This is a genomic window from Zobellella iuensis (genome assembly GCF_016746085.1).
Classification (GTDB): domain Bacteria; phylum Pseudomonadota; class Gammaproteobacteria; order Enterobacterales; family Aeromonadaceae; genus Oceanimonas; species Oceanimonas iuensis.
This window is the reverse complement of record NZ_JAERTZ010000004.1, coordinates 163,373-206,034: the sequence shown is the minus strand read 5'-3', so window position 1 is coordinate 206,034 and position 42,662 is coordinate 163,373. Positions and strand designations below refer to the sequence as shown.

General features: G+C 65.8%; 41 protein-coding genes, 1 rRNA gene and 1 riboswitch. Of the genes, 21 read left to right on the top strand and 21 right to left on the bottom strand.

The window, feature by feature from the left end:
• Positions 1-100: ribosomal RNA gene (gene rrf / locus JKV55_RS02750) — 5S ribosomal RNA — on the top strand; the annotation flags it as partial.
• Between the two features lie 117 nt (positions 101-217).
• Here the strand turns inward: rrf and JKV55_RS02745 are convergent.
• Together JKV55_RS02745 and JKV55_RS02740 are read right to left on the bottom strand one after the other, a co-directional pair.
• Positions 218-1,123 carry an aldo/keto reductase gene (locus JKV55_RS02745; protein ID WP_202082205.1) on the bottom strand — a complete coding sequence of 302 codons (906 nt, stop codon included), beginning with the start codon at positions 1,121-1,123 and terminating at the stop codon, positions 218-220.
• A 49-nt stretch (positions 1,124-1,172) separates the two neighbouring features.
• A complete protein-coding gene (locus JKV55_RS02740; RefSeq protein WP_202082204.1) occupies positions 1,173-3,839 on the bottom strand; it encodes a bifunctional acetate--CoA ligase family protein/GNAT family N-acetyltransferase in 2,667 nt (888 codons plus the stop codon).
• Between the two features lie 291 nt (positions 3,840-4,130).
• On the opposite strand from JKV55_RS02740, the gene JKV55_RS20140 reads away from it, so the two are divergent.
• The gene (locus JKV55_RS20140) at positions 4,131-5,921 is read left to right on the top strand and encodes a PAS domain S-box protein (RefSeq protein WP_202082203.1); all 1,791 of its coding nucleotides are present in this window, start codon (positions 4,131-4,133) and stop codon (positions 5,919-5,921) included.
• Between the two features lie 15 nt (positions 5,922-5,936).
• Here JKV55_RS20140 and JKV55_RS02730 read toward each other — a convergent pair whose 3' ends face one another.
• Positions 5,937-6,290, bottom strand: coding sequence for a DMT family protein (locus JKV55_RS02730; RefSeq protein WP_202082202.1), 354 nt, complete (start codon positions 6,288-6,290; stop codon positions 5,937-5,939).
• 164 nt (positions 6,291-6,454) lie between these two features.
• Between JKV55_RS02730 and cysM the strand changes: the two genes are divergently transcribed.
• Positions 6,455-7,354, top strand: a complete 900-nt coding sequence (gene cysM / locus JKV55_RS02725; protein ID WP_202082219.1) for a cysteine synthase CysM — start codon at positions 6,455-6,457, stop codon at positions 7,352-7,354.
• Positions 7,355-7,410: 56 nt separating this feature from the next.
• On the opposite strand, the gene JKV55_RS02720 is transcribed toward cysM, so the two are convergent.
• The 9 genes from JKV55_RS02720 to JKV55_RS02680 all read right to left on the bottom strand — a co-directional run bounded on the left by JKV55_RS02720 (position 7,411) and on the right by JKV55_RS02680 (position 16,515).
• On the bottom strand, positions 7,411-8,634 hold the full coding sequence (locus tag JKV55_RS02720) for a benzoate/H(+) symporter BenE family transporter (RefSeq protein WP_202082201.1): 1,224 nt from the start codon (positions 8,632-8,634) through the stop codon (positions 7,411-7,413).
• 219 nt (positions 8,635-8,853) lie between these two features.
• Complete coding sequence (locus tag JKV55_RS02715) at positions 8,854-10,194, bottom strand: MFS transporter (RefSeq protein WP_202082200.1); 1,341 nt, start codon at positions 10,192-10,194, stop codon at positions 8,854-8,856.
• A 104-nt stretch (positions 10,195-10,298) separates the two neighbouring features.
• Entirely contained in the window at positions 10,299-11,078 is a 780-nt protein-coding gene (gene benD / locus JKV55_RS02710) for a benzoate diol dehydrogenase BenD (RefSeq protein ID WP_202082199.1), read from the bottom strand.
• Entirely contained in the window at positions 11,075-12,103 is a 1,029-nt protein-coding gene (gene benC / locus JKV55_RS02705; RefSeq protein ID WP_202082198.1) for a benzoate 1,2-dioxygenase electron transfer component BenC, read from the bottom strand. Before benC ends, benD begins: the two co-directional genes overlap by 4 nt.
• A 17-nt stretch (positions 12,104-12,120) precedes the next feature.
• Positions 12,121-12,612 carry a benzoate 1,2-dioxygenase small subunit gene (gene benB / locus JKV55_RS02700; protein ID WP_202082197.1) on the bottom strand — a complete coding sequence of 164 codons (492 nt, stop codon included), beginning with the start codon at positions 12,610-12,612 and terminating at the stop codon, positions 12,121-12,123.
• A complete protein-coding gene (locus JKV55_RS02695) occupies positions 12,609-13,985 on the bottom strand; it encodes a Rieske 2Fe-2S domain-containing protein (protein ID WP_202082196.1) in 1,377 nt (458 codons plus the stop codon). Before JKV55_RS02695 ends, benB begins: the two co-directional genes overlap by 4 nt.
• 94 nt (positions 13,986-14,079) lie before the next feature.
• On the bottom strand, positions 14,080-15,018 hold the full coding sequence (gene catA, locus JKV55_RS02690; protein WP_202082195.1) for a catechol 1,2-dioxygenase: 939 nt from the start codon (positions 15,016-15,018) through the stop codon (positions 14,080-14,082).
• 50 nt (positions 15,019-15,068) lie between these two features.
• Complete coding sequence (gene catC, locus JKV55_RS02685) at positions 15,069-15,359, bottom strand: muconolactone Delta-isomerase (protein WP_094040516.1); 291 nt, start codon at positions 15,357-15,359, stop codon at positions 15,069-15,071.
• Between the two features lie 37 nt (positions 15,360-15,396).
• Positions 15,397-16,515: a muconate/chloromuconate family cycloisomerase gene (locus JKV55_RS02680; protein WP_202082194.1), complete on the bottom strand. Its 1,119-nt coding sequence runs from the start codon at positions 16,513-16,515 to the stop codon at positions 15,397-15,399.
• A gap of 107 nt (positions 16,516-16,622) precedes the next feature.
• Here JKV55_RS02680 and JKV55_RS02675 point away from each other — a divergent pair, with 107 nt between their 5' ends.
• Positions 16,623-17,525: a LysR family transcriptional regulator gene (locus JKV55_RS02675; protein ID WP_202082193.1), complete on the top strand. Its 903-nt coding sequence runs from the start codon at positions 16,623-16,625 to the stop codon at positions 17,523-17,525.
• A gap of 10 nt (positions 17,526-17,535) precedes the next feature.
• Here the strand turns inward: JKV55_RS02675 and JKV55_RS02670 are convergent, their stop codons facing one another.
• Positions 17,536-18,321 carry an IclR family transcriptional regulator domain-containing protein gene (locus JKV55_RS02670; protein ID WP_202082192.1) on the bottom strand — a complete coding sequence of 262 codons (786 nt, stop codon included), beginning with the start codon at positions 18,319-18,321 and terminating at the stop codon, positions 17,536-17,538.
• Between the two features lie 78 nt (positions 18,322-18,399).
• The gene (locus tag JKV55_RS02665; protein WP_202082191.1) at positions 18,400-18,588 is read right to left on the bottom strand and encodes a hypothetical protein; all 189 of its coding nucleotides are present in this window, start codon (positions 18,586-18,588) and stop codon (positions 18,400-18,402) included.
• Between JKV55_RS02665 and JKV55_RS02660 the strand changes: the two genes are divergently transcribed.
• From JKV55_RS02660 to JKV55_RS02635, 6 genes are all read left to right on the top strand, one after another.
• Positions 18,587-19,408, top strand: a complete 822-nt coding sequence (locus tag JKV55_RS02660) for a CoA transferase subunit A (RefSeq protein WP_202082190.1) — start codon at positions 18,587-18,589, stop codon at positions 19,406-19,408. The two genes, JKV55_RS02665 and JKV55_RS02660, sit on opposite strands and share 2 nt — an antisense overlap.
• Positions 19,405-20,199, top strand: a complete 795-nt coding sequence (locus JKV55_RS02655; RefSeq protein WP_202082189.1) for a CoA-transferase subunit beta — start codon at positions 19,405-19,407, stop codon at positions 20,197-20,199. The genes JKV55_RS02660 and JKV55_RS02655 overlap by 4 nt, the downstream gene beginning before the upstream one ends.
• Entirely contained in the window at positions 20,196-21,401 is a 1,206-nt protein-coding gene (gene pcaF / locus JKV55_RS02650) for a 3-oxoadipyl-CoA thiolase (RefSeq protein WP_202082188.1), read from the top strand. Before JKV55_RS02655 ends, pcaF begins: the two co-directional genes overlap by 4 nt.
• Positions 21,402-21,647: 246 nt before the next feature.
• Complete coding sequence (locus JKV55_RS02645; RefSeq protein ID WP_202082187.1) at positions 21,648-22,430, top strand: alpha/beta fold hydrolase; 783 nt, start codon at positions 21,648-21,650, stop codon at positions 22,428-22,430.
• Between the two features lie 108 nt (positions 22,431-22,538).
• Positions 22,539-23,486, top strand: coding sequence for a methyl-accepting chemotaxis protein (locus tag JKV55_RS20135; RefSeq protein WP_202082186.1), 948 nt, complete (start codon positions 22,539-22,541; stop codon positions 23,484-23,486).
• A gap of 86 nt (positions 23,487-23,572) precedes the next feature.
• Positions 23,573-24,568, top strand: a complete 996-nt coding sequence (locus JKV55_RS02635) for a virulence RhuM family protein/type II toxin-antitoxin system death-on-curing family toxin (RefSeq protein ID WP_202082185.1) — start codon at positions 23,573-23,575, stop codon at positions 24,566-24,568.
• A gap of 184 nt (positions 24,569-24,752) precedes the next feature.
• Here JKV55_RS02635 and JKV55_RS02630 read toward each other — a convergent pair whose 3' ends face one another.
• Positions 24,753-26,720 carry an exoribonuclease II gene (locus JKV55_RS02630; RefSeq protein WP_202082184.1) on the bottom strand — a complete coding sequence of 656 codons (1,968 nt, stop codon included), beginning with the start codon at positions 26,718-26,720 and terminating at the stop codon, positions 24,753-24,755.
• A 105-nt stretch (positions 26,721-26,825) separates the two neighbouring features.
• Complete coding sequence (locus JKV55_RS02625; RefSeq protein ID WP_202082183.1) at positions 26,826-27,740, bottom strand: o-succinylbenzoic acid (OSB) synthetase; 915 nt, start codon at positions 27,738-27,740, stop codon at positions 26,826-26,828.
• Positions 27,741-27,878: 138 nt separating this feature from the next.
• On the opposite strand from JKV55_RS02625, the gene menA reads away from it, so the two are divergent.
• From menA to JKV55_RS20195, 8 genes are all read left to right on the top strand, one after another.
• A complete protein-coding gene (gene menA / locus JKV55_RS02620; protein ID WP_202082182.1) occupies positions 27,879-28,760 on the top strand; it encodes a 1,4-dihydroxy-2-naphthoate octaprenyltransferase in 882 nt (293 codons plus the stop codon).
• A 101-nt stretch (positions 28,761-28,861) separates the two neighbouring features.
• A riboswitch (TPP riboswitch) is annotated at positions 28,862-28,964 on the top strand.
• Between the two features lie 87 nt (positions 28,965-29,051).
• Positions 29,052-31,004 (top strand): phosphomethylpyrimidine synthase ThiC, encoded by a 1,953-nt coding sequence (gene thiC, locus JKV55_RS02615; RefSeq protein ID WP_202082181.1) that lies wholly within the window; start codon positions 29,052-29,054, stop codon positions 31,002-31,004.
• Positions 31,001-32,518, top strand: coding sequence for a thiamine phosphate synthase (gene thiE, locus JKV55_RS02610; RefSeq protein ID WP_202082180.1), 1,518 nt, complete (start codon positions 31,001-31,003; stop codon positions 32,516-32,518). Before thiC ends, thiE begins: the two co-directional genes overlap by 4 nt.
• Positions 32,508-33,275 carry a HesA/MoeB/ThiF family protein gene (locus JKV55_RS02605; RefSeq protein WP_202082179.1) on the top strand — a complete coding sequence of 256 codons (768 nt, stop codon included), beginning with the start codon at positions 32,508-32,510 and terminating at the stop codon, positions 33,273-33,275. The genes thiE and JKV55_RS02605 overlap by 11 nt, the downstream gene beginning before the upstream one ends.
• Entirely contained in the window at positions 33,266-33,466 is a 201-nt protein-coding gene (thiS, locus tag JKV55_RS02600) for a sulfur carrier protein ThiS (protein ID WP_094041314.1), read from the top strand. The genes JKV55_RS02605 and thiS overlap by 10 nt, the downstream gene beginning before the upstream one ends.
• Position 33,467: 1 nt before the next feature.
• On the top strand, positions 33,468-34,238 hold the full coding sequence (locus JKV55_RS02595; RefSeq protein ID WP_106730380.1) for a thiazole synthase: 771 nt from the start codon (positions 33,468-33,470) through the stop codon (positions 34,236-34,238).
• Complete coding sequence (thiH, locus tag JKV55_RS02590) at positions 34,235-35,353, top strand: 2-iminoacetate synthase ThiH (protein ID WP_202082178.1); 1,119 nt, start codon at positions 34,235-34,237, stop codon at positions 35,351-35,353. Before JKV55_RS02595 ends, thiH begins: the two co-directional genes overlap by 4 nt.
• 257 nt (positions 35,354-35,610) lie before the next feature.
• Positions 35,611-36,018 carry a TM2 domain-containing protein gene (locus JKV55_RS20195; protein WP_369409611.1) on the top strand — a complete coding sequence of 136 codons (408 nt, stop codon included), beginning with the start codon at positions 35,611-35,613 and terminating at the stop codon, positions 36,016-36,018.
• Between the two features lie 120 nt (positions 36,019-36,138).
• Here the strand turns inward: JKV55_RS20195 and JKV55_RS02580 are convergent, their stop codons facing one another.
• A complete protein-coding gene (locus JKV55_RS02580) occupies positions 36,139-36,708 on the bottom strand; it encodes a TetR/AcrR family transcriptional regulator (RefSeq protein WP_202082177.1) in 570 nt (189 codons plus the stop codon).
• Positions 36,709-36,808: 100 nt separating this feature from the next.
• Here JKV55_RS02580 and JKV55_RS02575 point away from each other — a divergent pair, with 100 nt between their 5' ends.
• Both JKV55_RS02575 and JKV55_RS02570 read left to right on the top strand, forming a co-directional pair.
• On the top strand, positions 36,809-37,297 hold the full coding sequence (locus JKV55_RS02575) for an HPP family protein (protein ID WP_237332618.1): 489 nt from the start codon (positions 36,809-36,811) through the stop codon (positions 37,295-37,297).
• 82 nt (positions 37,298-37,379) lie between these two features.
• Positions 37,380-37,595 carry a nucleotidyltransferase family protein gene (locus tag JKV55_RS02570; protein ID WP_202082176.1) on the top strand — a complete coding sequence of 72 codons (216 nt, stop codon included), beginning with the start codon at positions 37,380-37,382 and terminating at the stop codon, positions 37,593-37,595.
• On the opposite strand, the gene JKV55_RS02565 is transcribed toward JKV55_RS02570, so the two are convergent.
• The 4 genes from JKV55_RS02565 to JKV55_RS02550 all read right to left on the bottom strand — a co-directional run bounded on the left by JKV55_RS02565 (position 37,592) and on the right by JKV55_RS02550 (position 41,314).
• The gene (locus JKV55_RS02565) at positions 37,592-38,761 is read right to left on the bottom strand and encodes a hypothetical protein (protein WP_202082175.1); all 1,170 of its coding nucleotides are present in this window, start codon (positions 38,759-38,761) and stop codon (positions 37,592-37,594) included. The two genes, JKV55_RS02570 and JKV55_RS02565, sit on opposite strands and share 4 nt — an antisense overlap.
• A gap of 163 nt (positions 38,762-38,924) precedes the next feature.
• Entirely contained in the window at positions 38,925-39,854 is a 930-nt protein-coding gene (locus JKV55_RS02560) for a 5-oxoprolinase subunit C family protein (protein WP_202082174.1), read from the bottom strand.
• A 6-nt stretch (positions 39,855-39,860) separates the two neighbouring features.
• Entirely contained in the window at positions 39,861-40,571 is a 711-nt protein-coding gene (gene pxpB / locus JKV55_RS02555; protein WP_202082173.1) for a 5-oxoprolinase subunit PxpB, read from the bottom strand.
• A complete protein-coding gene (locus tag JKV55_RS02550) occupies positions 40,568-41,314 on the bottom strand; it encodes a 5-oxoprolinase subunit PxpA (protein ID WP_202082172.1) in 747 nt (248 codons plus the stop codon). The genes pxpB and JKV55_RS02550 overlap by 4 nt, the downstream gene beginning before the upstream one ends.
• Before the next feature lie 310 nt (positions 41,315-41,624).
• On the opposite strand from JKV55_RS02550, the gene JKV55_RS02545 reads away from it, so the two are divergent.
• Positions 41,625-42,608, top strand: a complete 984-nt coding sequence (locus JKV55_RS02545) for a TRAP transporter substrate-binding protein (protein WP_202082171.1) — start codon at positions 41,625-41,627, stop codon at positions 42,606-42,608.
• Positions 42,609-42,662 lie beyond the last annotated feature (54 nt).

Below are 42,662 nucleotides of genomic sequence, written 5' to 3'. Positions count from 1 at the left end.
GTTGTGGTCCCACCTGACCCCATGCCGAACTCAGAAGTGAAACGCACCCGCGCCGATGATAGTGTGGCAGCTGCCATGTGAAAGTAGGTCACTGCCAGGCACCCAATTAAAAACCCCGATACCTGTGTATCGGGGTTTTTGCTTTTTCCGGCTCGAACACATTCGAACCGGCAGAACGAGCCCTTCATCTCCGTGAAGGGCTTTCTTGTCTCTGCTTTCAATCCACATCCCGGCCGAGGGCCGCGCGGCGGATCCGATACCACTGCTGACGGCTGAGCTGAATGTTTTCTGCCTGCACGGCCTGTTTCACCCGCGCTATCTTGCCGGAGCCGAGGATCGGCAGCGGCTGGCTGGGCAGCATCATCACCCAGGCGTAGACTACCTGCTCTATGCTGGCGGCATCCACTTCCAGCGCGATCTGCGCCAGCTCATCACGCAACGGCTGGAATGCCTGCTCGCTGAACAGCCGGCCTCCGCCCAGGCAGGACCAGGCCATGGGCTTGAGATGCCGGCGCTGGCATTGATCCAGGGTGCCGTCGGTGAGGGTGTCCTGATAGAGGGGCGATATTTCGACCTGGTTGGTGACCAGCGGGTAGTCCAGTCGTGACTGCAGCAGTTCGAACTGGCTGGGAGTAAAGTTGGATACCCCGAAATGGCGGACCTTGCCGCTTTTTTTCAGGCTGTTGAAGGCCTTGGCCATTTCGTCCGCATCCATCAGGTAGTCGGGCCTGTGGATCAGCAGCAGGTCGAGACGATCGGTATTGAAGTGGCGCAGCGACTGCTCCGCCGAGGCGATGATATGGGCCTTCTCGCTGTTGTAGTGGGGCAACTGGTGGCCGGGATGGGCGGCGGAAGGCAGGGCGATGCCACACTTGGTGACGATCTGCAGTTGCTCCCTCAAGGCGGGTTTCAGCCTGAGGGCCTGGCCGAAGGCGGCCTCGCAGCCATAACTACCATAGATATCCGCATGATCGATGGTGGTAATGCCCAGTTCGAGATGTTGTTCGATAAAGCCGAGTAGCTCCTGGGGGGACATCTGCCATTCCAGCAGCCGCCAGTAGCCCATGATCAGGCGGGAAAACTGTGGACCTTCGGGACTGACTAAAACGCGTGTAACGGACATGGAGGAACTCCCTGTTATTTATATGATTGTTGTATCTTCCCAACTATAGTCACTGGGCATCGGCCTGGTTAAGACTCAACTTGAGCTCGACGATGCCGTCTTCCAGATGTACGGTCACCTTGAATCCCAGTTTTCGGGCCAGCACCACCATACCGCGGTTGGACGGCATGGTCACCCCGCTCAGGGTGCTGATCCCGCGTATTCTTGCATAGCGGACAATCTTTTCCATCAGCAGCCGGCCGAGGCCGACCCCTTTGAGGTCGGAACGCACCAGCACCGCGAACTCGGCGTCACTGTTGTCCGGATCCGAGATTGCCCTGACCACGCCGAGGATATCGCCGTTGCCGGCCACTGCCACGAAGGCCATCTCCCGGTCGTAATCGATCTGGGTCATATGGGCCAGTTCTTCATGGCCGATCACCACATCGGCAAAGAAACGTTTATAGCGATCTTCATCGGACACATGGCTGACAAACTCCTTATGGGCCGGTTCATCTTCCGGCAGTATGGGGCGCAGCAGTATGGGGCGGCCATCCTTCAGGCTGGCCTGCTCCTCCCATTCCTTGGGATAGGGCCGGATGGCCAGCCTGGCCTGGCCGTCGCCCTCGAAGGGCTTGAGCCGAAGGCTGACATCGAGGGCGATCATTTCCTTGTCGGTGGCCAGCAGGGGATGGATGTCGAGCCGGGTGATCTCGGGGTGGTTGATGATCAGGTGGGAAACCTGGGTCAGCACCCGGCAGACGGCTTCCATATCGAGCGCCTTCTGGGAGCGATTGGCCCTGACCTTGCCGCTTTTCAGGGCATGGATCACCAGGTAGCGGGCCAGGGTCATGTTGAGCGGCGGCAGGGCCACCGCCGCCTGTTCTTCCCCTTCCCAGTCGACGCCGCCGTCACCCAGCAGTATCACCGGGCCGAACACCGGATCCGAGCGCACCGCTATGTGCAGTTCCTGGGAACCGGCCCGCCGGGCCATGCGCTGGACCAGCAGGCCGTGGATGCGGGCGCTGGGGTAAGTTTGACGGACTCGATCGAGAATAGCATCGGCGGCCTGGGCCACCTCCGCCGCCGAGCGCAGGTTGAGCACCACGCCGGAAACATCGGACTTGTGGGCAATGTCCGGGGAGCGCAGCTTGATCACCACCGGATAGCCGATTTGCTCGGCGATATGGGCCGCCTCGGTGGCATCCGAGGCGATCCAGGTGGGCAGGGTCTGGATGCCGTAGGCGGCCATCAGCCGGCTGACCTCATGGGTGTCCAACTGCTGGAGTCCCTGCTGGAAAGCCTCCTGGATCAGTGCCTTGACGGTGTCGCTGTCGTTGGGCATGTCGGAGATGGACTCCGGGGTTTCCATCAGTTGCTTCTGGTTGCGCCGGTATTCCACCAGGTGCATAAAAGCGCTGGCGGCGCTTTCCGGGGTGCGGTAGGTGGGAATGCCGGCTTCGGTAAAGCAGCGGCGGGCTTCGAACACGCTGGTTTCCCCCGACCAGTTGGTGAGGATGTTGAAGCGCCGGGCCCGGGGGTGCTCCTTGAGCACCTGGATAAGCTCCCTGGCCACCAGGGTGCTGTTCACCGCGGCGGAAGGGGCATGCATGATCAGGATGGCGTCGAAGTCGTCGCTGTCGAGCAGCACCTTGAGGCTGGCGATATAGCGCTCCACCGGGGCGTCACCGACGATGTCGATGGGATTGGTATGGGACCAGGCCGGCGGCAGTACCCTGTCCAGGGCCGCCAGGGTGGCCTCGCTTAAGGAAGCCAGCTTGCCGCCCCTGGCCAGCAGTGTATCGATGGCCATGATGGCCGGGCCGCCGCCGTTGGTGAGGATCACCAGCCGTTCGCCGCGCAGGCTCTGGGCATGGTTGAGGGTTTCCACCGCCGCGAACAAGTCATGAGTATCCCGCACCCTGAGCATGCCGGCCCGGCGGATGGCGGCATCGTAGGCCGCATCCAGCCCCACATCGCCACCGGTGTGCAGGTGGCCGAGCTGGGCGCCGATCCGGGTCTTGCCGCTTTTGACCACCAGCACCGCCTTGTTGCGCGATGCGGTCCGGGCCGCCGACATAAAGGTGCGGGCGTCCTGGATGGCATCCATATACAGCAGTATGGCGCTGGTGTGCCGGTCCCGGGCCAGGTAATCGAGCAGTTGGGCGAAGTCGATGTCGCTGGCATCGCCCAGGGAGATGAAGTGGGAGAAGCCGATGTCGTTATGGCGGGCCCAGTCGAGGATGGTGGCGCACACCGCCGCCGACTGGGATACAAAGGCGATGCGCCCCGGTTTGGCGGGGAAGGGGGCGAAACTGACATTCAGCCCCAGGTGCGGCAGTATCACTCCCATGCTGTTGGGGCCGAGCAGGCGCATGCCGTGCTGGCGGGCGCTGTCTTTCATCTGCACCAGCTGTTCGTCGCTGGTGCCGGCGGCCAGGACGATGGCGGCCTTGCAGCCTTTCCGCCCGAGCTGGTCGATGATGCCGGGATTTTTGGCGGCCGGGGTGCAGATGATGGCCAGATCCGGTACCCGGGGCAGGCTCTGGATATCCGGATAGGCCATGACCCCGGCCACGGCGTCGTACTTGGGATTGACCGGCATTACCGGGCCGCTGAAGTTGCCGGCCAGCAGATTTTTCATCACCAGCTTGCCGGCGCCGTTGTCCCGGTGGGAGGCGCCGATCACGGCGATGCTGGCGGGCCGGAAGAGGGCATCAAGTCCTTGCAGCGGCATAGCGATTCCTTAGGTCGGTGGAGAGCCAGGGCCCGAGTGGTTCTAGCACATTATAAGATACTGATCCGGATTTCATTTTTAGTGGCGTGAACAGGTTCCAGGGTGTGGCGATACGAATCTAGCATCCAGGGCGAGTTCAAGGCTTGTCTTGCCGCAAGTTCTGCTTGAGTATGATAAAGCCGGAGGCCAGGGGCCGGAGCGCCAAGGCATGTTAATTTCTTCGCCGCCCTTGGTCGTTGTTCTCATATGCATCTAGCTTTATTCAGGCGGGCACGATTAAGGATAATCATTATGGGCTGGAGCAAGCATCTGGGATTTTTCCGACTGGGGCGCGGCGGCAATGGCCGGCTGCGCGAGGCACTGGAGCACGCCATCGACGCCGTGGTGAGCATCGATCAGCACAACAGGGTCGTCTACTTCAATCCGGCGGCGGAACGGCTGTGGGGTTACCGCAAGGACGAAGTGCTGGGCAACAACGTCAATATGCTGGTGCCCGGCGTCATCCGCGCTGCCCACGACGGCTACGTCAACCGCAACCGGGACACCGGGGAGAACCGTATCGTCGGCACCAGCCGCGAGGTACAGCTGCAGCGCAAGGACGGCCAGATGGTGTGGGTGAGCCTGTCCCTTTCCCGTTATAAACTGGGCCGTGATATCGGCTACACCGCCTTCGTGCGCGACATCACCGCCGAGCACAATATGCGGGAGATGATCAACCAGACCCTGGAGCAGGCCATCGATGCCGTGGTGACCATAGATGAACACAACACCGTCACCTTCTTCAATCAGGCGGCGGAGCGGCTCTGGGGCTACGACAGGGCCGAGGTGCTGGGGCAGAACGTCAAGATGCTGGTGCCCCACGATATCCGCCCCAACCATGACAACTATGTGAATGCCAACCGCCGCACCGGCCAGGACAAGATCGTCGGTACCAGCCGCGAGGTGCCGGTATTCCGCAAGGACGGCAGCCGGCTGTGGGCCGCCCTGGCCCTGTCCAAGGTGCAGCTCGACGGGCGCATCATCTATACCGCCTTCCTCAAGGACGTGACCGCCGAGGTAGAGCGGCGGGAGGAATTCCGGCTGCTGTCGCTGGTGGCCAACCGCACCAACAACTCGGTGATCATCACCGATGCCGAGGGGCGCATCGAATACGTCAACCCGGGCTTCTGCAGCCTGACCGGTTACAGCCTGGACGAGGTCAGGGGCCGCAAGCCCGGCGACTTCCTGCAGGGTGAACTGACGGATCCGGCCACCCGGGCGCGGATCCGCGACTACCTCTCCCGCCAGCAGGCCTTCTACGACGAAATCCTCAACTACGACAAGCAGGGCCGGCCCTACTGGGTGTCGCTGGCCATCAACCCGGTGTTCAGCGAGCAGGGCAAGCTGGAGCGCTTTATTTCCATCCAGGTCAACATTACCGAGACCAAGTCCAAGGCGCTGGAGTTCAATGCCCGGCTGGAGGCCATCGGCTCTTCCTTTGCGGTGGCCGAATGGAACGGTAGCGGCGAACTCAGCTATACCAATGCCCTGCTCGACAAGTTGATGCACCGGGATCACGCCGCCATGGCCTCGGGCCCCCTGGGGCGGTTGCGCCAGTTGCTGGGCGAGGACGGCTGGCAGCAACTGCAACAGGGCCGGAGTCTGCAGCGGGATCTGGAAGTGCCAGACGGAGCTGGCCAGGTGGTCTGGCTCGACGTGACCTTCACCCCCATCCTGGATGTGAACCAGCACCTGGCCAAGGTGGTGATGTACGGCTCCGATATCAGCCTGCGCAAGCGCACCATCGAAGAGACCAACAACGCCATGGGTGAGGTGCTGGGCTCGAGCGATCAAATCCAGCATATCGCGCGTACCATCAACGATATCGCCGAACAGACCAACTTGCTGGCCCTGAATGCCGCCATAGAGGCGGCGCGGGCCGGGGAGCAGGGGCGCGGTTTCGCTGTGGTGGCCGATGAGGTGCGCACCCTGGCGGCCCGCTCCCGGGCCTCGGCGGACGAGATCAGCCGGCTGCTGGGCGACACCAAGGTGCGTATCGAAGGCCTGGCGGACTCCCTGCAACGGCTGGAGCAGACCGAATAGCTGCCGCCGGGAGGCTCAGCCGAACAGCCGCTCCCGGAACATAAAGAAAACGGCGCCCAGCAGGCAGAGCCCGGCCCAGACGAAGTCCATGCGGAAGGGCTCCTTCAGGTAGAGGATGGAGAAGGGCACGAACACCGACAGGGTGATCACCTCCTGCAGTATCTTCAGCTGGCCCACGTTCACCACCTGGGCGCCGATGCGGTTGGCCGGCACCTGCAGCAGGTATTCGAACAGGGCGATGCCCCAGCTGATCAGGGCGGCCCAGATCCAGGGGCTGTTCTGCATGTTCTTCAGGTGGCCGTACCAGGCGAAGGTCATAAAGATATTGCTGAGCGTCAGCAGGCCGATGGTGATAAGCAAAGGGTTCATGGCATGGTCTCCGGATAAGGCGCGCGGATTATCGGGCCTGGCGCAAACTTGCACAAGATGGCGGTGCCCCGGCACTGTGGTTTTTTTCATCACGAAGCGTTCCTGTGGTTCCCGGACCCGCTGGCGGGTAAACTGGTGTAAACGCCATGTCATCAAGGTTTCCCATGCAGTTTCCCACCATCGAAGATTTTGTCGGCAACACCCCCCTGGTGCGCTTGCAGCGGCTGGCCGGGCATACCAACAGCCAGGTGCTGGTCAAGCTGGAGGGCAACAACCCGGCGGGCTCGGTCAAGGACAGGCCGGCGCTGAACATGATCCGCCAGGCCGAGGCCCGAGGCCGGATCCGGCCCGGCGACACCCTGATCGAGGCCACCAGCGGCAACACCGGCATCGCCCTGGCCATGGCCGCCGCCATCAAGGGCTACCGCATGGTGCTGATCATGCCCGACAACGCCACCGAAGAGCGCAAGGCTTCGATGAGGGCCTATGGCGCCGAGCTGATCCTGGTCAGCAAGGAAGCCGGCATGGAAGGGGCCCGGGACCTGGCCGATAGCATGGCCGCCGAGGGCAAGGGCGTTATCCTGGATCAGTTCAACAATCCGGACAACCCGGAGGCCCATCTGCTGACCACCGGGCCGGAAATATGGCGCCAGACCGGGGGACTGCTCACCCACTTCGTGTCCAGCATGGGCACCACCGGCACCATCATGGGGGTGTCGCAATACCTGAAGCAGCAGAACCCCGCCATACAAATCATCGGCCTGCAGCCCGGCGAGGGCAGCCAGATCCCCGGTATCCGCCGCTGGCCCGAGGCCTACCTGCCGGGCATTTTCGACAAGAGCCGGGTGGATCAGGTGCTGGATGTCGGCGAGGCGGAGGCGGTGGACACCATGCTCCGGCTGGCGCGGGAGGAAGGCATCTTCTGCGGGATCAGTTCCGGCGGCGCCGTGGCCGGCGCCCTCAGGCTGGCGGAGCAGGTTGACGATGCCCTGATCGTGGCCATTATCTGCGACCGGGGCGATCGCTACCTGTCGTCCGGGGTATTCAACGGCACTCGGGCTTGAAGCCGATAGCTGGAAGCCTGACTCTTGGTCACAAGTCCGGCTTCCGGCTTTATGATTCAGGATGCCTTCTGCCCCCGGGCGCGCCGCCATTCCCGCCAGGGAGCCCGGCGGCCGGCCAGGCTGCCATTCAGCACCAGGTGGGCGGCCAGGCCGAACACCACGCCCCACAGGGCCGACGACAGCCCGTACAGTGACAGCCCCGAGGCGGTGACGATAAAGGCGATCAGCGCGGCTTCCCGTCCCTTCGGCTCCTCCAGCGCGGTCACCAGATTGCCGCCGATGGCGCCGAGCAGGGCCAGGCCGGCCAGCACCGCCACGAAGGCAGCCGGCAGCGAGGTGAACAGGCTCACTATGGTGCCGGCGAACAGGCCGCCCACCAGGTAGAAGACGCCGTTGAACACCCCGGCCACGTAGCGTCGCTTGGGGTCTTCATGGGCGTCCTTGCCGGCGCAGATGGCGGCGGTGATGGCGGCCACCACTATGCTGATGCCACCGAACAGCGCCATGGGCAGGGACACCAGGCTGGTCACGCCGAGCACGGGCCTGGCCCCGACCGGGTAGCCGGCGCCATGCAGTATCGCCATGCCCGGCAGGAACTGGCCGGACAGGCTGACCAGTACCAGCGGCAGCGCCAAACCCAGGGTGGCGGCCAGCGACCATTCCGGCCGGATCAGTTGCGGGGTGGCCAGCTCCCAGCGCAGGCCGGCCAGCGACGCCCCCTCCAGCACCATCGCCAGCAGTATGCCGGTCAGCAGCAGCAGGATCAGGCTGTACTTGGGCCAGAGCCGGCGACACAGCAGATAGGCGGCCAGCATGCCGAGGGCCAGGGCGGGGGAGCCGTCGATGGCGGTGAAGGCACCCACCCCGAACTGGAACAGGATACCGGCCATCATGCCGGCGGCCACGCCTTTGGGAATGGCGCGCACCAGGGCGTCGAAGCTGCCGGACAGGCCGATTACCAGGGTGATGGCGGCGGCGGTGAGGTAGGCGCCCACCGCCTCGTTGAGCGACAGCCCGGGAAACAGGGTCACCAGCAGGGCGGTGCCCGGGGCCGACCAGGCGGTGACCACCGGCACCCTGAGCCAGAGCGACAGCACCATGCCGGAAACGGCGGCGCCGAGGGAAATGGCCCATACCCAGGAGGTCATCATCTCCTGGGACACGCCGGCGCTGGCGCCGGCCTGGAAGAAGATGGCGAGCGGCCCGGCGTAGGACACCAGCACCGCCAGAAAGCCCGCGGCCACCGCCGGCAGCGACAGATCGCGCAGAAAAGAGGTCATATCCGGCTCCTTCTGAAAATAAAGCAATATGAGGGATAAATAGCAGGTTCTACCAGGATCTATCAGGCCGCGACAAACTTTCGGAGTCACTCAATCCAGTAGCACCCATGTGTAAACAGCCGTTCCCTTTGGCCGACTTCTTCGGGCCATGATGACGGCTTTGTCGACAAACTGATAGCCCCGGCACAAGGCCGGGGTCATGGTTATCGCCGCCAGGGATCAGCCTTGGGTCGCCGCGCCGGCTTCGGCGGCGGGCTGGCTGGCGCCGGTGCGCCGGCCCACCAGGGCGATGGCCAGGGTGGCGATGGCGCCCGGTATCGCCAGCACCAGGAAGTTCATCTGGTGCGGCAACGCCAGGGCCAGCAGGGTGCCGCCCAGCATGGGGCCGACGATGGCGCCGTTGCGGCCGATGCCCGAGGCCCAGCCGAGGGCGGTGGAGCGGATGCTGGCCGGGTAGAACTGGGCCACATAGGCATACAGCAGGATCTGCGAGCCGATGGTGGTGGCGCCGGCCACGGCCATCAGGCTGTACAGCAGCCACATGGGGTGGGGGTAGCCGAGCAGCACCAGGGAGGCGGAGGCCAGCATAAAGAAGGTCACCAGCACCGAGCGCAGCGAGAAGCGGTCGGCCAGCCAGCCGCCGCCCACGGCGCCGACGATGGCGCCGATGTTCAGCACCATCAGCGACATCAGGCTGGAGCCCAGGGCATAGCCGGCCATGGACATCAGCTTGGGCAGCCAGGAGCCGAGGGCGTAAACCATCAGCAGGCAGCAGAAGAAGGCGGTCCAGAACATCAGGGTGCTGAGGGCGCGGCCGCCGCGCAGCAGCTCCAGTACCGGCGCCTTCTGCTCCTTGACCGGCGGCACCACCAGCTTGTCATCACCGCTAATCTGCCGTTCCGGCGCCACCTTTTGCAGCAGCACCCGGGCTTCTTCCTGGCGGTTCTGCGCCATCAGAAAGGCCACCGACTCGGGCAGGTACTTGATCATCAGCGGCAGCAGCAGCAGGGGGGCGGCGGCCAGGTAGAACATGATCTCCCAGCCGTAGTTGGGCACTATCCAGATGCCGAGGCCGGCGGACATCATGCCACCCACCGCGTAGCCGCTGAACATCAGCGCCACCAGGGTGCTGCGGTTCTTCTTGGGCGAGTATTCGCTCATCAGCGACACCACATTGGGCATGACGCCGCCGATGCCGAGGCCGGCGATAAAGCGCAGGATGCCGAACTGCCAGGGATTGGCGGCCAGGCCGTTGAGCACGGTGGTGAGGCTGAACAGCACCACGCACATCAGTATGGTTTTTTTGCGGCCGAGCTTGTCCGACAGCATGCCGAAGCCCATGGCCCCGAACATCATGCCGAACAGGGCGCTGCTGCCCAGCAGGCCGGCCACGTAGGGGTTGAGCGACCACTGATCCATCAGGATCGGCAGCACCACCCCGTAAATCACCAGGTCGTAGCCGTCGAAAATGATGATCAGGGTGCACCAGAACAGCACCTTCCAGTGGAAGGGGGTGAAGCTGGCGTTGTCTATGGTGTCGTTGACATCGATATGTTTCATCAGGTGTTACTCCGCGTGTTGTCCTTAAGTCTGGAGTCCGGGGGCCTGGGCCCCCGCAGTTCCGATGTAAAGGCGGTCGATTCCTCCGGCCGCCTTTTCGTGTATCAGCCCAGATCTCCGCCCGCCACGGGGAGAATGGTGCCGGTGATATAGCTGGCGTCGTCGGAGGCGAGGAACAGGATGGCCGCCGCCTGTTCGTCCAGGGTGCCGTAGCGGTGCATCAGGCTGGTGGCCTTGGTCTGCTCGACCAGGGCCTGGTACCACTGCTGCTCCCGTTCGCCCTGGGCCTCGCTGTTGCGCGGGGTCAGCCGGGGCGGCGCCTCGGTGCCGCCGGGGGCGGTGGCGTTGACCCGGATGCCGTGTTCGGCGTATTCGAACGCCAGGTTGACGGTCATGGCGTTGACCCCGCCCTTGGCGGCGCCGTAGGGCACCCGCATCAGGCCGCGGGTGGCCACCGACGACACGTTGACGATGGCGCCGTGACGCTGCGCCACCATGTAGGGCAGCACCGCCCGGCAGCACCACAGGGTGGGGAACAGGGAGCGCTGGATCTCTTTCTGGATCTGCTCCGGGCTGTAGTGCTCGTAAGGCTGAGCCCAGATGGTGCCGCCCACGTTGTTCACCAGCACGTCGATGCGGCCGAAGCGTTCATGGGCCCGGGTCATCAGGGTGTGTGCCCCGTCCCAGCTTTCCAGATCGGCCTGCACCGCCAGGGCCTCGGCGCCCTGTTGTGCCAGTTCGGCCGCCAGCTCGTGCACGTAATCCGCCAGATCCGCCAGCACCAGGCGGGCGCCTTCCGCCGCCGCCCGCTCGGCCAGCCGCCGGCCTATGCCCTGGGCGGCGCCGGTGATCACCATCACCTTGTCCTGGAAGCGGGCGCTCATGCCACCTGCTCCGCGACGGCGGTGACGCTGGGGCTGAACTTCTCGTAGTGGAAGGAGGCGGGCTGGATGCCCTGGCCGCGGAAGTAGCCCAGCACCGCATCCACCATGGGCGGCGGACCGCACAGGTAGACGTCCACCTCGCCGTGCCGGAGGGGAGCGTCTTCCATATGGTTGGTGACATAGCCCTTGCGCGGGTGGGCGCTGTCGGCGCCGGCCACCACCGTCTTGAAGCTGAAGTTGCCGATCTCGGCGGCGAAGCGTTCCAGCGCCTCGACCCCGACCAGGTCGTCGTCGTTGGTCACGCCGTAGATCAGGTGCACCGGCTGGTCGCAGCCTTTCACCTTCAGTTCTTCCAGCATCGCCAGGAAGGGCGCCAGGCCGGTACCGCCGGCCAGCATCAGCACCGGACGCGCCACCGGGCGCAGGTAGAACACGCCCATGGGGCCGGTCAGGCTCAGCCGGTCGCCGGCCCGGGCCTGGCCCACCAGCCAGGAGCTCATCAGGCCGCCCGGCACGTTGCGGATCAGGAAGCTCAGCTCCCGGCTGCCCGGGCACGAGCTGAAGGAGTAGGCGCGGCTTTCCTCGCTGCCCGGCACCCTGATGTTGACGTACTGGCCCGGCAGGAAGGGGATGTCCTGGTCCGCGTTCACCTTGAGTTCGATGGCGGTGGGGGAGATCAGGTTGACCTCGGCCAGGGTGCCGCCGAACTCCACCTGGCCGGTCTTGCACAGGGTGGAGGGGGCGGGGATCTCCACCACGCAGTCGCCGGAGGGCACCATCTGGCAGGTGAGCACCTTGCCCTCGGCCACTTCCTCCTCGGTCAGGGCCTCGTCGAGGTAGTCGTCGCCCAGGTCGAAACTGCCCTGGCGGCAGCTGCCCTTGCAGGTGCCACAGACGCCGTCGGAGCAGTCCATGGGCAGCTTGATCTGGTTGCGGTAGGCCGCGTCCAGCACGGTTTCCCCCGGGTTGCAGTTGATGAAGCGGGTGACGCCGTCTTCGAAGTTGAGGGCTATGTTGTAGCTCATGATGCTCTCCCCACCGGTTACAGGTGATAGATATCAATCACCTGATTGATGTAGTCGTTGTTCAGGATGATCTTCTTCTCGGTGATCACCGGCTGCTCACCGCTGCTGTCCAGGGTGTAGAAGGAGGTGCCGAAGAAGAACTGGGTCTGGTTGTAGCGGTGGCTGTTGGTCTGCCAGTTGAAGCGCAGCTTCACCTTGTTGCCCGCCTGCTCCAGGATCTCCAGGTTGCTGGTCAGGTGGGTGGTGCGCGGCTCCGGCAAGGAGCTGGCGCCGGAGCGCTCGGTCTTGATGCGGTAGACGCGGTCTTCCAGGCCCTGGCGGTTCGGGTAGTAGATCAGCGAGATTTCACGTTGCGGATCCTCGGTCAGCCGGTCCTCGTCGTCCCAGGCCGGCATCCAGTACACCACCTCTTCGTGGTAGCACTGCAGCCACTGATCCCACTGCCGGTCGTCCAGCAGGCGGGCCTCCCGGTGGATAAAGGCCTGGATTTGTTCGAAGCTCATGCTCATGCGCAAGTCTCCTGTTCGGTTATGGAAATCAGGCGGGCCCGCTCGGTTGCTACGGCTTGCAGCATCTCCTTGACCCAGTGCTGGTGGTGGGTGACGTAAAGCCCTTCGTCTTCCGGCCTGGCGCCGCTCAGCATGGGCTTGAGGCCGATGGCATCGGCGCCGGCGTCCGGCCCCTGGATCCAGTGGGCGGCGCCCCGGCTCATGTCGTTCCACTTCAGGCCGCTGGCTTCATAGCCCTGTTGGCAGGCGCGGAACTCTTCCAGATCGTCCGGGGTGCCCATGCCGCTGACGTTGAAGAAGTCTTCGTACTGGCGGATACGCTTGGCGCGGTCGGCCGCCGGCTCGTTCTTCGGCGCCCAGCAGTAGATGGTGATCTCGGTCTTGTCGACGGAGATGGGGCGCAGCACCCGGATCTGGGTGGAGAACTGGTCCATCAGGTAGACGTTGGGGTACAGGCACAGGTTCTTGGTGGTGTTGACGATGGCGTCGGCCCGGGCCGCGCCCAGCTGCTGCGCCAGCCGTTGCTGGTGTTGGTACACCGGCCGCACCTGGGGATTGGTGAGCCGGGTCCACAGCATCATGTGGCCGTTGTCGAAGGAGTAGAAGCCGCCCTCGCTGGACCAGCTCTTGGCGTCCACCGCCTCGGTGCCGCCCTTCTCGTAGTTGCGCTGGCTCATGGTGGACAGGTAGTTCCAGTGCACCGTGCCCACGTGGTAGCCGTCGGCGCCGTTTTCGGCGGTCAGCTTCCAGTTGCCTTCATAGGTGTAGGTGGAGCTGCCGCGCAGCACTTCCAGGCCGTCTTCCGCCTGATCGACGATGTTGTCGATGATCTTGGTGGTTTCGCCCAGGTATTCCCGCAAGGGCTGCACGTCGGCGTTGAGGCTGCCGAACAGGAAGCCGCGGTAGGATTCGAACTTCGGCAGCCGCTTCAGGTCGTGGGAGCCGTCGGTGCTGAAGCTGTCCGGGTAGCCGCCTTTCTTCTGGTCGCGGGCCTTCAGCAGCTGACCGTCGTTCTTGAAGGTCCAGCCGTGGAAGGGGCAGGTAAAGGAGGCCTTGTTGCCGCGCTTCTTGCGGCACAGGGTGGCGCCCCGGTGGGAGCAGGTGTTGAGCAGCGCCTGCAGCTCGCCTTCCTTGGTGCGGGTGATCATCACCGGCTGGCGGCCGACGGTGGTGGTGAAGTAGTCACCGGGATTTTCCACCTGGCTTTCGTGGGCCAGGTAGACCCAGTTGCCTTCGAAGATGTGCTTCATCTCCAGGTCGAACAGTTCCTGGTCGGTGAAGATGCTGCGGTCGCAGCGGTAGTGGCCGCTCTGGGCGTCGGCTTCCACCGCGCCGCGGATCTTGTTTTCGAGTCGATCGAGTTGGCGAGTCATCTGTCGTCACTCCATGTGATGCCGTTGTCGGGCGTGAGTCTTCCCGGGCCGCTCCCGTGGGGGCGGCCGGAAAACGTCTGTGGTCTGGGCTGAATTAAGCGGTTTCGCCTTCCAGGGCGCGCTTGCGCTCGTGGCGGACCTGCAGTTCGGGTTGGTCGGTGGCCAGCAGCCGGATGTTGAACTCCACCCGGGTGAAGGGCTGGCTCAGGCCGAGCTGTTCGGCGGCGGCCGGATCCTCGACGCGTACCGCGTCCACCACCAGCTCCTCGCGGGTGGCGAAGGCGAAGTCGTCGTAGGTGTATTGGTCGCCGGCCAGGTTGATCTGGGTGGTCAGGTGCTTGTAGCCCGGCTTGGACACGAAGAAGTGGATATGGGCCGGGCGGCGGCCGTGACGGCCGAGCTGGTTCAGCAGGGCCTGGGTGGCGCCTTCCGGCGGGCAGCCGTAACCGGAGGGGATGATGCTCTGGGCGCTGTAGCGGCCCTGGGCGTCGGTCTTGATCCGGCGGCGCAGGTTGTACTCGCTCTGGGACGGGTCGAAGTAGGAGTAGGCGCCCTTGAGGTCGGCGTGCCAGAGGTCGACGATGGCATCGGCCAGGGGCTGGCCGTGCTGGTCGGTGACCTGACCGGTGAGGATCATGGTTTCACCGGCCTGGCTGCCGTCGTCCATGCGGGCGAAGCCGTCGGAGAGGGGGGCGCCGGCCACGTACAGGGGGCCTTCGATGGTGCGCGGGGTGCCGCCGGCCAGACCGGCCTGCTCGTCCTCGGCATCCTGGCGGATATCCAGGTAGCGGTCCATCCCCAGGCCCGGGGCCAGCAGGGCGGCCTCGCCGTTCTTGCCCAGATCGTTGAGGTAGTAGACGGCACTCCAGAATTCTTCCGGGGTGATGTCCAGATCCTCGATGAGCTGGAAGACATCGTGCATCAGGCGGTGGACTATGGTTTTTACCCGCTCGTTGCCGCCGGCCTGGTTGAGCCCGGCTACTTTTTCCAGCAGTGTTGTGACTTCCTGAGTGTGCATGGTCTTGACTGACATTGCTCTGGCTCCTTGCTTGTTATCGGGTCGTAGGGGTACTGAGTACTTGCTTAACGGTCATCCTGGTGGATGGAGGACGGGTGCCGGCACAGGGGCGCGACACTGATGTCCATGTAGGGGAACAGCGGCAGCGCGCTTACCAGCTCCTGCAGTTCGGCGTTGTCGGCCACGTCGAAGATGCTGACGTTGGCGTAGCTGCCGGCCACCCGCCACAGGTGGCGCCACTTGCCCTGGCGTTGCAGCTCCTGGGCGTAGGCCTTCTCCCGGGCCTTTATTTCGGCGGCCACCTCGGCCGGCATGTCGTGGGGCAGGTTCACCTTCATCTCGACTTTGAACAGCATGTCTTGTCCTCCTGTAGGCGGGCCTCGCGGCCGCTGTTTATTTCCGGCGGTACCGGGTCAGCTTGTCTTCGTCTATCGCCAGGCCCAGGCCGGGCCCGGCGGGCAGTTCGACGCCGTTGTGATGGAAATTCAGCGGCGTGACCACGATGTCGTCCTTTAACAGCCGCGGGCCGAACATCTCGGTGCCCCAGTGCAACCGGTCCAGGGTGGCCCAGGCGTGCAGGGAGGCGGCGGTGCCTATGGTGCCTTCCAGCAGGGTGCCGCCGTAGAGGCCGACCCCGGCGGCGCCGGCCACCGCCGCCACTTCCAGCGCCCGTAGCGGGCCACCGGCCTTGGCGATCTTGAGCGCCACGGCGCCGGCGAAGCCGGCCGAGGCCAGGCGGAACATGTCGCCGGCGTCGGCCACCGCCTCGTCCGCCAGTATCGGCAGGTGGAACTTCGCGGACAGCCGCACCAGGGCGTCGTGATCCTTCATCGGCGTGGGCTGCTCCACCAGGTCGATGCCGGCGGCCTGCAGTTCGGCCATGCCCCGGGCGGCGGTGCTTTCATCCCAGGCCTGGTTGACGTCGACCCGCACGCTGGCGCCCTCGCCCAGGGCTTCCTTGATCGCCGCCACGTGGCGCACGTCGTCCATCAGCGGACGGGAGCCGATCTTGAGCTTGAAGTCGCAGTGGCGCTGGGCGGCGATCAGGCTTTTGGCCTCGTCGATGTCCCGGGCGGTGTCGCCGCTGGCCAGGGTCCAGAGCACCGGAATGTGCCGGTGCACGGCGCCGCCGAGCAGCTGGTGCAGCGGCTGGTCCAGGCGCTTGCCCTGCAGGTCGAGCAGGGCGGTTTCAATGGCGGACTTGGCCAGGTTGTTGCCGCGGGTCGCCCGGTTGAGCCCTACCCTGAGGGTATTGATGGCATCCGCCGGCTGGCCGAGCAGCAGGGGGCTGAAGTAGCTGTCGATGGTCAGCTTGACGCTTTCGGGGCTTTCCGGGCCATAGGCCAGGCCGCCGATGGTGGTGGCTTCGCCCAGACCCTCGAGGCCGTCGCTGTCCTTGATCCGCACTATGACCATGGTCTGCACGCCCATGGTGGCCATGGACAGCTTGTGCGGGCGTATGGTCGGGATATCGACCAGGATGGCTTCGATGGACTGGATGGTTGCTGACATGTAAGCTCCGAACGTCTAGTGATAACTGCCTGTTGCAGTGAAGTTACATTTTCGGAGTCATACTCACCAATATTGATTAAGTCGCAACCAATACCCTGGAGGTATGGATGGAGCTGAGACACCTGCGCTATTTCATCGCGGTGGCGGAAGAGCTGAACCTGACCCGGGCGGCGGAACGGCTGTTTATCGCCCAGCCGCCCCTGACCCGGCAGATCAAGCAGCTGGAGGAAGAGCTGGGGGTGAAGCTGTTTATCCGCAAGGCCAGGGGGCTGGAGCTGACCCAGGGCGGCCTGTACTTCCTGCAGCAGGCCCGCACCATCATGGACCGGGTGGACGCCAGCATCGAGGGCACGCGGCAGGTTGCCCAGCTGCGCAAGACGGTGTTCGCCATCGGCTTCGTGCCCTCGGTGTTCTACGGCCAACTGCCGCTGATGGTGCGGCGGCTGCGGCGCAACAAGAACCTGGAGATCGTGCTGCATGAGCTCAAGACCCGGGAGCAGATAGAGGCGCTCAAGAGCGGCAAGATCGACATCGGTTTCGGCCGGGTGCATATCGAGGATCCGGACGTGGAGCAGGAGGTGCTGTTCAACGAGCCCTTGCTTATCGCCCTGCCCGCGTCCCATCCCCTGGCCGGGCGGTCGCCGACCATGGCGGAGCTGGCGGAGGTGCCCATGGTGGCCTTTCCCGCCGGCCCCGGCCCCAATTTCGTCGACGTGGCCCTGGGGCTGTTCCAGCGCCGGGGCCTGAAGCTGCAGGTGATCCAGCAGGTCAACGATCTGCAGACGGCGCTGTCGCTGGTGGCCTCGGAAATGGGCTTCGCCCTGGTGCCGGAGCAGGTGCACAAGCTGAAGCGGGATGGGGTGGCGTTTGTGTCGGTGGGGGATGAAAAGCTCACCATTCCGGTGATCGCCTCCCGCCGCCGGGGCGAGAACCCCAACGCGGCGATGCGGCTGGTCAACACCATATTGGCGGAGCTGGTGGAAAACCGGCTGACCGGGCGTTATCCCTGAGAGGCCGCCCTCAGCCCTGCAGTGTTTCCCGGATCAGCCGGGCCTTGTCCTGCAGCAGCGGCAGGAAGCGGCCGGTCAGGGTGTCCATGTCCACCCGGGCGGCGTTGGTGCTGATGTTGATGGCGCCGAGCAGTTGCCCCCGCTGGTCGAAGGCCGGCACCGCCAGCGAGCGCAGGCCCGAGTCCAGCTCCTGATCGACGATGGCGTAGCCTTGTTGGCGCACCTGGTCGATGGCCCGGCGCAGTTCGTTGCTATCGGTGATGCTGTGTTCGGTGTGGGCCTGCAGTGGTGCCCGCTCCAGGTAGGCGGCCAGCTCGGCTTCCGGCAGCTGGGCCAGCAGCACCCGGCCCATGGAGGTGTAGGCGGCGGGCAGCCGGGTGCCGACCGACAGGCGAATGGCCATCAGCCGGTGCTCGGCGGCGGAGCGGGCGATATAGACCACGTCGTCGCCGTCGAGCACGCCCAGCGAGGTGGACTCGCCGATCTCCCGGGTGATCTCCTCCAGGTAGTGCTGGATCACCACCCGGTAGGGGTTGGCCGAGAGGAAGGCGTTGCCCAGCTGCAGCACCCTGGGGGTCAGCGCGAAGTGGCGTTGTTGTTTGTCCAGGTAGCCCAGGGCGTGCAGGGTCAGCAGAAAGCGGCGGGCCTTGGCCCTGTCCATGCCGGTTCTGGCCGCCACCTCGCTCAGGGTCATGCGCGGATGCTGCTGATCGAAGGCCTGCAGCACCTCCAGCCCGCTGGCCAGGGCGGCGACGAAGTCCCTGTCTTCGGGGCTGAGCCTGTCATCTGCGGTCATGGTGTTCCTCCTGTGGCGGTGTCGGCGGTGACCCTGGCCATCCATGGTAGCAAAAGTTCGTATAACGAACCCCCGTTTTCATTCCTCCCTTTTTGCCTGTTGATGAGCAAAAAATAATCTTTTCTTTTTCAACCGGTTAATCTCTTTTTCAAAAAAATAGCCGGGATCGGGGTTTGCCACGGCCGTCGAATGGGTGTAAATATGTTCGTAATGCAAACCCAAGTTCGTAATGCGAACTTCAAAGTCACCCAGGGAGGCGATACCCATGGCCCAATTCATGAGCCTGCACGACGCGATTGCCCGCTACCTCCAAAACGGCGACACCGTCGCCATGGAGGGTTTTACCCACCTGATCCCCTTTGCGGCGGGTCATGAGATCATCCGCCAGGAAAAGCGCCGGCTGACGCTGATCCGCATGACCCCGGACATCCTCTACGACCAGCTGATCGGCGCCGGTTGTGCCGAGCGGCTGATCTTCTCCTGGGGCGGCAACCCCGGCGTTGGCTCCCTGCATCGGTTGCGCGACGCGGTGGAGAAGGGCTGGCCCCAGCCCCTCGAGATTTTCGAACACAGCCACGCCGCCATGGCCTGCGCCTACGAGGCGGGGGCCGCCGGCCTGCCGCTGGCGGTGCTGCGCGGCTACATCGGCAGCGACCTGCCCAAGGTGAACCCGCAGATCCGCTTTATCGAGTGCCCCTTCACCGGCGAACGGCTGGCGGCGGTGCCGGCGGTGCGGCCCGATGTGAGCATCATCCATGCCCAGCGTGCCGACCGGCAGGGCAATGTGCTGGTGTCCGGCATCGTCGGGGTGCAGAAGGAGGCGGTGCTGGCGGCCAGACACAGCATCGTTACCGTGGAGGAAATCGTCGACGATCTGCGGGCCGACCCCAATGCCTGCGTGATCCCGGGCTGGGCCATCGACGCCATCGCCGAGGTGAAAGGGGGCGCGGCGCCGTCCTACGCCCACGGCTACTATCCGAGAAACAACAGCTTCTACAAGGAATGGGACGCGATCTCCCGCGATCGTGACACCTTCAACGGCTGGCTGCAGCAAAACGTATACAACGCAGGAGGGCAGGCCCAATGACACTCGCATACAGTTCTTCCGAAATGATGACGGTCACCGCCGCCCGCGCCCTGAGCAACGGCATGACCTGCTTTGTCGGCATCGGCCTGCCCAGCGAGGCGGCCAACCTGGCCCGCCTGACCCACGCCCCCGAGGTGGTGCTGATCTATGAATCCGGCACCCTGCAAACCAGGCCCGACATCCTGCCCCTGTCCATCGGCGACGGCGAGCTGTGCGAGCAGGCGCTCACCACAGTGGCGGTGCCCGAGATGTTCCGCTACTGGCTGCAGGGCGGCCATATCGATGTGGGCTTTCTGGGCACCGCCCAGATCGACCGCTACGCCAACCTCAACACCACCCTGATCGGCGACTACCAGGCACCCAAGGTGCGCTTGCCCGGCGGCGGCGGCGCGCCCGAAATCGCCTCCAACGCCAGGGAAGTGTTTATCACCCTCAAGCACTCGCCGCGGGCCTTCGTGGACGCCGTCGACTTTATCACCACCCTGGGCTACGGCCGGGACGGCAAGGGCCGCGACGGCGTGCCCAACATCGGCCGGGGCCCGACCAAGGTGATCACCGATCTGTGCGTGATGGCCCCCGACGCGGACACCAAGGAGCTGGTGGTGACCTCGCTGCATCCGGGCGTGACCCGCGAGCAGGTGAGCGAGGCCACCGGCTGGCCGGTGCGCTTTGCCGAGCCGCTGGCGCAAACTCCCGAACCTTCTGCCGAGGAGCTGGAGATACTGCGCTCGCTCAAGGCCAGAACCGCCGCCCATCACGCCAAGCCGGTATCCCAGGAGGCCGCCCAATGAAGCCCGTTTACCTCTGCCACCCCAGACGCACCGCCATCGGCCGCTTCGGCGGCACCCTGGCGGCGGTACGCCCCGACGATCTGGCCGCCCAGGTGTTCAGGGCCGTGCTGGCCCAGGCGCCGGAGCTGGATCCGGCGGCCATCGACGAAGTCATCATGGGCTGCGCCAACCAGGCCGGCGAAGACAACCGCAACGTGGCGCGGATGTCGTCCCTGCTGGCGGGCCTGCCGGTGAGCGTGCCCGGCACCACCCTCAACCGGCTGTGCGGCTCGGGCATGGATGCGGTGGGCACCGCTGTGCGCGCCGTCAAGGCCGGCGAGCTGGAGCTGGTGCTGGCCGGCGGGGTGGAGTCCATGTCGCGCGCCCCCTTCGTGATGGGCAAGGCCGATTCGGCCTTCAGCCGTACCCAGGCCATTGAAGACACCACCATCGGCTGGCGCTTTATCAACCCGCTGATGAAGGCCCAGTACGGGGTGGATTCCATGCCGGAAACGGCGGAGAACGTGGCCGAACAGTTCGGTATTTCACGGGAAGATCAGGATGCCTTTGCCGCCCGTTCCCAGCAGAAAGCGGCCGAATCCCAGAAAAATGGCCGCTTTGCCGAGGAAATCGTGCCGGTGGAGATTCCGCGCCGCAAGCAGGAGCCGCTGATTTTCGCCGACGACGAGCACCTGCGCCCGGACACCACGGCAGAGAAGCTGGCCAGGCTGCCGACCCCCTTCCGCGCCGGTGGCAGCATCACCGCCGGCAACGCCTCCGGGGTGAACGACGGTGCCGCCGCCATGCTGATCGCCAGCGAAGCCGCGGTGCAGCGCCACGGCCTCAGGCCCATGGCCCGCGTGCTGGGCATGGCCACCGGTGGCGTTGAGCCGCGCATCATGGGTATTGGCCCGGTGCCGGCGGTGCGCAAGCTGCTGGAGCGGCACAACCTGACCATGGACGACATCGACCTGTTCGAGTTCAACGAGGCCTTCGCCGCCCAGGCCCTGGCCTGCATGCGGGAGCTGGGGCTGAAGGACGACGACGCCCGGGTCAACCCCAACGGCGGCGCCATCGCCCTGGGCCACCCGCTCGGCATGTCCGGCGCCCGCCTGCTGCAAACCGCCGCCCACGAGCTGCACCGGCAGAACAAGCGCCTGGCCCTGTGCACCATGTGCGTGGGCGTCGGCCAGGGTATTGCCACCCTGATCGAGCGGGTTTAATTCTACCTGGGCGTTGCATATCTTCGGGGGCCGGGATCGGGCAGCACCTATGCTTGGGAGGAGGGCAAAGGGAGCCGCGTCGCCGACCGTGACATGCCAGGGATGGCATGTCCGAGCCCCCAGGGATGGGTTTATGGCGTGTCGGCGAGGTGGGCCCTTTGGCCGACCGGCTCTGCACCCATAAACGGTGCTGTTTGCAAACTCGCCTAATCCCGGCAGGGTCACCTTTTACTATTCGGAGGCTGAATGTCTTTTCTGGAAATTGACGGCCGCGCCGTCGGCTACCGCCTGCTGGGCGACCCGGCGCTGCCGCTGGTGGTGCTGGCCCATCCCCTGGGCATGAGCCAGGCGGTGTGGGACGACCTGCTGCCCGTCCTGCTGCCCCGTTACCGGGTGCTGAGCTGGGATCTGCCCGGCCACGGCAGCAGCGCGGCCTGGCTCGGGGAGGAAATCACCCCCGAGAATCTGGCGGCGGAGCTGCTGGCGCTGGTCGACCAGGCCGGCGCGGAGCGGTTCCACTTTGTCGGTACTTCCATCGGTGGGGTGATCGGCCAGCAACTGCTCAGCCGGCATGGCGAGCGCCTGCTGTCCGCCACCCTCACCAACACCGGGGCGGTGATCGGCACCGCCGAGGCCTGGCAGGCCCGCGCCAAGGCGGTGCGGGAACTGGGCCTGGCCGCCATGGCGGTGGACATAGTGCCGCGCTGGTTCGGCCCCGCCGCCTGCGAACGCGAGCCGGCCCTGCTCAAGGGCTGGAACACCATCATGGGCCGGGGTGACGCCAACAGCTACGCCCTGCTGTGCGACATGCTGGGCCGCACCGACTTCCGCGAGCAACTGCAGGGCCACGGCGTACCCCTGCTGCTGGTGGGCGGCAGTGACGATATCGCCACCCCGCCCGAATCGCTGCGCACCCTGGCCCAATGCAGCGGCGCCGGCGAACCGGTGATCCTGGAGCAGGTGGGCCATGTGCCCTCGGTGGAATGCCCGGCGGTGTTCGCCGAACTGCTGGTCAAACGGGTGAGCTAACCTGCAACGAGGGCGCCCCTGCCTGCAGGGAGCGCCCACCGTCAATCCACGCCAACGCTCCTGTCTTCAGCAAATACCCAGCCCAGAACCGGCAAGAGATAACTCATCATGGACTCCTACGAAATCAGCGATGTTCGCGCAACCTACCCGGAATCCCATACCAAAGTGGTGTTGATCGCCGCCATCGGTACCGCGACCCTGCTGCTGGTCGCCCTCTCCATCCGACTGGGTGGTCAGGATGGCGTGGCGCTGACGCTGTCTCTGTCGGGCGCGCTGCTGGCCCTGGCGGCGGCTTGCCTGGCCCTGAGGTTACCGGCGCGCATGGTCGACCAAGCGGCAGCGGCGCCCGCCGTGGTTGAAACGGCGCCTGTGCTGCCTCCGGTGGTAGAACCCGTGCCAACCGCCGATCCGGCGCCCGACCCGGTCCACCATCAACGCCTGCTGGCACAGCTCGACCAACTGGGCGCCAACGCCGGGCTGATCCTGGAAGAAATGGCACAGGCCGGCGTTCTGGCCCGGCAATCCGGTAACAAGGTGGCCGAGACCGCCCGCAGCATCCGCGCCTCGGAGGCCGCGATCCGCTCACTCGCCGGTGACATGGAGAATATCGATAGGGTATTCAATCAGTTGCAGGATCAATCCGCCGAGATCGGCGCCATCGTGGGCAATATTCAGGACATTGCCAAACAGACCAACCTGCTGGCCCTCAATGCCTCCATCGAAGCGGCCCGGGCGGGGGAGCACGGCCGGGGGTTTTCGGTGGTGGCGGACGAGGTCCGCAATCTGTCCCGCCGGGTGAACCAGTCCAGCGAACAAATTCGGGAAATTGCCGAGAACCTGGGGCATTCCGCCACCAGGGCCCGCACCGGACTGGAGAACATCGACCAGTCCCGTGGCACCTGTTTGCAGGAGGCCAGCCAGGCGCTGGCCGCGATTGATGACATCCAGGCGGGCGCACAGACCCGCATGGAAATTGTGCAACAGGTCACCCAACGGGTAGGTCACCAGCAGTCGCTGGTGGCGGAGGTGCTGGTGGACATGGCCGGCGTGCAGTAGATGTTGTTTATCGGTTGACACCCGTTGGCAAAGCATTGTTACTGGGGCTAAACCAACCGGATGCCGGCCACGGAACGAACAAGACGATGAACAACCAACAGATCCAGATTTTCACCAGCGCCGACGGGCAAGCGCAACTGGAAGTGGCGCTGGAGCAGGAGACAGTGTGGCTCAGCCAGGCGCAGATGTGTGAGCTGTTTGGCCGCGATCAGTCAGTGATTTCCCGCCACATTCGCAATGTGTTCAAGGAGGGCGAACTGCCCGAGGAAAGCAATATGCAAAAAATGCATATTGCTGGCTCAGACAAGCCGGTCTCTCGTTACTCACTGGATGTCATCATATCTGTGGGCTACCGGGTAAAGTCCCAGCGCGGCGTCCAGTTCCGCCGGTGGGCCACCCAGGCGCTAAAAGACCACCTGGTTCAGGGCTACACCCTTAACCGGCGCCGCCTGGCGGAGCGGGGCATCGAGTTCGAGCAGGCGATGAATTTGCTCAGCCGCACCCTGAGCAATCAGGGGCTGGTATCACCACAAGGGGCGGCGGTGGCGGGCGTGATCAGCGACTATGCCCGCTCCTGGAGCCTGCTGCAGGGCTACGACGAGCAGCAACTGGCGGAAATCGGTATCAAACAGCCGGATATGCGCCCGCTGGAGCTGGACGAAGCCTTGGCCGCCATCGGCGAACTCAAGCAAACCCTGTTCGCCAAGGGCGAGGCGACCGAGCTGTTTGGCAGGGTGCGGGGTGATGGCCTGGCCTCGGCGCTGGCCACCATAGAGCAGGGCTTTGGCGATGAGCTGTTCTATCCCAACGTGGCCAGCCGGGGCGCCCATTTGCTGTACTTTGTGATCAAGAATCATCCCCTGGCCGATGGCAACAAGCGCTGCGGCTCCTTCCTGTTTTTGTGGTACCTGCGCCGTAATGCGGCATTGCTGGCCCGGCCAGTGGAGCAACTGATTAACGATAACACCCTGGTGGCCCTGGCACTGCTGGTGGCGGAAAGCCTGCCGGATCAGAAAGCCCTGATGATCCGGTTAATAGAGCATTTTATCCTGCTCAAGGAGCCGGCCGGGGATAAGGGCTGACGAATGACCGGAGACCAACAGTGGCTGGCCTGGTATGCCGAGGGCGGCTGGGAGCCGGCACAAGGCCTCGATCTGGCCTCAGACTGCATGGTGATCGCCTGCGGTCCGTCACCCTCACTAACACCGGGGCGATATGCTGTTGTCACAAACTGAAAAGGGCCTGCAATCGCAGGCCCTTTGGGTATCAGGAGGCGGGTTTTTCCGGCACCAGGGGGACCGCCGGCTTGGCGATAAGCGAGCGGGTGTCTTCCACCGCTTCGGTGAGGATCACCTGGATATGCTGGCCCAGTTCGTAGACCGCTTCCTTGTCCAGGTAGACGCGGCCGTCGTCCCAGCTGCATTCCAGCCGGTCCCGGTTGGCCAGGATCAGGGAGGAGGGCATAAATACCACGGCGCCGTTTTCCTGCAGGCGCAGCTTTACGCCGCCCCGGCCGATGTCGATGATTTCGGCGTCGAATACCTTGCCCTCGGCCACCGCCGGCTGCAGGTAGCGCACATAGAGCCAGTCGGCGATGTCGCGCTCGGCGCGGCGGTGCATGCGGCGCTGCTCGGACAGGTGCTGAGCCAGCTCGGCGCTGGGCACATGGGCCTCGTGCTCCTGCTCGGCCAGTATCGCCTTGATCAGCCGGTGGTTGATGATGTCGCCGTATTTACGGATGGGCGAGGTCCAGGTGGCGTAGGCGGCCAGGCCCAGGCCGTAGTGCTCGGCCGGGGTCACGCTCATGGCGGCGAAGGACTGGTAGCGGCGTACCCGGTTGTCCAGGTAGCTGGTGTCGCGAGAGTCCAGCCAGCGGCGCAGGGCGCAGAAACCTTCCAGGCTGGCCAGGCTTTCCGGCTCGAAGGGGGCTTCGTGGGCCTGCAGCAGCTCGGCCACCTGGGCCAGCTTCTCGGCGTCGAAGCCGGCGTGCACGTTGAATACCCCGGTGCCGGCGTGTTCGGCCAGCCAGTTGCCGCAGGCCAGGTTGGCGGCGATCATCGCCTCTTCCACCATCTGGTTGGCGATGCGGCGGTGATCCACGTGAATGGCCACCACGTTGCTGGCGTCGTCCAGCTCGAAGCGGTAGTCGGGCCTGTCCTTGAACAGGATGGCGTGCTCGCTGCGCCAGGCGCTGCGGGCGCGGGTGAGTTCGGTCAGCTCGCGCAGCTGCTCGGCGATCACCTCGCTTTCCGGCTGCCAGTCGCCTTTCTGCTCGACCCAGTCGGAGACCTTGTCGTAGGCCAGCTTGGCCTGGGAGCGGATGCGGGCGGCGAAGAATTCCACCTGGTCGGTGACCTTGCCGTCAAAGTCGATCAGCAGGCGGGCGCACAGGGCGGGGCGCTCTTCGCCGGCCTTGAGCGAGCACAGTTCGTCGGCCAGGGTGCGCGGCAGCATGGGAATGTTGCGGCCGGGCAGGTAGACGGTAAAGGCGCGTTCGGCGGCGACCTTGTCCAGATCGCTGTCGTGGGGCACATAGGCGGTGGGATCGGCGATGGCCACGGTCAGCTCCCAGCCGTTGTCCAGCTTCTTCACGCTGAGGGCGTCGTCCATGTCCTGGGTGGACTCGCTGTCGATGGTGAAGAAGGGCACCTCGGTGAGATCCCGGCGCGGCAGGGATTCTTCCAGGGTCTGCCACTCGTCCTGGTCCCGGGGCGCCTGGTTGGCCAGCTTGTTGCGGGCCAGCACCACCCACCAGGGGGCGATGGGGTCGTCGACCCCGGCGATCAGCTCCACCACCTCGGCGAAAAAGCCGTTGTCCTTGAGGGCGTGGCGCTTGAGTTCGCCCAGCACCCAGTCGCCTTCCTTCAGGCCCTTTTCATCCAACCCCTTGATGGTGCGGGCCTTGATGGCGTCCTTGATCAGCGGGTGATCGGGCACTATGTTGAGCCGGTCGCGGAACCACTTCACCCGGGCCACGAAGCGGGTCAGCCCCTGCTCGACCAGGGTTTCCGGCTCGGCCACTTCCTTCTCGTTTTCGGTGCGCACCAGGGCGGTGATGCGGTCGCCGTGCAGCACCTTCTTCATGTAGGGCGGCGGGATGAAAATGCTTTCCTTCTCGCTCACCTCGAGGAAGCCGAAACCTTTGGCGGTGGCCTTGACGGTACCTTCCTTGGTCGGCATGGATTCGCGCAGCTGTTGCTTGAGCTGGGCCAGCAGGGGGTTGTCTTGAAGCATAGATAGGGAACCTGTCGAAATATCGGCCTGACTATACGGATTTACCCCCCGTCTGCCAAGGAAACCTTGGCCCGGCGCCGGGTTTCGGTGCCCAACCGGAGCCTGTCAGCCGTATTCCCGGAGCAGGGTGAGTCTGCCGAGGTCCGGCCGGCCGTTGCCGTCCACGCCCCTGTCCAGCAGGTAGCGCAACCGGTCCAGCATGGCCGCCTGGCCCGGCGCCCATTGGGCGCTCAGGCGGGCCAACTGGGCGTTGCCCAGGCCGCTTTCCAGGCTGTCGGCCACCACCACTTCCAGCCCCCGGGCCCGGGCTGCCTCGGCCAGTTCCCGGCACAGGGCCAGGCTGCCCAGCTGGCTGGGCCTGAGCACCAGGGCCCTGAGCTGGTCGAACAGCGGATAGTCGGGGGCGGCATGGCGGCCGAGATCGAAGGCCACCGGCCAGCCGTGGCGCTCCGCCAGTCGCCGGCTGGCGGCCAGGTCGGCGGCGGGCTCCAGCAGCCAGTCGATGCGGGCGGGATCGATGCGCCGCCACAGCCCTTCCAGCTGCTCCTCGCTCAGCCGGCCGCCCGCGTCCAGCACCAGCTGCAGGCTGGGTACCAGCAGGGTCAGCTCGCGCACCAGGCCGGCGTCGTGCTGCACCTCGCCGGTGAGGGTCAGCCAGGCCCGCTGGGGGTGAACCCGGCGGCAGCGCCAGGCGCGGATAATGGGTTCCCGCTCGCCTTCCAGCAGCGGCAGTGAGGGGGCCGGTTCGCCGTCGATGGCGGTGAGGGTGCAGTCCAGCCCGAATTGCACCGAGGGCAGGCGGGCACCGTGGGGCTGGCCTTGGGCCAGCCGCGCGCAGGCGGCCAGCAGCTCGTCCCGGGCGTCCTCCAGGCTCTCGCGGGACTCGCCGGGCAGGGGGGCGACCTCGCCCCAGCGGCCGTCGATGCAGACGTAAAGGCCCCGGCGGCGACCGAGGGGGGTACCCCTGATGGTGAGCGCCATGGTCAGGGGAAGTTCATAGCCGTAAACCGCAATATGCATTTGTGGTGACCCCGTTAATCGCCGTCGGAAATATCTTTAACTAAAAGTAACATCTGTCCGCCGGGGACGGTAGTGCTGTTTTTATCGCCCGGGGCTTGGGTATGATAGGTTTTTTCCTTGACGACCAAGAGAGCGCCGATGCCCCTGAGCACCTGGCTGAACGCCATCCGACCCAAGACCCTGCCCCTGGCGCTGGCGTCCATCCTGCTCGGCGCCGGGGTGGCGGCCGGGGAGGGTGCCTTCGACGGCGGCGTGCTGCTGCTGGCCCTGCTCACCGCCCTGCTGCTGCAGATCCTCTCCAACCTGGCCAACGACTACGGCGACGGGGTGCGCGGCACCGACGCCGAGGGGCGCGCCGGCCCCGCCCGGGTGCTGGCCTCGGGCCTGGCGACCCCGGCGCAGCTGCGGTCCGCCATCCGGCTGACCGCCGGCCTGGCGGCGTTGTCCGGCCTCTTGCTGCTGGGCCGGGCCCTGGGCGCCGACCGGGGCGCCTGGCTTGGTTTTCTGCTGCTGGGCGCCTTGGCCCTGCTGGCGGCCCTGGGCTACACCCTGGGCCGGCGCCCCTACGGCTACCGGGGGCTGGGGGATCTGGCGGTGTTCGTGTTCTTCGGCCCGGTGGCGGTGCTGGGCACCAGCTGGCTGATGCTGCACCAGCCGGGAGCCGGCGCCGGCTGGGCCGCCCTGGTGGCGGGCCTGCTGTCGGTGGCGGTGCTCAATATCAACAATATCCGCGATCTGGAATCGGATCGCCGGGCGGGCAAGCACACCCTGGCCCTGCGCCTGGGGCTGGCCCGGGCCAGGGTCTACCAGCTATTGCTGCTGGCCACGGCCCTGCTGGCGGGAACGCAGCTGATGGCGGGCTGGGGTTTTCTGGCCCTGCTCGGGCTCTGGCCCCTGGCCGGCGCCACCCGGCTGGTGCTGACCGAGCAGGGGCCGGCGCTGAACCGGGCCCTGGGGCTGACCGCCCGCGGCACCCTGATCTTTACCGGCCTGCTGGCCCTGGGGCTGGCCTGGGGGTAGTGCCCCGCTTTAATGTCTTTGTTGATAAAGAGTTAACACAGGATTGCAAAAATTGTATCCAACCGCTTTGCTTTTGACCGGCGGCTCTGGCTATACTGACGTCCATCTTGTCGGAGTGCCCCCAAGGGCTGAGACCGCGAACAGCGGGATCCGTTGAACCTGATCAGGCTAATACCTGCGAAGGGAAACAAGTGAGAACCAGGCCCCAAGACCCTTTCCCACCCGGCCGGTTCTTCCTCAACACTCCTGACAAGCATTTTCACGAACCAATGGACGCAAGGTGAGATTGCTATGTCAAAAACGAATCGTCGCGAAGTACGCAGCCAGGCCCAGGAATACATCCAGAACCTCAAGGGCGAACCCTTTCCCAACTCCGGCCGTATCTACATCGAAGGCTCGCGCCCGGATCTGAAGGTGGCCATGCGCGAAATCCGCCTGGCCGACAGCTTCAAGGGCGGTACCAAGGAAAACCCCATTTTCGAGGCCAACGCGCCGGTGCCGGTGTACGACACCTCCGGCCCCTACGGCGATCCGGACTCCGAGCTGGACGTCCGCCAGGGCCTGCCCCAACTGCGTCGCCAGTGGATACTGGAGCGCGACGACACCGAGGAGCTGGACAGCGTCACCTCCCAGTTCACCCAGCAGCGCATGGCCGACGACGGCCTGGATCACCTGCGCTTTGAGCACCTGCCCAAGCCGCGCAAGGCCAAGCTCGGCCAGTGCGTGACCCAGCTGCACTACGCCCGTAAGGGCATCATCACCCCCGAGATGGAATACATCGCCATCCGCGAGAACATGGGCCGCGAGCGGGTGCGGGACGAGCTGCTGCTCAAGCAGCACCCGGGCCAGAACTTCGGCGCCAACCTGCCCGAGTTCATCACCCCCGAGTTCGTGCGCAAGGAAGTGGCCGAAGGCCGCGCCATCATTCCCGCCAACATCAACCACCCGGAATCCGAGCCGATGATCATCGGCCGCAACTTCCTGGTGAAGATCAACGCCAATATCGGCAACTCGGCGGTGACCTCCTCCATCGAGGAAGAGGTGGAGAAGCTGGTGTGGTCCACCCGCTGGGGCGCCGACACCGTGATGGATCTGTCCACCGGCCGCTACATCCACGAAACCCGTGAATGGATCATGCGCAACAGCCCGGTGCCCATCGGCACCGTGCCCATCTACCAGGCGCTGGAGAAGGTGAACGGCGTGGCCGAGGACCTGACCTGGGAAGTGTTCCGCGACACCCTGATCGAGCAGGCGGAGCAGGGCGTGGACTACTTCACCATCCACGCCGGCGTGCTGCTGCGCTACGTGCCCATGACCGCCAAGCGGGTCACCGGCATCGTCTCCCGTGGCGGCTCCATCATGGCCAAGTGGTGCCTGTCCCACCACAAGGAAAACTTCCTCTACGAGCACTTCCGCGAAATCTGCGAGATCTGCGCCGCCTACGACGTCTCCCTGTCGCTGGGTGACGGCATGCGCCCCGGCTCCATCGCCGACGCCAACGACGAGGCCCAGTTCTCCGAGCTGTACACCCTGGGCGAGCTGACCAAAATCGCCTGGGAATACGACGTGCAGGTGATGATCGAAGGCCCCGGCCACGTGCCCATGCACATGATCAAGCGCAACATGGAAGAGCAGCTGGAGCACTGCCACGAGGCGCCCTTCTACACCCTGGGCCCGCTCACCACCGACATCGCCCCCGGCTACGACCACTTCACCTCCGGCATCGGCGCCGCCATGATCGGCTGGTTCGGCTGCGCCATGCTGTGCTACGTGACGCCCAAGGAGCACCTGGGCCTGCCCAACAAGGAAGACGTCAAGCAGGGCCTGATCACCTACAAGATCGCCGCCCACGCCGCCGACCTGGCCAAGGGCCACCCGGGCGCGCAGATCCGCGACAACGCCATGTCCAAGGCCCGCTTCGAGTTCCGCTGGGAAGACCAGTTCAACCTGGCGCTGGATCCGGAAACCGCCCGTGCCTACCACGACGAGACCCTGCCCCAGGAATCCGGCAAGGTGGCCCACTTCTGCTCCATGTGCGGACCCAAGTTCTGCTCCATGAAGATCACCCAGGACGTGCGCGACTACGCCGCCAGCCTGGAGAACAACATCGCGGTGCAACTGGTGGACATGGACGGCAACAGCGAGACCGTGGTCGCCGGCATGGCCCAGATGTCGCAGGAGTTCAAGAAGCGCGGCGGCGAGCTCTACCACCAGGCCGACAAGCTGGAGCGGGAGGAAGCATGACCCGACCCATCGTCTGGACCGTCGCCGGCTCGGACTCGGGCGGCGGCGCCGGCATTCAGGCCGATCTGCATACCATACAGGCGCTGGGCGGCCACGGCTGCTCGGTGATCTCCGCCATCACCGCCCAGAACTCGGTCACGGTGGCCATGGTGGAGCCGGTGCTGATGCAGGCCTTCACCAGCCAGTTGGTGGCCCTGGCCACCGATCTGCCGGCCCGGGCCATCAAGATAGGCCTGCTGCCCGGCGGCCTGCGCGCCGAGGTGCTGGCCCGCTACCTGAAGGAATACCGGCGCCAGTGGCAACCCTGGGTGGTGCTGGATCCGGTGGCCATCGCCAGCACCGGCCAGGCCATGGCCGAGCCCAACCTGCTGCCGGCCATCAAGCAGCACCTGCTGCCCGAGGTGGATCTGATCACCCCCAACGCCGCCGAGCTGGCGGCCCTGTCGGGCATAGCGCCCGACTCGCCCCGGGCGGTGCGCGCCGGCGCCGCGGCCCTGCTGGAGCTGGGCGCGCGCGCCGTGCTGGTCAAGGGCGGCCACCTGGACTGGAGCGGGGATCAGGCGCTCGACTACTTCACCGACGGCCAACGCGAGATCTGGCTGGCCAGCCCCCGGCTGGACACCGTTCACGGCCATGGCACCGGCTGCACCCTGGCCTCGGCCATCGCCACCGCCGTGGCCCAGGACTACCCGATCGAGGATGCCCTGGTGCTGGCCAAGGCCTACGTCAACCAGGGGCTCAAGGCCGCCGAAGGGCTGGGCAAGGGCGCCGGCCCGGTAGCCCACCTGGGCTGGCCCGACCGGCGCGAGGACTTCCCCACCGTGGTGATGCCGGGCTCGGCCCTGGGCAAGCAACTGGGGCTCGAGGGCAGCCTGCCCCGGGGCGGCTTCGCGGCCATGGATACCCTGAGGCTGGGGCTCTACCCGGTGGTGGACTCGGTGGCCTGGCTGGAGCGGTTGCTCGGCCAGGGCGTGCGCACCCTGCAGCTGCGCATCAAGGACAAGATGGATGCCGAGGTGGAGGCCGATATCCAGGCCGCTGTTGAGCTTGGCCGGCGCTACCAGGCCCGGCTATTTATCAACGATTACTGGCGGCTGGCCATCCGCCACGGCGCCTACGGCGTACACCTGGGCCAGGAAGACATCGAAGTGGCGGATCTGGAGGCCATCCGCGCCGCCGGCCTGAAACTGGGGCTGTCCACCCACGGCTACTACGAGATGCTGCGGGCCCGGGAGCTCAAGCCTTCCTACCTGGCGCTGGGGCATATCTTCCCCACCAAGACCAAGGACATGCCGTCCCGGCCCCAGGGCCTGGCGCGGCTGGGCCGTTACGTGGCGCTGATGGACGACTACCCGCTGGTGGCCATCGGCGGCATCGGCAAGGAGCGGGTGCCGTTGGTGGCGCAAACCGGGGTGGGCAGCATCGCCCTGGTCACCGCCATCACCGAGGCGGCGGACCCGGATGCGGCCACCCGCGAGCTGCTGGCCTTGGTGGAGGGGGATCATGCTGAGTGACGGCGAATTCCTGCGCTACAGCCGCCACCTGCTGCTCGAGGAGGTAGGCGAGGCCGGCCAGCTCAGGCTGAAAAACGCCTCCGTGCTGATCGTCGGCCTGGGCGGCCTGGGCTCGCCCGCCGCCCAGTACCTGGCGGCGGCCGGGGTGGGCACCCTGTGGCTGGCCGACTTCGACCAGATAGAGGTGAGCAACCTGCAGCGCCAGACCCTGTACGACAGCGACAGCCTCAAGCTGAGCAAGGCCGAGGTGGCCCGGGACAGGCTGCACAGGCTCAACCCCGAGGTGGAGCTGATCGCGGTCAACCAGAAGCTGGACGAACGCGCCCTGGGTGACTTCGTGGCCGAGGTGGATCTGGTGCTGGACTGCACCGACAACATGGCGGTGCGCCAGGCCATCAACGCCGCCTGTTACGCCTGGGGCAAGCCGCTGCTGGTGGGGGCCGCCATCCGTTTCGAGGGCCAGCTGCTGGCGCTCAATCCGGAACGGGATCACGGCTGCTACCGCTGCCTGTACCAGCCCGAGCAGAGCGAGCGGCTCAACTGCGGCAACGCCGGCGTGATCGGCCCCGTGGTGGGCACCATCGGCCTGTTGCAGGCGCTGGAAGCCATCAAGTTTTTAACCGGTACCGGCAGCGTGCCCTGGGGCGAACTCAAGCTGTTCGAGGCCAAGGCCCATCGCTGGCACAGCCTCAAGGTGCCCAGGGATCCGGCCTGCCCCGTGTGCGGCCCAGAGAGTGGAGAATCATCATGCGCGTAACCCTGAACGACGAAGCGCTGGAGCTGGCGGAGGGTACCACCCTGGGCCGGCTGCTGGCGGAGCTTGAGCAAGACAAACCCGGGGTGGCGGTCGCCCTCAACCAGCAGGTGGTGGCCCGCGGCCGCTGGCCCGAGCAGGCCCTGGCGCCCGACGACACCATCACCCTGTTCCACGCCATCGCCGGAGGCTGAGATGAGCCTGACCATCGCCGACAAGACCTTTAATTCCCGCCTGTTCACCGGCACCGGCAAGTTTGCCAATGGCGCCGTCATGAAGGCGGCGTTCGAATCCAGTGGCTCCGAGCTGGTGACCATGGCCCTGAAGCGGGTGGATCTCAAGGCCCACAGCGACGACATACTGCCGCCGCTGCTGGCGCTGGGCGTCAACCTGCTGCCCAACACCTCGGGCGCCAAAAACGCCGACGAGGCGGTGTTCGCCGCCCGGCTGGCGCGGGAGGCCCTGGGCACGAACTGGCTCAAGCTGGAGATCCACCCGGACCCCAAATACCTGCTGCCCGATCCCATCGAAACCCTGCGCGCCGCCGAGCGGCTGGTGCAGGAGGGCTTTGTGGTGCTGCCCTACTGTGGCGCCGATCCCGTGCTGTGCAAGCGGCTGGAAGAAGCCGGCTGCGCGGCGGTGATGCCACTGGGCGCCCCCATCGGCTCCAACAAGGGGCTGGTGACCCGGGACTTCCTCGAGATCATCATCGAGCAATCCACCGTGCCGGTGGTGGTGGATGCGGGCATAGGCGCGCCCAGCCACGCCGCCTACGCCATGGAGCTGGGTGCCGATGCGGTGCTGGTGAACACCGCCATCGCCGTGGCCGGCGATCCGGTGGCCATGGGCCGGGCCTTCCGGCTGGCGGTGGAAGCCGGACGGATGGCCTTTGAAGCGGGGCTGGCCGGCCAGAGCCACCAGGCCCAGGCCTCCAGCCCGCTCACCGCCTTCCTGGGGGCGTTATGAGCTTCTTCGAGGTCTGGTCGTCCCTGGACTGGGACGACATCAAGCTGAGCATCTACGGCAAGCAGGCGCGGGACGTGGAGCGGGCCCTGGCCCGGCCGAAACGGGATCTGCACGACTTTATGGCGCTGATCTCGCCGGCCGCCGAGCCCTACCTGGAGCAGATGGCGCAGCAGGCCTACCGCCTGACCCGCCAGCGCTTCGGCAACACCGTGGGCTTTTATATCCCGCTCTACCTGTCCAACCTGTGCGCCAACGACTGCACCTACTGCGGTTTTTCCATGAGCAACCGGCTCAAGCGGCGCACCCTGACGGAGGAAGAGATAGAGCGGGAATGCCTGGCGATCAAGGCCATGGGCTTCGACACCGTGCTGCTGGTGACCGGCGAGCACGAGGGCAAGGTGGGGCTGGACTACTTCAAGCGGATGCTGCCGATCATCAAGCGCCACTTCAGCTATGTGATGATGGAGGTGCAGCCCCTGTCCCGGGAGGAATACGCCGAACTGCGGGAATACGGGCTGGACAGCGTTATGGTGTACCAGGAGACCTACCAGCACCTGACCTACGACCAGCACCATATCCGCGGCAAGAAGAAGGACTTCCGCTGGCGGCTGGAAACCCCGGACCGCCTGGGCAAGGCGGGCATCGACAAGATCGGTCTGGGCGCCCTGTTCGGGCTGGAGGACTGGCGCGCCGACAGCTTCTACGTGGCGGCGCACCTGCGCTACCTGCAGAAGCACTACTGGCAGACCCGCTATTCGGTGTCCTTCCCGCGCCTGCGGCCCTGCGCCGGCGGCCTGGAGCCCAAGTCGGTGATGAGCGACCGCCAACTGGTGCAGCTGATCTGCGCCTACCGGCTGTTCGACCAGGAGCTGGAGCTCAGCCTGTCCACCCGGGAGTCGGAGCAGTTCCGTGACAAGGTGATCCCGCTCGGCATCACCAGCATCAGCGCCGGCTCCAAGACCCAGCCCGGCGGCTACGCCGACGCCAGCGTCGAGCTGGAGCAGTTCGAGATCGACGACGACCGCGCCCCGGCCGAGGTGGCCAGGGCGGTGGCCGCCGCCGGCCTGCAGCCGGTATGGAAGGACTGGGACAACAGCTACTCCGCCAGCCGCTAAAAGCGTGTTCGCAGCCGGTTGTACTTGGCCAACGCTTCGTCGTTCTCTGTTGTCACTCCCGCGAAGGCGGGAGTCCAGTGCAATATGTCATGGATCTCCGCCTTCGCGGAGATGACGACGGTTTCGCAAAGACCTTAAACAGGCTCTGAGGGTGGCTCGGGGCGACGCCTGCCGTCGCCCTTCTGTGTTAACGGAATGGCCGCCCGGGCGCTCCGGGAGTAGAATCCCCCCTTTCAATACCGGGCGAGGGGAAAGGGGTGATTGTCAACAACACGCACAGCAAGGTGATCGGCTATATCCTGTGGATATTCGGCTTTATGGGCGCGCACCGCTTCTACTACGGCCGCCCCATCAGCGGCACCCTCTACTTCTTTACCCTGGGCCTGTTCTTTATCGGCTGGATAGTGGACTTGTTCCTGATTCCCTCCATGGACCGCGCCGCCGAGCGCCGCTATGTGGTCGGCCCCAAGGACTACAACGTCAGCTGGATACTGCTGACCTTCCTCGGCATCTTCGGCGCCCACCGGCTCTATATGGGCAAGTGGCTCACCGCCATTATCTGGTTCTTCACCGGCGGCCTCTTCCTGCTCGGCTACCTCTACGACTACTGGACCCTGAACGGCCAGGTGGACGAGGTCAACCGGGAGTCGCGCCGGTTCGGCTGACGCCTGGGGCGCGGGCGGCCGCTATGTTGGAGCGCGGGCGGCCCGCCCGCGTTCCACCAGTAAACGGCGGTGTCTGCCTGCTGGCAAGAGTGCCAGTTCAGATCCGTAATACCTCCCCGTTCACAACCTTGCCAAGGTGACGGCCAGGGCCTTGCCCTTGAGTGCCGCCTGTGTGTCGCCCGTTACATGGGCCTGCACTATGGCGCCTTCCTTTAGCAGCCCCAAGGTGTCGGCCAGGGCGAGGGCCTGTTCCTGCTCCAGGCCGCAACGAGCCAGGTGGCCGGCGATGCGGGCGATAACGGCGGCCTTGTGGCGGGCGCACCGGCGGTGCACCTGGTGTTCCGGATCGCCGTATTCCCCGCAGGTGTTGATAAAAAAACAGCCGTGAAACGCGGTAAGCAGCTCGACCCTGTCGTTGAACCAGTCGTCCAGGGCGTCGAACAGCGCCTCGATCACCGCAGGCACACCGCCTTCCGCCCGGGCGAGGCGGGCGTCCAGCCATTCCAGGTAGTTCCGGTCACGATAGGCCACCACCGCTTCCACCAGCGCCTCCTTGCCGGGAAAGTGGTGGTACAGGGTTTTTTTCGCCACCCCCGAGCATTGCAGTATCTGGTTGATGCCCACCGCATGAATGCCGTGCCGGTAGAACAGCTCGAAGGCGGTGACGATAAGCTGCTGGCGCTTGTCCATGGCTCTCTCCTTTTTTGTCGATGTTGACAGAGGTATACCGATATGTCTACCCTAAATTGAGGGTAGACAATTCGGTCTACTTTTTTACTGGAGAAGGTCTATGAGTAATACGGTGATGTCCCGCCTGTCGGGTGCGGGCCCTGCCCTGGTGGCGGGTGCGGGGGCCATGCTGTGCATTTCGGTGCTGGCCGGCCTGGAGCAGTTCAATGACGGGGCCCTGTGGCTAATGGCTCCGTTCGGCGCCACCATGGTGATCCTCTTCGGCCTGCCGGACAGCCCGCTGGCCCAGCCCCGGAACATCGTGCTCGGCCATCTCCTGACCACCCTGGTCGGGCTGGCGATCATGAGCTTGTTCGGGGTGCACCCCTGGTCGCTGGGGCTGGCGGTGGGCCTGGCGGTGAGCCTGATGCTGCTGACCGGCACCACCCATCCGCCGGCCGGAGCCAACCCCCTGATCGTGATGCTCAGCGGCCAGGGCTGGGGCTTTCTGTGGTCGCCGGTGGCGCTGGGGGCGTTGCTGATCGTGCTGATGGGGCTGGTGTATCACCGCGGCACGGGGCGGCGGAGCTATCCGGCACGGTGGCTGTAGCAGGCCGCGCGGGCGAGGCTCGGTTATTCGAACCACTCCTACCGGCAGGCCCGCCTGCTGTGGAATGCCCTGGCCGCGCGCAATGATTGAGTGGAGCCGCCCCTATTCGGATCTGGATTTGCTGCTGACCGGCCCGGACAAAATTCCCCGGGCACTGCTGTTCCAATTGGAGGAAGCCTTCGAGCAGTCGGCTCTGCCTTATCGGGTGGACATCCTCGATGCCCACCGCATTGCTCCTTCCTTTCTGTCGCTCATCCTGGAGGACGGGGCAGAGCTGGACTGGCGGACGACGGCTTAGCCCAGCAGTCCGGCCTGCCTGAGCCGCGTGATCCAGGCCGGGCGCTTGCCGTGGTGGCGTTGCAGCTCGGCCAGGCCCTGTTTGAAATCCTCCTCCCTGCCGGCATGGCGCAGGGCTTCCGCCAGCGCCCGGGCCAGATCCAGGGCCTGATCATAGCCGGCCCCGGTGCCCCGCTTGAGCTGCGTATCCATCTCCTGCCAGACCCGCTCCGGATCCGCCGCCAGGGCGGCGAGACGGGCCCTGTGCTCGGCCAGGCATCTGGCCTCTAGCTCGGCCCGGGCGAGCCGTTCGCGCTCGAGGCGCCGCTCGCGCACGGTGGCGTAGCCGGTGGCGATCTGGGCCAGGGTGCGGCGGGGAGCGCCCGACGTCCGGGGTCGGCGGCCCCGTTGCCAGTCGAGGAAGCGCCGGCGCAGGCCGCGTTCCGCCTCCATCCCCCGGCCTTCGAGCAGCAGGCGCGCCACCTGCCTGAGTTCCGGCAGCGGCTGCTGTTCCAGCCAGAGCTCGTATTCCGGCTCTTCCTGCCCGGGTTCGGCCGGGCTGGCCGCCGCCACGGCCTGCAGCCAGTCCGGATCGATCTCCAGGAAGTCCACCAGGGCCTGCTGGGCGGGCGTCAGGGTTGCCAGGCCGGGCGGCAAGGGCGGCTCGAGATCGTCATCGCCCAGTTCGCCGGCGCTGAGACGGGCCAGCCAGCCGAGGTACAGGGGCCGGGTATCGCCCCTCAGCAATTCCTGCCGCAGGGGCAGCAACCGGCTCAGCCAGTCGGGGCCGTCATCCTGGCTCCAGAACCGCTCGTTCTCGCCGGCTTCGTCGTTGAAGCTCCAGGTCAGTACGCAGTGCCGGCCGGTGACGCTGCTCTCTAAGGCATCGCTCTGGCCGTGCTCGGCCGAGGGCTGCAGGCAGGCCTCCAGCATGGCCTGGTCCAGGGCGTCCGTCGGCAGCTTCAGCATCAGCAGGCAATGTCCCCAGTTGGCCGAGTAGAGGTGGGCGTCGAAGTAACGGTGCATCCATTCCACGGGATTGCCCTTGAGGTCGCCCCAGTGATACTCGTTGATAAAACTGCCGCTGGTGATGGTGGCCCTGCTGGAGCGGGCGCGCAGCTCGGCCTGCTGCCGGCTGCTCAGGGGCCGGTCGAGGGCGGCAAACTCGTAGTATTGGTATTCACTCATGGATGTTTTCTATCTGGCTCGTTGAGTACTTGAATGCCCGATATTGTGGCAATTCTGGCCCTTTGTGAACCGGTAGGAAGCCGGCGGTGTCCGTCATGGGTGCGGATCCGGCTGTGATCATGAGGTCAAGGGGGAAAGCGCCACCGGAGGTGGCGCCCTAAATTCAGGCAAACCCGGCCCTGAAGCGGCAGTAGTCCCGCAGGGCGCGCTCCTGGCTTACCGCCCGCAGCCTGACCTCGGTGCCCTGCGGGCACTGGGCCAGGCGGGCGCAGGCCAGGGGCGTCAGGGTGCCGAGGCGGGGGTAGCCGCCTATGGTCTGGCGGTCGTTGAGCAGCACTATGGGCTGGCCGTCCGGCGGCACCTGCACCGCGCCCAGGTTGATGCCCTCCGACACCATGGCGCCCAGCCGGCAGTGCAGGGTGGGGCCCAGCAGCCGCACTCCCATGCGATCCGCCCGGCTGTCCACCCGCCAGGGCTGGTTGAAGGCCTGGAACAGGCTCTGGCCGGTGAAGGCGGCGATCTGGGCGCCGGGGATCAGCCCCAGCACCACGGGGGCGGCATAGTCGGGCATGGCCTCGGTCGGCAGGATACGGGCCGGGGCGGCAGCGCCCTGGTCGCCGAACGCCAGCCGGTCGTTGGCCGCCAGCTTGCTGCCGTCGCCCTTGTGGCCGCCCAGGCCGTCGCGCACCACGCAGGCGCGGCTGCCGAGCACGGGATCGGCAACAAAACCGCCGGCCACCGCCAGGTAGGCGCGCACCCCCTGGCGGCACATGCCGAGGTTCAGCACCTGGCCGGCCTTGAGGGTGAAGGCCCGCCAGGGTGGCAGGGGCCGGCCGTCCAGGGTGGCCTGCATGTCCGGGCCGGCCAGGGCCAGCCGGCAGTCCTGCCCGGCCTTGAGTTCCAGCCCCCCCAGGGTGACTTCCAGCGCGGTGCTGCCCCAGGGGTTGCCCAGCAGCCAGTTGGCCCAGGCCCAGGCGTGCAGGTCGGCGGGGCCGCCCTGGGTCACGCCCAGGCGGCGCACGCCGTAGCGGCCGCCGTCCTGCAGGGTGCTGAGCGGGCCGGGGCGGCTGATGGTGAGATATCCTTGTGCCATCGTGAACTACCTTGTTGCCATGGGAGAAGTGTCGCCGCCGAGGCGCTCGAAGGTCGCCTTGTCGACCGGCACGAAACGCACCCGATCCCCCACCTGCAGCAGGCTCAGGCCTGCGCTGCGCGGGTCGAACAGGGTGGCGCTGGTGCGCCCGAGCAGGTTCCAGCCACCGGGGGAGGGGCGTGGGTAGGCGGAGGTCTGGCGGCCGGCGATGGCCACGCTGCCCGCCGGCACCCGCGGCCGAGGGGTATCGAGCCGGGGCAGCGCCAGTTCGGCGGGCAGGGTGCCCATAAAGGCGAAGCCGGGGGCAAACCCTAAGGCGAATACCCGGTACTCATGCTCGCTGTGCAGCCGGATCAGCCGCTCGGCGTCGAGGCCGGTATGCCGCTCCAGCCGGGCCATGTCCGGGCCCACGCTGGGGTGATACCACACCGGCAGTTCCTTGATCGGGGTGTCGGCATGGTCCCGGTCCGGGGTCAGCCCGGCCAGCAGGGCCTGCAGTTTTTGCCGGGCCTGGTCGTCCCCGAGGCGCAGGGGATCGTACTGCACCAGTACCGTGGTGTAGGAGGGCACCAAATCCACCAGCTCGTCGCCGAAGGCCTGTTCGCAGCCGCGCACCAGGGCGGTGATCCAGCCCATGTTGCGCTCGTCGATGCTGTCGAACAGCCGCACCAGCCAGGCGTCCATGCCGGCGTTTTCCAGCCGGGGCAGGGTGCTCATGCCAGTTGATCCAGGGCCTGGCGGATGGCCTTGACCGCGGCGATGGACTCGGGGTTGTCGCCATGCACGCACAGGGTGTCGGCCGCCAGCATCAGCGGGCTGCCGTCGCTGGCGGTGAGTGCCTGGCCCAGGGCGATGCGGCTGGCCTGCTCGACGATCACGGCGGAGTCCTGGTGCACGGCGCCGGGCAGCCGGCGCGAGACCAGGTAGCCCTGGGCGTCGTAGGCGCGATCGGCGAAGGCCTCGAACCAGAGGGTAACGCCGTGCCGGGCGGCCAGGGTGCGGGCCGGCTGCGGATCCCGGGTGGCCATCACCATCAGCGGCAGGGTGGCGTCATAGGCGGCCACCGCCTTGATCACCGCCTCCAGCCGGGCCGGGTCCTGCATCATGTCGTTGTAGAGGGCGCCGTGGGGCTTGACGTAAGTGACCCGGCCGCCTTCGGCCCGGCACAGGGCGTCCAGCGCCCCCAGCTGGTAGAGCACCAGGTTTTCGATTTCGGCGGGGGAGCAGGCCAGGGAGCGGCGGCCGAAGCCCACCAGATCCGGGTAGGCCGGGTGGGCGCCCACTTTCACCCCGTGGTCCAGCGCCAGGCGCACGGTGCGGCGCATGGTGTCCGGATCGGAGGCGTGAAAGCCGCAGGCCACGTTGGCTAGGTCCACGAAGGGCATCACCTCCCGGTCGCAGCCCATCACCCAGGGGCCGAAGCTTTCCCCCATATCGGCGTTCAACAATAGTTTGGGCATGGTGTCAGCTCCTTCTGTCGGCGGTTGTCATGGTTTCAATCTAATAATTTATCGATAAAATGCAAATAAAACATTTATAATTTTTTGTCAAAGTGTTGACTTATCCTTCGGTTGTTGCCTAATCTTGGACCCTGGGTTCCCCGAACCGCCACTATGAGATCCGGGCGGCTGTCACAGCCGGACCAATGATCGAGCGGGATGGATGCCTGTTATGGAGAATCGGATGGTCTGACGCAGGAAGCGCGTGCCGTTGTTGTGGCAGGGCTCGCCTGCCAGCGCCGAGACACACAGCACGAGAACGAGGACCGTTATGACCTACGCAAAATCCGCCCTGACCCTGGCCACCGCCGCCACTCTGCTGGCCACCGGCGCCCATGCCGCCACCGAGTGGGACATGCCCACCCCCTACGGCGACCGTACCTTCCATACCGTCAATATCCGTGATTTCGCCGAGGACGTGGCCGAACGCACCAAGGGCGAGCTGAAGATTACCGTGCATTCCAACGGCTCCCTGATCGGCCATGCGGAAATCAAGAACTCGGTACGCCGCGGCATAGTGCCCATGGGCGAGCTGATCATGTCCCGCCTGGCCAACGAAAACCCCGTCTACGACGTGGACTCGGTGCCCTATCTGGCCGCCAGTTACGACGAGGCCTGGGCCCTGTGGCAGGCTTCCAGGGAGGTGATTGCCGAGGAACTGGCCAAGCAACGCCTGCGCCTGCTGTTTGCCGTGCCCTGGCCGCCCCAGGGGCTCTACACCCAGAAGGAAATCACCGCCGTGGGCGATCTGCGCAACCTCAAGATGCGGGCCTACAACACCGCCAGCGAACGGCTGGCCCGCCTGAGCAACGCCGTGCCGACCCAGGTGGAGGTGCCGGACATCCCCACCGCCTTCAGCACCGGCCGGGTGGAGGCCATGATCACCTCGCCGGCCACCGGCGCCGATACCAAGGCCTGGGACTACCTCAAGCATTTCAACCATACCCAGCTGTGGCTGCCGAAGAACATGGTGATTGTCAACGAGCGCTCCTTCGCGGCGCTGGATGAAGCCAGCCAACAGGCGCTGCTGGAGGCGGCGGCGGCGGCCGAAGCGCGTGGCTGGGAGATGAGCAAGCAGGAAACCGAGCAGGCCCTGGCCACACTGCGTGAGAACGGCATCGTAGTGAGCGAGCCGAGCGACGAACTCAAGCAGGGCCTGCAGCAAATCGGCCAGACCATGACCGAGGAATGGGCCAAGCTCGCCGGCCCCCAGGGCCAGCGGATCCTGGAGCAATACCAGCAGCTCAAACCCTGAGTTTTCCTCCCCGGCGGGATTGCCGGGGTTTTTCTATCGCAGGTAATGGTGAAT

Bases quoted from the DNA above. Each gene is read 5' to 3' on its own strand.
- benC (WP_202082198.1), bottom strand. From the start codon at position 12,103: ATGAGCTACAACATAGCCCTCAACTTCGAAGACGGCGTCACCCGCTTC.
- JKV55_RS02565 (WP_202082175.1), bottom strand. From the start codon at position 38,761: ATGAGTGAATACCAATACTACGAGTTTGCCGCCCTCGACCGGCCCCTG.
- menA (WP_202082182.1), top strand. From the start codon at position 27,879: ATGCCCCTGAGCACCTGGCTGAACGCCATCCGACCCAAGACCCTGCCC.
- JKV55_RS02560 (WP_202082174.1), bottom strand. From the start codon at position 39,854: ATGGCACAAGGATATCTCACCATCAGCCGCCCCGGCCCGCTCAGCACC.
- JKV55_RS02730 (WP_202082202.1), bottom strand. From the start codon at position 6,290: ATGAACCCTTTGCTTATCACCATCGGCCTGCTGACGCTCAGCAATATC.
- JKV55_RS02550 (WP_202082172.1), bottom strand. From the start codon at position 41,314: ATGCCCAAACTATTGTTGAACGCCGATATGGGGGAAAGCTTCGGCCCC.
- pcaF (WP_202082188.1), top strand. From the start codon at position 20,196: ATGAAGCCCGTTTACCTCTGCCACCCCAGACGCACCGCCATCGGCCGC.
- JKV55_RS02645 (WP_202082187.1), top strand. From the start codon at position 21,648: ATGTCTTTTCTGGAAATTGACGGCCGCGCCGTCGGCTACCGCCTGCTG.
- JKV55_RS02575 (WP_237332618.1), top strand. From the start codon at position 36,809: ATGAGTAATACGGTGATGTCCCGCCTGTCGGGTGCGGGCCCTGCCCTG.
- JKV55_RS02660 (WP_202082190.1), top strand. From the start codon at position 18,587: ATGGCCCAATTCATGAGCCTGCACGACGCGATTGCCCGCTACCTCCAA.
- benB (WP_202082197.1), bottom strand. From the start codon at position 12,612: ATGAGCATGAGCTTCGAACAAATCCAGGCCTTTATCCACCGGGAGGCC.
- catA (WP_202082195.1), bottom strand. From the start codon at position 15,018: ATGTCAGTCAAGACCATGCACACTCAGGAAGTCACAACACTGCTGGAA.
- JKV55_RS02625 (WP_202082183.1), bottom strand. From the start codon at position 27,740: ATGCATATTGCGGTTTACGGCTATGAACTTCCCCTGACCATGGCGCTC.
- cysM (WP_202082219.1), top strand. From the start codon at position 6,455: ATGCAGTTTCCCACCATCGAAGATTTTGTCGGCAACACCCCCCTGGTG.
- JKV55_RS02655 (WP_202082189.1), top strand. From the start codon at position 19,405: ATGACACTCGCATACAGTTCTTCCGAAATGATGACGGTCACCGCCGCC.
- thiS (WP_094041314.1), top strand. From the start codon at position 33,266: ATGCGCGTAACCCTGAACGACGAAGCGCTGGAGCTGGCGGAGGGTACC.
- JKV55_RS02545 (WP_202082171.1), top strand. From the start codon at position 41,625: ATGACCTACGCAAAATCCGCCCTGACCCTGGCCACCGCCGCCACTCTG.
- catC (WP_094040516.1), bottom strand. From the start codon at position 15,359: ATGCTGTTCAAAGTCGAGATGAAGGTGAACCTGCCCCACGACATGCCG.
- JKV55_RS02745 (WP_202082205.1), bottom strand. From the start codon at position 1,123: ATGTCCGTTACACGCGTTTTAGTCAGTCCCGAAGGTCCACAGTTTTCC.
- JKV55_RS02605 (WP_202082179.1), top strand. From the start codon at position 32,508: ATGCTGAGTGACGGCGAATTCCTGCGCTACAGCCGCCACCTGCTGCTC.
- thiE (WP_202082180.1), top strand. From the start codon at position 31,001: ATGACCCGACCCATCGTCTGGACCGTCGCCGGCTCGGACTCGGGCGGC.
- JKV55_RS02680 (WP_202082194.1), bottom strand. From the start codon at position 16,515: ATGTCAGCAACCATCCAGTCCATCGAAGCCATCCTGGTCGATATCCCG.
- JKV55_RS02715 (WP_202082200.1), bottom strand. From the start codon at position 10,194: ATGAAACATATCGATGTCAACGACACCATAGACAACGCCAGCTTCACC.
- JKV55_RS02695 (WP_202082196.1), bottom strand. From the start codon at position 13,985: ATGACTCGCCAACTCGATCGACTCGAAAACAAGATCCGCGGCGCGGTG.
- JKV55_RS02630 (WP_202082184.1), bottom strand. From the start codon at position 26,720: ATGCTTCAAGACAACCCCCTGCTGGCCCAGCTCAAGCAACAGCTGCGC.
- thiH (WP_202082178.1), top strand. From the start codon at position 34,235: ATGAGCTTCTTCGAGGTCTGGTCGTCCCTGGACTGGGACGACATCAAG.
- thiC (WP_202082181.1), top strand. From the start codon at position 29,052: ATGTCAAAAACGAATCGTCGCGAAGTACGCAGCCAGGCCCAGGAATAC.
- JKV55_RS02675 (WP_202082193.1), top strand. From the start codon at position 16,623: ATGGAGCTGAGACACCTGCGCTATTTCATCGCGGTGGCGGAAGAGCTG.
- benD (WP_202082199.1), bottom strand. From the start codon at position 11,078: ATGAGCGCCCGCTTCCAGGACAAGGTGATGGTGATCACCGGCGCCGCC.
- JKV55_RS02570 (WP_202082176.1), top strand. From the start codon at position 37,380: ATGATTGAGTGGAGCCGCCCCTATTCGGATCTGGATTTGCTGCTGACC.
- JKV55_RS20140 (WP_202082203.1), top strand. From the start codon at position 4,131: ATGGGCTGGAGCAAGCATCTGGGATTTTTCCGACTGGGGCGCGGCGGC.
- pxpB (WP_202082173.1), bottom strand. From the start codon at position 40,571: ATGAGCACCCTGCCCCGGCTGGAAAACGCCGGCATGGACGCCTGGCTG.
- JKV55_RS02665 (WP_202082191.1), bottom strand. From the start codon at position 18,588: ATGGGTATCGCCTCCCTGGGTGACTTTGAAGTTCGCATTACGAACTTG.
- JKV55_RS20135 (WP_202082186.1), top strand. From the start codon at position 22,539: ATGGACTCCTACGAAATCAGCGATGTTCGCGCAACCTACCCGGAATCC.
- JKV55_RS02580 (WP_202082177.1), bottom strand. From the start codon at position 36,708: ATGGACAAGCGCCAGCAGCTTATCGTCACCGCCTTCGAGCTGTTCTAC.
- JKV55_RS02740 (WP_202082204.1), bottom strand. From the start codon at position 3,839: ATGCCGCTGCAAGGACTTGATGCCCTCTTCCGGCCCGCCAGCATCGCC.
- JKV55_RS02720 (WP_202082201.1), bottom strand. From the start codon at position 8,634: ATGACCTCTTTTCTGCGCGATCTGTCGCTGCCGGCGGTGGCCGCGGGC.
- JKV55_RS02670 (WP_202082192.1), bottom strand. From the start codon at position 18,321: ATGACCGCAGATGACAGGCTCAGCCCCGAAGACAGGGACTTCGTCGCC.
- JKV55_RS02595 (WP_106730380.1), top strand. From the start codon at position 33,468: ATGAGCCTGACCATCGCCGACAAGACCTTTAATTCCCGCCTGTTCACC.
- JKV55_RS02635 (WP_202082185.1), top strand. From the start codon at position 23,573: ATGAACAACCAACAGATCCAGATTTTCACCAGCGCCGACGGGCAAGCG.